Origin of the sequence: Haploplasma modicum ATCC 29102, assembly GCF_000687835.1 — a bacterium.
Classification (GTDB): Bacteria; Bacillota_I; Bacilli_A; order Acholeplasmatales; family Acholeplasmataceae; genus Haploplasma; species Haploplasma modicum.
This window is the reverse complement of sequence record NZ_JHYB01000003.1, coordinates 57,672-115,342: the sequence shown is the minus strand read 5'-3', so window position 1 is coordinate 115,342 and position 57,671 is coordinate 57,672. Positions and strand designations below refer to the sequence as shown.

48 protein-coding genes (2 of these 48 cut by a window edge) are annotated in these 57,671 nt (G+C 26.8%); 43 read left to right on the top strand and 5 right to left on the bottom strand.

The genetic code is table 11. The features are described from left to right. From sufB to tpiA, 7 genes are all read left to right on the top strand, one after another. Nucleotides 1–878, top strand: partial view of a Fe-S cluster assembly protein SufB gene (sufB, locus tag T352_RS0103100; RefSeq protein ID WP_407918976.1) — the 3' portion only. It extends 535 nt beyond the left edge of the window; only the last 878 of its 1,413 coding nucleotides appear in the window; the start codon falls outside the window, past its left edge; the stop codon is at nt 876–878. 143 nt (nt 879–1,021) lie between these two features. Beyond that, the gene (locus T352_RS0103090; protein ID WP_026391722.1) at nt 1,022–1,570 is read left to right on the top strand and encodes a hypothetical protein; all 549 of its coding nucleotides are present in this window, start codon (nt 1,022–1,024) and stop codon (nt 1,568–1,570) included. Between the two features lie 74 nt (nt 1,571–1,644). Further along, nucleotides 1,645–2,436, top strand: a complete 792-nt coding sequence (locus T352_RS0103085) for a DUF4349 domain-containing protein (RefSeq protein ID WP_026391721.1) — start codon at nt 1,645–1,647, stop codon at nt 2,434–2,436. 137 nt (nt 2,437–2,573) lie between these two features. Further along, a complete protein-coding gene (locus T352_RS0103080; protein WP_026391720.1) occupies nt 2,574–3,065 on the top strand; it encodes a competence protein ComK in 492 nt (163 codons plus the stop codon). 88 nt (nt 3,066–3,153) lie between these two features. Beyond that, nucleotides 3,154–4,350 (top strand): phosphoglycerate kinase, encoded by a 1,197-nt coding sequence (locus tag T352_RS0103075; protein WP_026391719.1) that lies wholly within the window; start codon nt 3,154–3,156, stop codon nt 4,348–4,350. A gap of 2 nt (nt 4,351–4,352) precedes the next feature. After that, the gene (locus tag T352_RS0103070; protein ID WP_026391718.1) at nt 4,353–4,895 is read left to right on the top strand and encodes a helix-turn-helix domain-containing protein; all 543 of its coding nucleotides are present in this window, start codon (nt 4,353–4,355) and stop codon (nt 4,893–4,895) included. A 17-nt stretch (nt 4,896–4,912) separates the two neighbouring features. After that, nucleotides 4,913–5,671, top strand: a complete 759-nt coding sequence (tpiA, locus tag T352_RS0103065) for a triose-phosphate isomerase (RefSeq protein WP_026391717.1) — start codon at nt 4,913–4,915, stop codon at nt 5,669–5,671. Nucleotides 5,672–6,001: 330 nt separating this feature from the next. Here the strand turns inward: tpiA and T352_RS0103060 are convergent, their stop codons facing one another. Then, entirely contained in the window at nt 6,002–9,121 is a 3,120-nt protein-coding gene (locus T352_RS0103060; RefSeq protein ID WP_026391716.1) for a hypothetical protein, read from the bottom strand. Nucleotides 9,122–9,347: 226 nt separating this feature from the next. On the opposite strand from T352_RS0103060, the gene T352_RS0103055 reads away from it, so the two are divergent. From T352_RS0103055 to T352_RS0103010, 10 genes are all read left to right on the top strand, one after another. Further along, the gene (locus T352_RS0103055) at nt 9,348–10,121 is read left to right on the top strand and encodes an MBL fold metallo-hydrolase (RefSeq protein ID WP_162151149.1); all 774 of its coding nucleotides are present in this window, start codon (nt 9,348–9,350) and stop codon (nt 10,119–10,121) included. Then, entirely contained in the window at nt 10,118–10,561 is a 444-nt protein-coding gene (locus T352_RS0103050) for a 23S rRNA (pseudouridine(1915)-N(3))-methyltransferase RlmH (RefSeq protein WP_026391714.1), read from the top strand. Before T352_RS0103055 ends, T352_RS0103050 begins: the two co-directional genes overlap by 4 nt. Nucleotides 10,562–10,618: 57 nt before the next feature. Further along, nucleotides 10,619–11,110, top strand: coding sequence for a large-conductance mechanosensitive channel protein MscL (gene mscL, locus T352_RS0103045; protein ID WP_035345070.1), 492 nt, complete (start codon nt 10,619–10,621; stop codon nt 11,108–11,110). A 15-nt stretch (nt 11,111–11,125) separates the two neighbouring features. Further along, complete coding sequence (locus T352_RS0103040; RefSeq protein ID WP_026391712.1) at nt 11,126–11,995, top strand: DegV family protein; 870 nt, start codon at nt 11,126–11,128, stop codon at nt 11,993–11,995. A gap of 51 nt (nt 11,996–12,046) precedes the next feature. Then, complete coding sequence (locus T352_RS0103035; protein WP_051615791.1) at nt 12,047–13,939, top strand: DEAD/DEAH box helicase; 1,893 nt, start codon at nt 12,047–12,049, stop codon at nt 13,937–13,939. Nucleotides 13,940–13,983: 44 nt separating this feature from the next. Further along, nucleotides 13,984–14,979, top strand: a complete 996-nt coding sequence (plsX, locus tag T352_RS06340; protein WP_162151148.1) for a phosphate acyltransferase PlsX — start codon at nt 13,984–13,986, stop codon at nt 14,977–14,979. A 4-nt stretch (nt 14,980–14,983) separates the two neighbouring features. Then, on the top strand, nt 14,984–15,655 hold the full coding sequence (gene rnc, locus T352_RS0103025; protein WP_162151147.1) for a ribonuclease III: 672 nt from the start codon (nt 14,984–14,986) through the stop codon (nt 15,653–15,655). After that, nucleotides 15,633–16,241 (top strand): DnaD domain protein, encoded by a 609-nt coding sequence (locus T352_RS0103020; RefSeq protein WP_026391709.1) that lies wholly within the window; start codon nt 15,633–15,635, stop codon nt 16,239–16,241. The genes rnc and T352_RS0103020 overlap by 23 nt, the downstream gene beginning before the upstream one ends. Nucleotides 16,242–16,243: 2 nt before the next feature. Then, entirely contained in the window at nt 16,244–16,876 is a 633-nt protein-coding gene (gene nth / locus T352_RS0103015; protein ID WP_162151146.1) for an endonuclease III, read from the top strand. A gap of 66 nt (nt 16,877–16,942) precedes the next feature. Beyond that, entirely contained in the window at nt 16,943–18,169 is a 1,227-nt protein-coding gene (locus tag T352_RS0103010; RefSeq protein ID WP_026391707.1) for a helix-turn-helix domain-containing protein, read from the top strand. Here T352_RS0103010 and T352_RS0103005 read toward each other — a convergent pair. Beyond that, nucleotides 18,156–19,058, bottom strand: coding sequence for a lactonase family protein (locus T352_RS0103005; RefSeq protein ID WP_026391706.1), 903 nt, complete (start codon nt 19,056–19,058; stop codon nt 18,156–18,158). The genes T352_RS0103010 and T352_RS0103005 overlap by 14 nt on opposite strands. Nucleotides 19,059–19,133: 75 nt before the next feature. Between T352_RS0103005 and T352_RS0103000 the strand changes: the two genes are divergently transcribed. From T352_RS0103000 to pepF, 19 genes are all read left to right on the top strand, one after another. After that, nucleotides 19,134–21,203, top strand: a complete 2,070-nt coding sequence (locus T352_RS0103000; RefSeq protein WP_026391705.1) for a hypothetical protein — start codon at nt 19,134–19,136, stop codon at nt 21,201–21,203. Between the two features lie 55 nt (nt 21,204–21,258). Further along, nucleotides 21,259–21,690 carry a flavodoxin gene (locus T352_RS0102995; protein WP_026391704.1) on the top strand — a complete coding sequence of 144 codons (432 nt, stop codon included), beginning with the start codon at nt 21,259–21,261 and terminating at the stop codon, nt 21,688–21,690. Nucleotides 21,691–21,766: 76 nt separating this feature from the next. After that, a complete protein-coding gene (locus tag T352_RS0102990; RefSeq protein ID WP_026391703.1) occupies nt 21,767–23,005 on the top strand; it encodes a glucose-6-phosphate dehydrogenase in 1,239 nt (412 codons plus the stop codon). A gap of 75 nt (nt 23,006–23,080) precedes the next feature. After that, on the top strand, nt 23,081–23,725 hold the full coding sequence (locus T352_RS0102985) for a hypothetical protein (protein WP_026391702.1): 645 nt from the start codon (nt 23,081–23,083) through the stop codon (nt 23,723–23,725). Beyond that, the gene (locus tag T352_RS0102980) at nt 23,709–25,256 is read left to right on the top strand and encodes a DUF5011/hyalin repeat domain-containing protein (protein WP_026391701.1); all 1,548 of its coding nucleotides are present in this window, start codon (nt 23,709–23,711) and stop codon (nt 25,254–25,256) included. Before T352_RS0102985 ends, T352_RS0102980 begins: the two co-directional genes overlap by 17 nt. Nucleotides 25,257–25,372: 116 nt before the next feature. After that, a complete protein-coding gene (locus tag T352_RS0102975; RefSeq protein WP_026391700.1) occupies nt 25,373–25,723 on the top strand; it encodes a S1 RNA-binding domain-containing protein in 351 nt (116 codons plus the stop codon). After that, nucleotides 25,701–26,150, top strand: a complete 450-nt coding sequence (tsaE, locus tag T352_RS0102970) for a tRNA (adenosine(37)-N6)-threonylcarbamoyltransferase complex ATPase subunit type 1 TsaE (protein WP_162151145.1) — start codon at nt 25,701–25,703, stop codon at nt 26,148–26,150. The genes T352_RS0102975 and tsaE overlap by 23 nt, the downstream gene beginning before the upstream one ends. Next, complete coding sequence (tsaB, locus tag T352_RS0102965; RefSeq protein WP_162151144.1) at nt 26,147–26,728, top strand: tRNA (adenosine(37)-N6)-threonylcarbamoyltransferase complex dimerization subunit type 1 TsaB; 582 nt, start codon at nt 26,147–26,149, stop codon at nt 26,726–26,728. The genes tsaE and tsaB overlap by 4 nt, the downstream gene beginning before the upstream one ends. After that, a complete protein-coding gene (gene rimI, locus T352_RS0102960; RefSeq protein WP_026391697.1) occupies nt 26,703–27,131 on the top strand; it encodes a ribosomal protein S18-alanine N-acetyltransferase in 429 nt (142 codons plus the stop codon). The genes tsaB and rimI overlap by 26 nt, the downstream gene beginning before the upstream one ends. A 1-nt stretch (nt 27,132) precedes the next feature. Continuing rightward, a complete protein-coding gene (gene tsaD / locus T352_RS0102955; RefSeq protein WP_026391696.1) occupies nt 27,133–28,128 on the top strand; it encodes a tRNA (adenosine(37)-N6)-threonylcarbamoyltransferase complex transferase subunit TsaD in 996 nt (331 codons plus the stop codon). A gap of 74 nt (nt 28,129–28,202) precedes the next feature. Then, nucleotides 28,203–29,726, top strand: coding sequence for a hypothetical protein (locus T352_RS0102950; RefSeq protein WP_026391695.1), 1,524 nt, complete (start codon nt 28,203–28,205; stop codon nt 29,724–29,726). 108 nt (nt 29,727–29,834) lie between these two features. Continuing rightward, nucleotides 29,835–31,091 (top strand): class I SAM-dependent RNA methyltransferase, encoded by a 1,257-nt coding sequence (locus T352_RS0102945; protein ID WP_026391694.1) that lies wholly within the window; start codon nt 29,835–29,837, stop codon nt 31,089–31,091. A gap of 126 nt (nt 31,092–31,217) precedes the next feature. Further along, complete coding sequence (locus T352_RS0102940) at nt 31,218–32,849, top strand: glutamine--tRNA ligase/YqeY domain fusion protein (RefSeq protein WP_026391693.1); 1,632 nt, start codon at nt 31,218–31,220, stop codon at nt 32,847–32,849. An 11-nt stretch (nt 32,850–32,860) separates the two neighbouring features. Continuing rightward, on the top strand, nt 32,861–34,972 hold the full coding sequence (locus tag T352_RS0102935) for an ATP-dependent helicase (RefSeq protein ID WP_162151143.1): 2,112 nt from the start codon (nt 32,861–32,863) through the stop codon (nt 34,970–34,972). Nucleotides 34,973–34,976: 4 nt separating this feature from the next. After that, nucleotides 34,977–36,365, top strand: a complete 1,389-nt coding sequence (locus T352_RS0102930) for an ATP-dependent helicase (RefSeq protein WP_026391691.1) — start codon at nt 34,977–34,979, stop codon at nt 36,363–36,365. Nucleotides 36,366–36,396: 31 nt separating this feature from the next. Continuing rightward, complete coding sequence (locus T352_RS0102925; RefSeq protein WP_026391690.1) at nt 36,397–38,094, top strand: ABC transporter ATP-binding protein; 1,698 nt, start codon at nt 36,397–36,399, stop codon at nt 38,092–38,094. Continuing rightward, nucleotides 38,094–39,827, top strand: coding sequence for an ABC transporter ATP-binding protein (locus T352_RS0102920; protein WP_051615787.1), 1,734 nt, complete (start codon nt 38,094–38,096; stop codon nt 39,825–39,827). The genes T352_RS0102925 and T352_RS0102920 overlap by 1 nt, the downstream gene beginning before the upstream one ends. A 171-nt stretch (nt 39,828–39,998) precedes the next feature. Beyond that, nucleotides 39,999–40,919 (top strand): aldo/keto reductase, encoded by a 921-nt coding sequence (locus T352_RS0102915; RefSeq protein ID WP_026391688.1) that lies wholly within the window; start codon nt 39,999–40,001, stop codon nt 40,917–40,919. A gap of 13 nt (nt 40,920–40,932) precedes the next feature. Then, complete coding sequence (pepF, locus tag T352_RS0102910) at nt 40,933–42,735, top strand: oligoendopeptidase F (RefSeq protein ID WP_026391687.1); 1,803 nt, start codon at nt 40,933–40,935, stop codon at nt 42,733–42,735. Nucleotides 42,736–42,754: 19 nt separating this feature from the next. Here pepF and T352_RS06335 read toward each other — a convergent pair whose 3' ends face one another. Then, nucleotides 42,755–44,035 (bottom strand): glycosyltransferase family 2 protein, encoded by a 1,281-nt coding sequence (locus tag T352_RS06335; RefSeq protein ID WP_051615786.1) that lies wholly within the window; start codon nt 44,033–44,035, stop codon nt 42,755–42,757. 104 nt (nt 44,036–44,139) lie between these two features. On the opposite strand from T352_RS06335, the gene T352_RS0102900 reads away from it, so the two are divergent. The 3 genes from T352_RS0102900 to T352_RS0102890 all read left to right on the top strand — a co-directional run bounded on the left by T352_RS0102900 (nt 44,140) and on the right by T352_RS0102890 (nt 50,641). Further along, nucleotides 44,140–45,498: an O-antigen ligase family protein gene (locus T352_RS0102900; RefSeq protein WP_026391686.1), complete on the top strand. Its 1,359-nt coding sequence runs from the start codon at nt 44,140–44,142 to the stop codon at nt 45,496–45,498. A gap of 66 nt (nt 45,499–45,564) precedes the next feature. Beyond that, complete coding sequence (locus tag T352_RS06330; RefSeq protein ID WP_051615785.1) at nt 45,565–48,543, top strand: DNA polymerase III subunit alpha; 2,979 nt, start codon at nt 45,565–45,567, stop codon at nt 48,541–48,543. A 76-nt stretch (nt 48,544–48,619) separates the two neighbouring features. Continuing rightward, nucleotides 48,620–50,641 carry an EAL domain-containing protein gene (locus T352_RS0102890; RefSeq protein WP_026391685.1) on the top strand — a complete coding sequence of 674 codons (2,022 nt, stop codon included), beginning with the start codon at nt 48,620–48,622 and terminating at the stop codon, nt 50,639–50,641. A 121-nt stretch (nt 50,642–50,762) separates the two neighbouring features. Here the strand turns inward: T352_RS0102890 and T352_RS06850 are convergent, their stop codons facing one another. Continuing rightward, nucleotides 50,763–51,599: an HD-GYP domain-containing protein gene (locus T352_RS06850; RefSeq protein ID WP_026391684.1), complete on the bottom strand. Its 837-nt coding sequence runs from the start codon at nt 51,597–51,599 to the stop codon at nt 50,763–50,765. Between the two features lie 134 nt (nt 51,600–51,733). Next, the gene (locus T352_RS0102880) at nt 51,734–52,978 is read right to left on the bottom strand and encodes a 6-phosphofructokinase (protein ID WP_026391683.1); all 1,245 of its coding nucleotides are present in this window, start codon (nt 52,976–52,978) and stop codon (nt 51,734–51,736) included. 175 nt (nt 52,979–53,153) lie between these two features. Between T352_RS0102880 and pfkA the strand changes: the two genes are divergently transcribed. The 4 genes from pfkA to T352_RS0102860 form a co-directional block, all read left to right on the top strand. Further along, nucleotides 53,154–54,104: a 6-phosphofructokinase gene (gene pfkA / locus T352_RS0102875; RefSeq protein ID WP_026391682.1), complete on the top strand. Its 951-nt coding sequence runs from the start codon at nt 53,154–53,156 to the stop codon at nt 54,102–54,104. Between the two features lie 74 nt (nt 54,105–54,178). Further along, complete coding sequence (pyk, locus tag T352_RS0102870) at nt 54,179–55,528, top strand: pyruvate kinase (RefSeq protein WP_026391681.1); 1,350 nt, start codon at nt 54,179–54,181, stop codon at nt 55,526–55,528. 39 nt (nt 55,529–55,567) lie between these two features. Further along, the gene (locus T352_RS0102865) at nt 55,568–57,253 is read left to right on the top strand and encodes a Na/Pi cotransporter family protein (protein ID WP_026391680.1); all 1,686 of its coding nucleotides are present in this window, start codon (nt 55,568–55,570) and stop codon (nt 57,251–57,253) included. Between the two features lie 3 nt (nt 57,254–57,256). Then, on the top strand, nt 57,257–57,671 hold the 5' end (the start) of the coding sequence (locus T352_RS0102860) for an aminopeptidase (RefSeq protein ID WP_035345062.1). The gene runs 818 nt beyond the window's last position; only the first 415 of its 1,233 coding nucleotides appear in the window; it begins with the start codon at nt 57,257–57,259; its stop codon lies beyond the right edge, outside the window.

Here is a 57,671-nt window from a genome sequence, read left to right as displayed (position 1 = left end):
CATTAAATAGTGCTGTTTGGAGTGGTGGAACTTTTATCTATGTACCTAAGGGTGTTAAAGTATCAAAACCATTACAGTCATATTTTAGAATTAATGCCGAACAACAAGGACAATTTGAAAGAACACTGATTATTGTTGATGAAGGTGCTCACCTACATTACATTGAAGGATGTACAGCACCAACATATAGTAGTGAAAGCTTACATAACGCTAATGTTGAAATTATTGTTAAAAAAGGTGGGTATTGTCGTTATACAACAATCCAAAACTGGAGCGATAATGTTTTAAACTTAGTGACAAAAAGAGCTCATGTTTTAAAAGATGCTCATATGGAATGGATTGATGGAAACTTAGGATCTAAAATTACTATGAAATATCCATCATGTGTCTTACTTGAAGAAGGTGCTAAGGGTTCAACAATTAGTATTGCTTTTGCCGGTAAAGGACAATGGCAAGATGCAGGAGCAAAGATGATCCATCTTGCACCAAACACAACAAGTAACATTATTTCTAAGTCAATAAGCCGTGGTGGTGGAGCAGTAAATTACCGTGGGAAAGTACATTTTGGGAAATTAGCGAAAGGTGCTAGAAGTAATATAGAGTGTGATACAATTATATTAGACGGTATTTCAACAAGTGATACAGTACCAATTAACGTTGTTAAAAATAGTGATGTATTTTTACAACATGAAGCAACTGTCTCTAAGATAAGTGAAGACCAATTATTTTATTTAATGAGTAGAGGTTTAACTGAAGCTGAAGCGACAGAGATGATTGTCATGGGCTTTATTGAACCATTTGCTAAAGAACTACCAATGGAGTATGCAATTGAGCTAAATCAATTAATTAAACTTGAAATGGAAGGTTCTTTAGGATAATTTCAAGGAGTGATTTGATGTTAAAAAAGTTTAGTTTGACAATAAGGATAATATGTTTAACTTTAATTGGAATTGCAATGATGCAAATTATGGTTAATCTAGGGTAAACAGGATCTCTAGAATTAGATATATTTATTCCTTCAATGGCTGTTGTATTACTTACAACATTTTTACCAGAAATCTTAAAAAGATTTAATATAGAAATTAGTAATGCATTATATATAATGTTACTTACTTCAATGATTTTATCAGTAGGCAGTGGGTTTGGTTTTAAGTTATATCAAGTTCTAAGTCACTATGATACAGTTATTCATTTCTTAAACGGGGGAATAATTTTAGTTATTTCATTTTCTATTATTAAATGTTTCTTTAAAGACTATGATAAACATATGATAAAAATAATTGTCATTGCATTTTTGGCATCAGTAACAATCGGAACTTTATGGGAGATATATGAATTTGGTGTTGACTTTATATTTGGAAATAACATGCAACGTTACCAAGATATTAATTCAGGAATAGATTTTGTCGGCCAAAAAGCCCTACTATATACAATGGTTGATTTAGTAGTAGATACACTTGGGGCAATGCTAGCTGGTTTTATTTTAGTTAGAAGTCATTTTAGAAATAAAGTAATTATAAATGCATTTAATATTGAAATTATAAATGAACAATCAATTGAGTTAATTTAAAGGTGTGAAAACACCTTTTTATTTTTTTTATAATTATGGTATACTAAAAATATAAAGAAGGGGGAGACTCAATTATGTTTAAAAAACTTTTCTTAGTACCATTAATTTTTCTAACACTGTTACTCTTAGTTGGATGTAACTCAAGTAATGGGCCAAGAGATAATGGAGGTAGCGAAGAACAAGGAGGAAGTAGTTCAGTTATTGCTGATAATTCAAACAGAAAGATAATCTATACTGCTCACTTATCAATTAAAACTAATAATTTAGGTGAAACTACTACTAAAATTAAGGCACTACTAGATAGTAGTGAGTGGGTTCAAGAAGAAAATTTAACAGAAAATAATAACTATTTAACAATTAGAATTAAAACAAGTAGATTAAATGCATTTTTAAACGGATTAAAAAATGATTATGAAACAACAAATTATAAACTAGAAAGTAAGGATGTCTCACTTGATTATATAAATATTGCATCTAAGAAAGATGCTTTAACTAAAGAGCGAGAAAGATTAATGGAATTATATGAAAATGCTTCTATTAACGATATGATTATGATTAATAGAAGAATAGGCGAAGTTGATCAAGAATTAATTAGAATTGAAAGACAACTCTTAGAATATGATTCATTAGTAGATTATAGTACTGTTAATCTTTGGATTCATGGACCTAAATCAAGTCCTAAACCACCTACTTTAAGTAATAAGGTTAGTAGATCATTTAATGCAGGGTGGGATAGTACGGTTATTTTATTCCATTCATTTGTTCAAGTAATTGTCTTTATAATTCCACTTTTAATAATTATTGTTCCAGTTTCTGTAATTGTAATATTTTTCGTTATTAGAAATAAAAAGAAGAATAAAAAATAATTAACATAACTATATTCCAAGGAGTATAGTTTTTTTTAAGATTAATTAATTTATATCAAGTTATCTACTTAAATTACATTTTTTAAGTAATTTAAGTAATAAATCTCTAATATGGTATAATAATAGAGGTGATTTAGTTGGAAGAGCGTTGTTATATTAGTAATATTAATCAACCAAAAACAATTAAATCAACTTATGATTTAGAGATTTATCAAAATCTAAACTATATGATTAATAGTAGCCTTGGATCAACACTATTTTTAGAAAATGAAGTTATTAGTTACCGAGAAAGAATATTATACGTTGTTGATTATATGTTGAAACTTAATTTAAGTAATCTTGATGCATACTTAAATTCAGTTAAAATAATTTTTAATTACAAATATAATATCCCAGTCTACATTAATGATAAAATCATTTTAATATCTATCAGAAACATTAAAGATTATAATAATATATGGATTAACTACATAAATATAGAAAAGTCAGTTTCTATTAATAATAAAACAAATATTATTTTTAAAAATGGTGAAAAATTAGAGATTAATAGAAGTATTAGTTATCTAAAAGGGCAAGAAGATAAGATAATAAATATTAAAAATTACTTGAATAAACTTAACTATTGGTAAAAATGAAAACGTATTTACTAATAGAAAATGATATATAAAAGTGTTATAATATAGTTAAAATACAAACAACAAAAAAAGGAGAATATAAATGGCAAAATTAACAGTACGTGACATAAACGTAAAAGACAAAAAAGTTTTAATTAGAGTAGATTTTAACGTTCCAATTCATGGAGGAGTCATTACAGATGACAATAGAATTCAAGCAGCACTACCAACAATTAAGTATGTAATTGAAAATGGTGGTAAAGCAATTTTATTCTCACACCTTGGAAGAATTAAAGAAGAAAGTGACAAAAAGAAAAATAGTTTAGACATTGTTGCTAAAAGATTAGAAGAATTACTAGGAAAAGAAGTTACTTTTGTTCCTGAAACAAGAGGTACTCTTTTAGAAAATGCAATCAATAACTTAAAATCAGGTGAAGTTTTAATGTTTGAAAACACAAGATTTGAAGATTTAGATGGCAAAAAAGAAAGTAAAAATGATCCAGAATTAGGTAAATACTGGGCAAGCTTAGGTGATGTATTTGTTAATGATGCATTTGGTACAGCACATAGAGCACACGCATCAAACGTAGGTATTTCAGATAATATTGATGTTGCAGTTGCAGGATTTTTACTAGAAAAAGAAATTAAATTTATTGGTGGTACATTAGAAAACCCAGAAAGACCATTTGTGGCTATTTTAGGTGGGGCTAAAGTATCTGATAAAATTGAAGTAATTAATAACTTATTAAAAGTTGCTGATACAGTATTAATTGGTGGTGGAATGGCATTTACATTCTACAAAGCAATGGGATATGAAATTGGTAAGAGTTTATTAGAAGAAGATAAAGTAGAATTAGCTAAAGAATTATTAGAAAAAGCTAATGGAAAAATTGTTTTAGGATCAGACGTTACAACAGGTAAAGCATTTAGTAATGATACAGAAGTAAACGTTAGAGAAGTAGATAGCATCTTAAAAGACGAAATGGGATTAGATATTGGACCTAAATCAATTAAAGAATTTAGTGAAATTATTAAAAATGCAAAAACAGTTGTTTGGAATGGACCAATGGGTGTATTTGAAATGAGCAACTTTGCAAAAGGAACAATAGGCGTTGCTAAAGCAATCGCTGATAATAAAGATCACTTAACATCAATCGTTGGTGGTGGTGATAGTGCAGCTGCTGTTATTGAATTTGGACTAGAAGATGGTTTCAGCCATATTTCAACAGGTGGTGGAGCATCATTAGAATACTTAGAAGGAAAAGAATTACCAGGTATTGTTGCTGTAAAGGATAAATAATAATGGTTGATATTGGTAAAAAAATAAGGGCTTTAAGATTAGGTAATGGATTAACACAGGATGAGTTGGCATCAAGACTTGAGCTTACAAAAGGCTATATTTCACAGTTAGAAAATAACTTAACTTCTCCTTCAATTCAAACATTATTTGCTCTTTTAGAAGTACTAGGAACAAATATTCATGAGTTTTTTGCTAATGAGCAAGAAATAAATGTTGTTTTTAAAAAAGAAGATTTTTTTGAAAAAGAAAATGATGATTTAAAACACCGAATTAGTTGGATTGTTCCAAATGCCCTTAAATACCAAATGGAGCCAATTATCATTAATTTAGAAGCGGGTGGCCAATCAACAATTGATGATCCACACAATGGTGAAGAGTTCGGTTATGTTTTAGAAGGACAAGTAACACTTGTATTAAATAAAAAAAGATATATAATTAAGAAGGGAGAAACCTTTTACTATATGGCAAACAAAGAACATTATATTGTTAATAATGGGAATACTAATGCTAAAGTATTATGGATTTCTACACCTCCAATGTTTTAGAAAAGGATGAATATAAAATGAAAAGAATACCAATTATTGCAGGAAACTGGAAAATGTACAAAAATCGTGATGAAGCGTTAGAATTTATCTATCAAGTAAACGATAAATTACCTGAATCATCAAATGTTGAAACTGTTATTTGCGCATCAGCAATTTATTTAAGAGACCTCGTAAAAAGACAAGGTGATAATTTAAGAATAGGTGCACAAAATATGCATTATTTAGATGAAGGAGCATATACAGGTGAAGTATCAGCTGAAATGCTTAAAAACATCGGTGTAAGCTATGTAGTATTAGGACATAGTGAAAGAAGAGCATATTATAATGAAACAGATGAAACAGTTAACTTAAAAACTAAAAAAGCTATTGCTGAAGGTTTAGTTCCAATCGTTTGTGTTGGTGAAGAACTAGAAGTAAGAGAAAAAGGAACAACAAATAAAGTTGTTGGTAAACAAGTTGAGTTAGCATATAAAGACATTAGTAAAGAAGATGCTTTAAATACAGTTGTTGCTTATGAACCAGTTTGGGCTATTGGAACAGGTAAAACTGCAACTAAAGAGCAAGCAAATGAAACAATCATTGCAGTTCGTAAAGTATTAGAAAAATTATATGATTTAGAAACAGCAGATAAAATTAGAATTTTATATGGTGGATCAGTAAAACCAGATAATATTAAAGATCTATTAAGCATGTCAGATATTGATGGTGCATTAGTAGGTGGTGCTTCATTAGTAGCTGATTCATTCTTAAAATTAGCAGAAGCTGCAGATAAATAACAAACATAGTAAAAGTGGATTTTATTCCACTTTTATTTTTTTAATTAAAGGTATTGCAATTATTAATATCTTATTATATACTATGGGTAGAAGGCATAGCTTAGATTTAAGTTTTAGTTTTAAGATTTAAAGATTTAATGCTTTAGTTCTCATAGTTTTAGGATTTAGGTTTTAATGCTTTTAGTTCTCATAGTTTTACATTGTTAGATTTTATGTATAATATTTAAAGATTTTTGGCTATGCCTTCAATCATTATAAACTAGATTAAGTTCTAGTTTTTTTTTATTTTATTAATAAAAAAAGAAGAACCGAAGTTCTTCTTAATTCATATTATTTAATATCTAACTTGAATGATTCAAACCATGTTGCATATAACTCGTCATAGTTACTATCATTTCCTAATAAGTAGTTATGGAATTCTGTTTGATTAATTTCTTGTAGTGATTTAAATCTTGCTTCTTTACCGTGTAAGTTTAGACCTTGATTGCTAATATAGTTATACATAATAGCTTGATTCATACTATTTCCTTGATATAGTTTGTAAATTGGATCAAAGTATTTTGTAAATGCTTGTAATACTTTTGAAGGTAATGTTGCTGGATCATCTAGTTTTTTACCTTTTAAGTAGTAATCAACTTGTGATTTAGTAATTGTTTCACTATCTTCATTGTATGGATTATATTTTGTTCCATCAATTTCAAATGTGTAGTCTTCGTTATAGTCATCTGATTCTTTGTAAACAGCTGATAATTTTTCTGATACAGAAGTAACCATAATGAAATGGAAACCAAATGATGACATAATTCCGTCTTCATTTAAATAATCTGCAACATTTTGATCATCTTGGTGAATGATATTTAAACTTCCACCGAAGTCTAAGAATGGTAGACCACCATCAACTAAATCTTCATCATCTGAATCTTTATCTGCTTTAATTATATTGAATAATTCAATAGCACGGTTGTAGAATACTTTATCTAAAGTTGATGAGTTTGTTGGTAAGTTTGAAGTATTTGTAAGTTCACTACCTAAGTCTTCAAATTTCAAGTTTAATCCGTATTTACGGAATGTTTGCCATGTTGTTTTAGCATTATTTCCTAAATCAATACGTGCTGATTCTTGGAATTCTTGAGCAATAGCTTTTAACTTGCTTGTTGTTAAACCAGGATTTCCTAATTCATCAATAACTAATGCATACATATCAACGATTGCTTGTTTGATTTCATCAATTTCAACTTGTTCTAAATCTTCGAAATATTCTTTTGGATCAACTGGACTACCTGTTCCACTTGGATCAAAGTAAACTAATAAGTGACTTACTTGGAATCCAATGAATTTTTCATGTTGTAGTGCAGCAAATTTTGCTAATTGTGAATTTACATCTACACCAGGTAGAGTAACTTCAGTTTTTTCACTGAATAATTCTCTTAATTTTGGTAATAAGTAACCTTGTTCAATTGCTTCATCAACGTTTTTTGTACCAAATAATAGTAATAAGAATGTTTCTCTACCAATTGAAGCAGGATATCCAGCTTGTGCAAATTGGTCATTTGAGAAGTTGTTGATTAATTCTTTATATTCTTTTTTGAAATCTTTTAAACTAATTTCATCATCTTTAAATAAACCATTTTTCTTATTATATTCATCTAATAAAATTTCATTTAAAGCTAAGTCAATTGCAACTTCTAAACCATCATTTTGTTCTAGTTTTTTGTATAAATCATTAACTGTAATTTCAACTGTTACATTTTCATCATTTAATTTAACAGTTAATTTTAGTAAATCATTACCATTTTTTGCTTTACCTTTTGCTTTATTGTCTGTTGATTGATTATAGAATGATCTAATAACATTATCATAGATTTCAACTTTAGCATCTTTTAATAAGTTTGAAACTTTTGTAGAAGCATAAGAAGTAGTAAGTTTTTTAGAAATAACTTCCTCTGTCCATGATTTGATATTTTCTTTCATCTTTGTATCTAATACATCCCAGTTAACTTCACCAGCTGAATTTACAACACCTTCGATTGTTCTTAAGTCATTTAATAACTTAGGTTCTTTTGTATTATCTTCCAAATCTTCTTTTTGTTTTTCTAGAAGTTCTTTTAATTCATCAATTGTTACCCATTTTTCATTATCATCTTCATCTTTTTCTTCACTTACATAGTTAAGTTCATAATAGTTTTTATCTAATTTGAAAGCTAAGTAACGGTGTTCACCAACAGTTCTTAATGTTGAATATGGTTTTTCTTCTGTTAATGTATCATAGATATAGTTTCTAAATGTTGTATTTAATTTTGTTAAATCATCATATGATTTTTCTGTTTCGTAAACAACACCATTTGTATATTTTAATTCTAAATTAATTAAATCAACATCATCAGCAACTTGAACTAGTTTTTTTGTATTTACAATATTATGTAATTCAATGAATTTTTGTAATACACTAACAACTGGTAACTTTTGTGAGTTTGTTTCTGATGGACCATATGCATCATAGAATTTCTTGTAATCTTCTTCATTAATTTTTGTTTTTGTTGCATCTAAGTCTGAAGTTTGTTCAAATTTAGTAGTTAGTTTTGTTTTTTCTAAAACTTCCCAAATTTGATGTTCTTCGTTATCCTTAAATTCATCATATATTGCAACAAGTCTAATATCTGGAATTTCAAACCAGTGTCCACGACTATTATTTTTTAAGTTTAATAATGTAAATGCAGCGTTTGCTTCATTTGTTGAGATGAAGTGGAAGTAGAAAACATTTGTATCAAATTGTTTTTTAACATTATTTTTAAAATGTGAAATAACACTTGTATCTTTTACAAAGTCGTCTGATTCTTCGTCAATAACATTTTTATCTAATTGTTCTTTTGCATAAATTAACTTTTGAATTTCAATTACATATAATTTAAGTAATGTATCATTTGTATAGAAACCTTTAGCGTAATCTTCATCTGCTAAAGTATCTGCAACAAATGCTTGAATTTCTTGAACTAAAGTTGTTCTGTCTATATTAAAGTCAGTTTTATATAATGAATCAACATACTTATTGATTAATGTCTTACGATTTAATTCTGGCATTTTTTCAATGCTTTCAACATCATCTGTTTGGAATATTGCTTTTTTAACAATATTATCAAATTCCTTTTGAGCCCATTCTTCCTTTGAACCCTCTACTACGTTAGTTGCTTTTAATAATTCTTTGGCGTTATTTAAATAACCTTCGAATAATTTTTCTTCAACCATTTTTGGTAATACGGATGCCCCTTGTCTACGTAATGTATCATATACATCCCTATCTGTGATTTTCACATCTCCTACAGTTAAATAATCGTCACCTTTTATATCACCGTAAGGCACATTTTCTTTTTTAGAACAAGCTACTAACAAAAATGCAGTAACTAAAATTAAAAGAAAACTAGTAACTTTTTTAATATGCTTTACTTGGATCATAGTTAAATTTCACTCCTTTATAAATTTCTACAAGCATATATAAATATAACATAAAAAAAGCGTTTTTACAACTAATTTTGGTAATATTGGTTTAAAATTGAATATTTTTTAAATAGTTGATTTTTAATAATATTCTATTAGCCTAATTATTGTTAATATCATATCTTTTAATTACAAATACTTTAATTGTTATCAAATAAATGTTAAAATAAAAAAGGTGGTATAAATGGAAATAATAATATTAGCAAGTGGCTCAAAAGGCAATGCTATGAATATAAAGAGTAATAATTCAAACATACTAATAGATATTGGTATTAGTTATCAAGTATTAAAAAGTAAACTAAAAGAAAATATGGTTGATATTAAAAGTATAAAACACTTGTTTATTACACATGAACATAGTGATCACATTAAAGGATTACAAGTGTTTTTAAAATATCATGTTGATGTAACGGTATACTTGTCTCTTGGAACATATGAGAGTCTAGATGCAAAAACAAAGGAATTATTAATTAATTATGTAATACTTAAAAGTGATAATACATATGAAATTTTAAATTTTAAATTTGAAACATACGGATTATCGCATGATGCGAAAGAACCACTTGGTTTTGTTATTTCAAGTAATAACAAAAAAGTTGTTATCGCGACCGATACTGGATATATCGATGAATCATATTTTGATTTATTAAGTAATGCAGACTTTTATTTGTTAGAAGCAAATCATGAGCCATCTTTATTGATGGATTCAAGTAGACCTTATTACTTAAAACAAAGAATAATTAGTGAAAAAGGACATTTATCTAATCATGAGGCTTCATATTTAATTGATAAATTTATACCTAATGATAAAAAAGCAGTATGGGCAGTTGCTCATATTTCAGAAGATTGTAATAATCTTCACTTAATAGAAAAGTCTATAGTAAGAATCATAAAAGATCCAACAAAGGTTGATGTTTTATTTACTTCACAAACAACAAGTAAGGTAGTAAAAATATGATTAAGATTATAACAGTTGGTAAAGTTAGAAAAAAAGAGTTATCAAGTTTAATAGATTTTTATCTGAAACAAATACCAAGAAAAACCGAAATTATTGTTTTAAAAGACGAGCCAACAATCCAAGGGATGGAAAAAGAAGGTGAAAATATTCTAAGGAATATTAAACCTACTGATTTTGTTATCACGCTAGAAATTAAAGGGAAAAAAATATCCAGTGAAGACCTAGCAAAATTAATCTCTAAAACGGAAGATGACTTAAAAGGGGACTTAGTATTTGTCATTGGTGGATCGTTTGGACTAAGTAGTAGTGTAAGTGAGAGATCAAACTATAAACTATCGTTTTCTGATTTCACCTTTCCACACCAGTTGATGCAACTTCTTCTAGCTGAACAAGTTTATAGGGCTTATCAAATATTAAATAATCATCCTTATCATAAATAAAAGACAAAAGTCAAAAAAAATGTTAAAATATAAGTAATTAATATACGGAGGGATATAATGAAGAAAAATAAAAGTATTAAAAAGGTAGAAGTAGCACGTAAAAAGTTTTTTTCAGGCTTCAAAGACTTCATTTCAAAAGGGAATGTAGTAGATTTAGCAGTTGGGGTTATCATTGGTGGTGCATTTGGTAAAATTGTTACATCGTTAGTTAATGATATTATTATGCCACCTATTGGGCTATTAATCGGTGGAGTAGATTTTAAAGATTTAAAAGTAGTATTAAAAGATGCAGATATTATTACAGGAACTGCCGAAGTTGCAATTAGATATGGTAACTTTATAATGTTTATGCTTGAATTTTTAATTATAGCATTTTCAATTTATTTTATTCTTACATTAGTTATTAGAAGAAAAGATTTTGCTAAAAAAGTTGAAGCTGAACTTGCTCCAGTAGAGGAAGTTGAAGAAGTAAAAGAAGAAGTAATAGTTGAACCAAGTGAAGAAATATTACTATTAAGAGAAATTAGAGATTCACTTAAAAACAAATAAAAGGAAGATGAGAAAATGAAGAAAAAAACAGCTGTATTAGTATGTAGTAATGCCGGACTAGACTATCTTGATTATCCAAAAGATATTACTATACTAAGATCAGTAATTCATTTTGGTACAGATGAAACTTATGACGATTTTGTAGAAATGGATGCTAAAACATTTTATGAAAGAATCGATAAAGATGCTAACGATGTTCCAAAGACAAGTTATGTATCAATCGGTAAAATGAATGAAGTGTTTGAAGAATTAGAAAAAAAAGGATATGAAGAAGCATTAATTGTAACGATTGCTAAGCCACTTAGTGGTCTATATGAAGCACTTAGACTACAAGCAAAAAACTTTGAAAAATTAAAGATTACAGTTTATGATTCGAAGACAATCGCATATGCAGAAGCATTTATGGCGCTTGAAGCATATAGATTATTTGATCTTGGACACAACATGGATGAGGTTGTTACACAACTAGATTTAATTAGAGATAATAACAAATGGTATTTTGCAGTTGATACATTAAAATATCTTGTTAAAAATGGTAGATTAACAAAGCTACAAGGAACTTTAGGTACTCTATTAAAGATTAAACCAGTTTTATCATTTGATAAAAATGGTGCAGTTGAGACTGTTGAGAAAATCAAGACAACACCTAAAGCATTAAAAAGAATTATTGATTTATACTTGGAAGAAACAAAAGATAAAAATGTATTAACATTTATTTCTCATGCTCATAATGATGAGGCAGTCATGTTCATAACTGAAGAAATAAATAAACATTATCCAGATAGAAAAGTAATTTCATCATACCTAACTCCAGTTGTTGGCGCACATACGGGGCCAAAAGCAATCGGTGTTGGTTATATTAATTTAGATAAACTTAAATATTAAACTTAATTAAAGGAGCTTTTGCTCCTTTTAAAAATTATGGAGGTGACATAATTGATTCATAGTATAGATAAAGTAAGTGGAATTGGGCCTAAAAATTTAAAAGTTCTTAGAGATAATAAAATTTTTAACACTTATTCAATGGTATTAAATTTTCCTAAAACTTATAGCATCTTTGATGAAGTTGAAGAACTAAATTTTAGCAATAACAATACAAGTATAACTATACTTGGAGAAATATGCTCACCACTTAATGAGTTTAAGACAAATAAAATATCATATATCAATTTTGAAGTTTTATTTAAAAATAAAATATTAAAAGCAATAGCATTTAATCAGTCATATTTACTTAAAGAGTATAAAGAAAATGACAAAGTATACTTAACAGGAAAATATACATCTAAAAATAATACGATTATTATTTCTAAAATAGTTAGAGATAATAACTTTAATAATATATTACCAATTTACAAAATAGAAGGGATATATGATAAAACTATTACTAAAATAGTTGATAATATTTTTTCAAATAATCTTGTTGAAATCTATGAAAATATGCCAGTATTTATTTTAAATAAATACAACCTACTTAGTAGAATTGAAGCAATTAAAAAACTTCATAAGCCAAGTAATAAAAAGGAATTATCTAGTGCAATAAATCGTATGAAATATGAAGAAGCATATTATTTTCAAAAAGAATTTACAAGTAAAATTAACGTTGTTGAAAAAAGAAATATTATAAAATATGACTTAACTTTAGTCAAATCATTAATTGATGAAATAGACTTTGAATTAACAGTTGATCAAAAAAATGCAGTAAACGAAATATTTCAAGACTTTAAAAAAGAGGAAATATCTTATAGATTAATCCAAGGTGATGTTGGATCGGGTAAAACGATTGTTGCAATACTTGGAGCATATGGAATGATTACTGCAAAAAAACAAGTTGCTCTAATGGCACCTACCGAATTACTAGCAAAACAGCATTATAATAGCATTATAAAGTTGCTTAAAGGTAGGGCTAGAGTTGAATTACTAACTAGTGATACTAAAAACAAAGATAAAATAAAAAGTGATTTAAGTGAAGGATTAATTGATTTTATTGTGGGAACACATGCACTAATTGTTGATAATGTTAGATTTATGGATTTAGGTCTTGCGATAATTGATGAACAACATAAATTTGGTGTTGAAATTAGGAAAAATTTATTAGATAAAGGCTTAACTGACGTCTTATATTTAACTGCAACACCGATACCTCGAACTCTTGCCATTTCACTTTTTGGTGAATCTAAAATTTCTTTAATTAAAGAAAAGCCTGGTGGAAGAAAAGAGATTATTACTAAAAATATTAAAGATGATAATTTAGAATATGTTTTTGAAAAATTAAGGGATAGAATAGTTAAAAAAGAAAAAACAATTGTTGTGGTCCCAGCAATCTCATCAACCCATGCTAAGTATAATGTAGAAAATGTGTATGAATTAATTAACGATAAAATTAAAAACACAAACATCTATAAATTAAGTAGCAAGGTTGCTAAGAAAGATCAAAATACTATTATTAATGACTTTATTAATAAGGATGCAGGAATACTAATCTCAACAACAATGATTGAAGTAGGAATTGATATTGAACTTGCTACCTTAATTGTGATATTTTCAGCAGACTTTTTTGGGCTAAGCCAAATTCATCAATTAAGAGGAAGAGTTGGAAGAAACAATTTAGATAACTTATGTCTTTTAGTTAGTACTAATGATGATGTAGAAAGACTATCTATTATTGAAAAAGTATCTGATGGTTTTATCCTTAGTGAACACGACTTAAAATTAAGAGGTCCAGGAATGTTTTTAGGAACTGAGCAGTCAGGTAATATCTCCTTTAAATACTTAGATTTCTTTAAAGATTTCGAAATAATTAATAACATGAAAAAAGAGTTTACCAAATAATGTGATATAATAAAAATGATAAAAATGTAAGGAGATATGTAGAAATGATAAAAATAGCTGTTGATGGAATGGGTGGAGATTTCGCTCCAGAACCAATTGTAAAAGCAACAATTGAAGCACTTAAAAAATTTAGTGACGTTGAAATTACTTTATTTGGTGATGAAAACAAAATGAAGCCATTTTTGATTAATCATGATAGATTAAAAATAGTACATACAGAACATTTTTTACCTATGGGAGTAAAAGATCCAGTTTTTGAATACCGTAATAATAAAGAACATTCAATGTTTAAAGCAATGCAATATGTAGCAGATGGTAATGCATCTGCAATTGTAACGGCAGGACCAACACAAGCTGTTGTTGTTGGTGGCCAATTAATTTTAAAAAAAATGAATAAAATGCGAAGAGCAGCAATTGCACCAATCATCCCTTCGTTTGATGGAAAAGGTAGAATACTACTTGATTCAGGAGCGAATGTTGACTTAAAAGCCGAACATTTAGTAGATCTAGCAATCTATGCACAAATTGTTGCCAAGGAAGTTTTAAATCGACCAAATCCTACAGTTGCTTTAATAAATATTGGTGATGAAGAAGGAAAAGGTAGAGAACTTGATCGTGAAGCATATAATTTATTAAAGGCTAATGATAATATTAATTTCTTTGGTAACTTAGAGACAAAAGAAGTTTTTGTTACACCAGCTGATGTTTTAATTACTGATGGATTTACAGGAAACATTGTTATGAAAACAATGGAAGGAACTGCAAAAGGATTAGGAATGGTTTTAGAGCGTGAAATTAAATCATCATTAAGAAGTAAAATTGGTTATTTATTTATGAAAAAAGCCCTTAAGAATTTCAAAAAATCGCTTGATGCATCAGAAATTGGTGGTGCATTAGTAATCGGCTTAAATCATACATTAATCAAGGCACATGGTTCATCAAACAGCTATGCATTCTTTAATGCAATCAGACAAGCGAAAGATATGGTTGAAAAAGACGTAATTAAAATAGTTGATCAAATATTAAACAAGGAAGCGTGATTTTTTGGAAGAATTATTAGAAAATCTTGGCATTAAACCAAGAGATATTAATTTATATTTAAAAGCATTAACGCATTCATCATATGCTAATGAAAATGGTGTAGAAAGTAATGAGAGACTTGAATTTCTAGGCGATGCAGTATTAGAACTTTTAATGAGTAAGTACTTATTTGAAAAGACAGATTTATCCGAAGGTAAAATGACTGTAAAAAGAGCTCAAGCAGTTCGTGAAGAAGCACTACTTATTTATAGTAATAAAATTAATTTAAAAGACTACATAAGACTTGGTCATGGTGAACAACTAAAAGGTGCTAGTAATGCTTTAATAGCTGATGCTTTTGAGGCATTATTTGCTGCTGTTTACTTAGATTTAGGCTTAAATCAAAGTCAAAGATTATTTAACAAAATAATAATTCCTAATCTTGAAGAATCTTTTACAATTAAAGATTATAAATCAACACTACAAGAACTAGCACATAGCGATGTCAGAAACATCTCTTATCAAATAATTAAGGAATCAGGGCCTTCACACAATAAAAACTTTGAAGCAATAGTTTTACTTGATAGAGAAATTGTTCTTGGAACAGGTTATGGAAAAACAAAAAAAGAAGCCGAACAAGAGGCAGCTAAAGACGCACTTAAGAGGGGGAATTATGATATTACAAAAACTTTATGAAAATTATGGTTTTAATATTGAAAAAATATTAATTAAAGAGGCTAAAAAATTAAAACTTTCAAGTTCTGAATTGAATATTCTCCTAACAATATTTTCTTATAATAGTAAAAAAGTTACTTTTTCAATAGGAAGTATTAGTAGAAAAACAGATTATAACCAAGATGAAGTTGCACAAACAATTAATTCATTAATTGAAAAAGATTTTATAGAAATTGTACTTGAAACAAATAATAAAGTCTCAAGAGAGATCATTTTAGTAGATAAAACTTTTGCTAAAATTACATCTTTACTAAGAGATGAAATAGAATTAGAAAATAGCGAAAAAAATTCAAACAATATTAGTAAAACAATTGAGTTAATTGAATCTAGACTTGAAAGACTACTAAGAAGTCAGGAATTAGATAGAATAAGATTATGGTATGATACATATAATTATAGCCATGATAAAATTATTAAGACAATTAACTCTATAAATGGCAAAACAACAATAAACTATATTGAAAAGTTATTAAATATTGACTATGAAGAACGAGAAATAGATCAAAGTACAAATGATTTATTAGATAGAGTATTTAAAAAGTTATAAAGATGAATAAAAAAGAAAAATTTATCTTAGAACAATTAAACATCATGTTTCCTGATGCCAAAGGAGAATTAGATCATGAAAATGATTTTGAATTATTAGTTGCTGTTGTTTTAAGTGCACAGACCACGGATGTTCAAGTAAACATTGTAACAAAAGAATTATTCAAAAAGTATCCAACACCTGAAAAACTTGCAGAGGCAAGTATATCTGATGTTGAAAATTTAATTAATAGTATTGGTCTATACCGAAACAAGGCCAAAAATATTATTGGGTTATCAAAAATGCTAGTTAATAATTTTAACGGTATAGTTCCGGGTAATAGAGAATCTTTAGAAAGCTTACCGGGAGTTGGAAGAAAAACAGCAAACGTAGTATTAAGCATTGCCTTTGATATCCCGCAAATTGCTGTTGATACACATGTTAACCGTGTATCTAAAAGATTAGGTCTTGCAGAAGAATCAGATAGTTTAATCGAAGTTGAAAACAAACTAATGAAGAAGTTTGATAAAAGCACTTGGACTAAACTACATCATCAATTAATATTTTTTGGAAGATACCATTGTAAGGCAGCAAAACCTAATTGTAAAGAATGTCCACTCGTTGATATTTGTACTTACGATAAAAAAAATATTTGATAATTCAAATAAAAATAGACTTTTACTCCTTATATGAAGATAATATTTCAAAAAGGAGTTTTTTTTATGCTAAATAAAATAAAATTATGTATTAAAGATTATCACACAATAATTAATCCAGCTAATAAGACGGTTGGATCAATTATTAAACATAGACGTAAAGAAATGGGGCTTACTCTTGAGGAAGTTTCTAAAGATGTTTGTAGTCTATCATATTTATGTAAGGTTGAAAGAAATCAATTAATTCCTAATGATTCAATTCTAAACACACTAAAAAATCGATTAAAAATAGATAATAGGTTATTTGTTGAAGAAGAGAATGATTATCTTTGGATCGAAGATATTTTGTCAAAGAAATATGTAGAATCAAATATTCTCAATAATCATATTGATAAAGTAGATTATCGGTCAAAACTTATTATGCTTGCATACAATGTATTTAACGAAAAAAATTATGAAAAATCAAGTTTAATAGCAAATGAGTTAATTGGTTATTATAATTTTTTCCTTCAAGATGAACTAATTTTTTTCGTTGTTTTAGTAATTCAAATTTACTATGGATTAGAAAAATATAATCATATTATTGAATTATCTAGGGAACTTGTATTGTTCAATGTTAAAAATAATATCGAACATTACACAAACATATTGGTCATTAAATCTTATTATAAAATTGGTTTATACAATAATGCTAGATCTCTCTTAGAAAAAACTAAATCGATTAGCTACAAATATGCTAACCTCGATGAGATTACCAACTTAATAAACTATGAATTAGCCCATTTAGCAAGTATTTCTTGTTCTGATCAGATTAAAAATGAGTTAAATATTTTAAATAATCTAGATAACATCAATGAAGACTATATTTGGTTTTCTCACTATTTTTTTAATAAGCATGATTATGAAAAGTCTTTAGTATATATCAGCAAATTAAAAAACAAGAATGAATTTTTCTATATTAAATATTTAGTAACATTATTTAAGTTATCAATGCATAATGAACTAAAAAAAGAGATAATTAAAAATAGCGAATTACTATACAAAAAGTCCAGTAAAATAATTATTTTGTTCTTTAATTATTATTTCAATAACAGTAGTAATACTGACCTTGATTCATCTTTTAGAGAGTTATCTAATGTTGATGTTTTTGTCGATGACTATTTTATTCAACTTTTTGTTTTAGAAGAACTTGTTAAATTATCAAATAAGAAATCACTTTATAAACAATCAGTTAGTTTAATGACTAAAATTATTAAATTATTAAAAAGAAAAGCATCAATTATTTGTGAATAATCGATGCCCCACCGTCTAAATTATATTTACTGTCTTTTAAATATAGTTTGCCATTTACTATTTTAAATAATGAAAGATCATTACTATGCATATTAGCAACCACTAAGTATTTATCACAATCAATTAGATTAAAATCTCTTGGATGATCTCCTTCTGTACTAATTTTTTGAGTTAAAGAAATTAAACCATTTTCATCTACATTAAAAGAAAATAAGTAATTTGATTTTCTTACAGCACCATACAAGAATTTGTTGTCTTTTGTTAGTCTAATTGCTGAACCGTATCCGTCAGTTAAGAAATGTTCTTCAAGTAAAATTAATGAACCATTTTCATACTTAAATACAAATATTTTTGGTATTAATTCACTTATCAAATAAATGATTGGTAAAGTTTTGTGGAATGTAAAATGTCTAGGTCCAACGTTTTCTTGGAAAATGTAATTTGTTTTAAGAGTTAATTTACCGTCAATTACTTCATAAAGCATTAAATTATTTTCACCTAAATCAACTACACCAACCAAATTTATTGTATCAATATACTCGGCATAGTGTATCTTAGATTTACTAGTATACTTAAATGTTTCTGATACTTGCCATTTATCTTTTTTTGCTAAAACCTTTAATAATCCAGCACCATAAAAAGATGTATAAGCTAAGTTATTAACTTTATCATAAGAAATATGACACGCTCCCTCATTCAATAACACATCGTTATTTTCAATATGAGCATATTGAATTTTATCAATAGAATAAATATAACTTAAATTTAAGTCATTAATTAAGTAACTAGGTTTTTCAATATTTTTAAAAATTTTTGTTTCTTTAAATTTTTCATTTTCAATTGAAACTTCATATATATTTTTATTATATGATCCAACTAATATTTTCATGTCATCACCTAATTTATTATAACATAATAAAAGTAAAAATAGATTTAATGAACTAGTATCTAATGAGGTGAAAAAATGAAAATATTTTTTTTGATGTTTAACATCCTTTCAAGTTACCGAGTTGTTTGGAATAATATAAAAATAGATATACCTTTAAATAGTAGCCCTGGCGAGTACTTTAATTTACCAGAAGCAAAACTAATTGATGATAAGGGAAACATTGTATCTAAAAATTGTTTTTATGAGGAAGTAAATCATACAACTACTAAAGTGATTAACACAAAACATGTAAAAACTTTTAGAGTGGACTATAAGGCAACATTTCCTGACTATTTTATTAGCAACACAGAGTCAATTTATTTTAATATTGTAGATACTATTGCTCCAGAGTTTATATATGTTGAAGATATTATAGAACCTGTTGGGAAAAAACTTCTAGATAAAAATGAAATAATTAGTAATATAATTTATAAAGATAATTACTATAGCAATGATGATATAACAATAAATATTTATGGGTTATCTTTAGTCAATGTAAATATCCCAGGTAAGTATAAAATAACTATTGAAATATTTGATCCATCATATAATATAAATAAAGTAGAGCGGTATTATATTATTGAGAGTAACAAAAAACCAATAATTGAATCAAAAGATATTATATATCATGAGTATGGATTAAAATTTGATCCAATAAAACATTTTAAAATTACAGATCCTTATGACAATAACTTAGAAATAAAATATGATTATAATTTCGATTTTAATCATCTAGGAAGTTTTTATATTACTGTAAAAGCAACTAATAAATTTGGACTTTTTGAAACTTCAACACGGCTTGTTGAAGTAATAGATAGTGAAAAACCTCAACTAATCATCAAGGAAAATAATGTTTTTAATGTTTATGACTATGATAAAAAAGTACTAGAATCATTAATCATTGAAGTAAGTGATAATTACTCAAAGCTTAATATTAATAGTGTCATTATAGAAGGATATATTGACTTTAATAGTATTGGTAAATATGAATGTATATATAAGGTAAGTGATTCAAGCCTAAATATGACATCAAAAAAAGTAATTATTGAAATAAAGGACTTAGAAAAACCTTCAATTAACATTTTAACGGATATTATAATTGAGGTTAATAAAAAATATATCGACTATCATAATTATTTCTTAATAGAAGATAATTATGATGATTATAGTGACTTAATAATTAAGTTTATCGATATAAATATCAAATATGATATTATTGGAACTTATAATCTTGATGTTAGTGTTACAGATAAAAGTAAAAATACAAAAATAATTAAGGTTAAAGTTTTAGTTAAAGACTTAGAAGCACCAGAAGTTTTTAAGATAAATGATGAACTGAATATCATTTTTACTGATTTTAATAAGGTAGATAATAATTATTACAAAAAGTTTTTTGAAATTAATGATAACTATGATAAAGGTGCAAATATTAATTTAGAATTAATTGGAGAGATCAACTATAAAAAACCAGGAATTTACAATGTTATATTTAGATTTACTGATAGTAGTCTTAATTATATAGAACTTTCTGATACTATTTATGTTATAGATGAAAACCCACCAGAATTAATTTTAAGTAAAAATAATATAACTCTAAAACTAAATAGTAGTGAACCAGACTACCTAACTTTTATTGAAAAATATAGTGATAATTTAAGTTTACCTGAAAATATTTTAATAAAAATAAAAAGTAAGGTTAATATAAATGAGATAGGAGTCTATGAAGTAATATATGAATTAACAGATGAATATGAAAATATAAGTCAATATATTTTATTAGTTTATGTTGATTTAAAATATGAGAAACTAATTAGCGGAAAAGATTTAAGTTTAAATAAAAATGATATATTTTATAAGGGAATGAATTTAGAGTTAGGGGAAAATGTAGTTTCTCTCTTAAGTTTTCCCAAAAACATTGATACAAGTATAAGTGGCACTTATCATATTTTATATGTCGCTTATGACTGTAGGGGAAATTATGAAGAATATATTCAAAAAGTAGAGATTGCTGATAATTCAATAAATTATAAGAAATATTATTTAGTAGCACTCTTTAACATAATAGCAATTACCGGCTTTATAATTTATTACTACAAGAAAAAATAGTTTGGCAAAAATAGCAATTAGTGTTATAATACTAAATGATAAAAGAGGTGATAGCATGCAAAAAGCAGTTATTGTTTATTGGAGTGGCACTGGAAATACTGAAATAATGGCAAAAAAGATTAAAGAAGGTATGGAAAGTGAAAAATATGAAGTTGAATTATTAGAAGTATATGATGCTACTATTGAACATGTATTAACATATGATAAAATTGCATTCGGATGCCCTTCAATGGGAATTGAAGAATTAGAAGAAGAAGAGTTTGAACCATTCTTCGCTGATATAGAACATAGCCTAAAAGGCAAGAAAATAGCTTTATTCGGGTCTTATGGCTGGAGTGAAGGAGAATGGATGGATTATTGGGAAGAGCGACTTGAAGCGATAAATATTAAACCATTTGCTAAGGGTTTAATTATTGAATCAACACCATCTTCAGAAGAAGAAGAAAAATGCTTTGAATATGGAGCAAGCTTTGCAAGGTTTGAGTAGACTAATATTGTAATATTAGTCTTTTTTTATTATAATAGGTATATTATTATTATTTATTATAATATTGGGAGGAAAAATGAAAAGCGATTTAATCATTATTTTATATGGTTCAACAGGAGATTTAACTTTTAGAAAAATCTTACCTGCAATTGAAGAACTAAAAATTAAAAATAAATTACCCGAAAATACTAAGGTTGTGGCACTAGGTAGAAGAGACTTTACAACTTTAGAATATATAGACTTTATTAAAAATAAAAACGATAAATTAAGTTTGGAAAATATAAAATCTGATCTAGATTATTTAAAAATGGAAATAAGTAAAGAAGAGGATTATGATATTTTAAGTAAATATCTAGAAGACAATAAATCAGAAGAGACAAATATTATTCACTATCTTGCTTTAGCTGCAAACTTAGTTAATGAGGTTATTGATAATTTATCAAACAATAAAATTGTTGTTAAAAAAGACTTAAAACACCTATTAGTTTTTGAAAAACCATTTGGCGATAATTATTTAGATGCATTTAAAATAAATACAAAGTTAGAAAATCATTTTTTAGAAAATCAAATTTATCGTGTTGATCATTATTTAGTTAAAAATATAATTGATCAAATATTTAATTTTAAGTTTTATCCAAATATATTAAATAATTTTTTAAATACCAACAACATTAAGAAAATTGATTTAGAAGTAATAGAAGATGTGGGAGTCTTAGACCGTGGACCTTTTTATGATAAGGTAGGAGCTCTTAAAGATATGTTTCAAGGACATATCTTACAATTACTTACAATTATTTTAAGTGATATTCCAAAGAAGAACTTATCTAACTTAATTATTGATAATAAAGTAAAAGTTCTTAAAAAACTAAGAGTTGATTATGAATCATTAATCTTTGGTCAGTATGATGGATATTTAGATGAAAAGAATATTTCAAAGGACTCAACAACAGAAACGTTATTTAAAGGAACTTTGAAATACAAGAATATTGACATTAATATTATTACTGGTAAAAAATTAGATAGTAAAAAAACAAATATAAAATTAACACTAAAAGATGGAAGTGAAGTATTAATTGATATTTTCCCAAATAATTCAATTACTCTTTGTTCAAAAATTTTAGGTGAATCAATTAATATCAAACATAATTTTAATAAAGAATTAGAAGACTATAGTAAATTAATTCTTGCAATAATTGAAAAGAGAAAAGAGTTTTTTGTAAGAAGAGATGAAATAGAACTAGCATGGAAGATAACCGAAGATATTTTAGACAATAAGAAAGAGTTAATCTTCTATCAAAGTGATTATAATTTATAAGTAAAACTTAATCCAAATAATTAAAAAGTAATTAAGTTATTTTATACCTACTATATTGTAAAGGAGGGGAAATAATTGAAGTTACTTTTTTTGTTGTTAACACTATTTACATCATTTAATTTTAGTAATCATAAGGAAGCAGAATCTAGCAATGTTTTGATTAATGACATAAATAAGCCGTTATCTCAAAAAGAAATATTAAGAATTGTTGATTTTAAAATTGTAGTTGGAGAAAACATAGTGGATTTAGAGCTAAAACTAGTTTTAGATGAATACAAAGATAACATGACTAATTTAGGGATTTATAATCAAAAATATGAAGTAACATACGAAGGAGGAAAATATGTTTGTAACTTAACAATTTATAACGTCGATTTAAAACAAAAAAGTACTACTAAAAGATTTGAAGTATATACCAAAAAAAATTACTTTTTAAGTGAGGCATTAATTTTAGAAATGATAAGTGTACACTTTGATTTTGAGATTTTTAGTTATGTTATAAAAAACAATAATTATTTTAATAATAGTGATGTTGGTGTTTATAATCAAAATATTATTATAACAACAAAAAATAATCAGGTAATTGAAATAGAGTTAACAATAAATGTTGAAAAAACGATCAATTATTTTTTGATAATAGGTATTACAATAATAGTTTTAACAAGTTTAATAATAGTATTAATAAATAGAAAGAGGTATAAAAATGATAAGAAAGGTTAATGCTTTTATAATTGTTTTATTAAGTATATTAATTGTTAGTTCGAGTAGTATTTTTGCTAGTGAAAATAGTTTCAAAGTTAACTACAACTTAAATGGAACGTTGGTTTATGATTGTGAGTTTGGCGACCAAGATATACTATTTAATTATGTTGTAGGATATAACGATTTAATATTGAATGTTAAAGGAACAGATAAAAAATTCTCAGAAAACGTTTGGGGATTGGGCGAGGCGTTAGTAACATTTGAAGGAAGTGGATCATTTGATTTAGTAATTTCAAGCCCTGATGAGATTACTGAAAAAAATGTTTCATTATCAAGTATAAGATTTGTAATTGTGGAAAATAAAATTACACTATATATAAATAACAAAGAGATAATAAGTACCGATGCTGAATTGGATGTTATTATAAAAAACAACCAGAAACTTGCAATTAGTGGTAAGGATACTTTAGTTGTTGATTTTGAAAAGCCTATGACTATTGATGAAATTAAACAAGCAATCAATCTAAGGGCACTTGATGGTTATGATGGTGACATTACAAGTTTAATTAAAGTGTCAAAAGATAGTTACTCAGAAAATAAAAATAAGGTTGGTAATTATGAGATTTTATTTACTGTTAAAAATAGTTCGGGAAAAACTAAAGAATATTTACTTTTAGTTGTAGTTATGGATTTTAAAAAACCAATTATCGAAGGACCAAGTAATATAACAATTAGTTATAAAGATGTTTTAACTGATAGTGATATAAAAACATTATTTACAGTAAAAGATAATTATGATTTAAATTTAGAGGTAAATATTATAGATAACAAATTGATAAATGGAGAAATAGGTAAATATCAAGTGACTTTAGAGACACAAGATAGTTCGAAAAACAAAGCAACCCATTTACTTGAAATAAGTGTTATCGATGATGTTATGCCATTATTTGTTGACAATGCTAGTGGTATTATTAAAATTAATTACAAGGATAAAATAACTGATCAATTATTGAGACTTGAATTAGAAGCTAATGATGAAATAGATGGTATTCTAACAGATAATATAAAGGTTGTAAAAAATAATATCAAGAGTGTTATTGGAATTTACGATGTCATTTATGAAGTAAGTGATTCTGCTGGAAATAAAACGACATATACGAGAAAATATGAGGTAGTCTCACTAGATGTTCCAGTTTTTTGGGTTTCAAAAAATATTATTACAATTGAAGAAGTAAATAAGATGACTATTGACCAAATTGCAGATTTAATCTCTAAATATAATAATATAGAAATTTTAAATTATGAAGTAGTTATGGATGAATATACCGGATATGAAAATATAAGTGGCCTATATCAAGTAAAGTTAAATATTACAGATAAGTTTGGTGTAGTTCATAGTGTCGAACAACAAATAAATGTCTATAACTCAAGCCTTAATTATGAAGATAGTAATATGAATTATCTATTAATGCTATTAATTGGACTTGTTGTAGTAACAGGAACTACTTTGGGGATTGTTATTATAAAAAAAAGAAAAGTAAATAAATAGTTTTTAACCTAGTAATAAATTGTTACTAGGTTTTTTAATGTGAAAAATAAGATATTAAGCTATATATTTTTTATCATACTAATTATTATGTTATAATAATAAAAAGAGGTAGAATTATGAAGAAAAACGACTTAATCGAGTGCAAAATTACAGGTTTTCAAGAGTATGGGATGTTTGTTAATTGTGGTGAGTATAATGGCTTAGTTCACATTTCAGAAATATCCGAACTTTTTGTTGCTGATATAGAAAATATTTTTAATACTAATGACATAGTTAGACTTCAAGTGATTGAAGTTGACGAAGAAACTAAAAGATACAAACTTAGTTATAAAAGTTGTCATGAAATCAATAAAAAAATAAGTAAGAGCATTCCAATAATTATAGGTTTTCATTCATTGAGAAATAGATTACCTGAATGGGTAGCAAAGAAGAAGGTAGAAAAAGATGAAAGTAGTAACAACGAATAGTGAATTAGAAACAATAGAATTAGGAAAGAAAATAGGTAATATCTTTAAAGGCAGACATGTTGTTTTTTTGTTAGATGGAGATTTAGCTGCAGGTAAGACGACCCTAACTAAAGGTATTGCAAAGGGACTTGGAATAACGGATGTTATTAAGAGCCCGACATTCACTATTATGAAAGAATATGAAAATGATGAAGCAAAATTATATCACTTAGACTTATATAGACTTATAGATATCGGTCTAGATTTTGATTTAGAAGAATATGTTTTTGACAAAGATAGTTTTGTTGTTATCGAGTGGCCATATCAAGTAGTTGACTTACTTCCGGATAACTATATTTTAGTTAAAATTGAAGGTAACTTAAATAATCGAACATTTAAATTCTCATCACCAAATGAGATGTATGAAAAGGAAATAAATGAGATATGAAAGTTTTAGTAATTGATACCGCAACTAATCTCTTAGTTGTTGGTTTAAAAAATGATGATAAAAATATAATTAGAACTAGATTAGGTAAAAACGATAATGCCGCTTACTTAGTCAATGAAATTGAAGTTTTACTTAATGAAGAAAATATAAAGTTAGAAAATCTAGATAAAATTATCGTTGGTATTGGACCAGGTTCATATACAGGTAATAGAGTAGCAGTTGTAGTTGCTAAGACATTAGCATACAGTAAGAATATTAAACTAGAACAGATTAGTAGCCTAATTTTTCTATCAAGCGGATACGAAAATATAACTGCTGCAATTGATGCTAGAAGAGGTTTTTATTTTGCAAATAATCACACTTTTGGTAAATCTATTAGCGGTGATAAATATATTAGTTTAGATAACTTAAAAGAAAACAAAGACTATATTATTTTAAATGAAGATACAATTAAAGTAGATTTAGATATTATAATTAATAATAGTGAAGAAGTAAAAGACGTATTTTTACTTGAACCCAATTATTTAAGAAAGACTGAAGCAGAAAACGAATATGATCAGAAAAATGGAATTAAATGACATTGTAAGTGTTGTTAATTTGGAAAAAAAGATACTTAAAGATACTTTAGGTGAAAAATTCCTATACTCGGAAATTATGTATAATCCTTTTGCTAGATTTTTTGTTTATGAACAAAATAAACAAATAATTGGTTATATTGGTTGTAGATATTATGATGACACAGGAGAGTTATTAAATTTTGTTGTTGATGATTTTTATCAACAAAGAGGATTTGGAACTTTATTATTTAATGAAGTTATTAATCTTTTTAAAAATGAAGATGTAAAAACAATTACTTTAGAAGTAAGAAGGAGTAATATTAAAGCACAAAAGTTTTATGCTAAAAATGATTTTTATTTAATAAATGTTAGAAAAAATTATTATGAAACCGAAGATGCCTTAGTATTAATGAAGGAGTTATAAAATGATAGTATTAGCAATTGAAAGTAGCTGTGATGAAACAAGTGTCGCTATACTTAAAGACCAAAAAGAAGTTTTATCACATATCGTATTTTCTCAAATAGATATACACACAATATATGGTGGAGTTGTTCCAGAAATAGCAAGTAGAAACCATGTTAAACATGTAACAAGATTAATTGAAGAAGCTATTAGCAAAGCGAATATCAATGTTAGTGAAATTGATTTAGTAGCAGTGACACAAGGACCTGGTTTAATTGGATCTTTATTAGTTGGAATTAATGCAGCAACAGCATTTGCCTATGCAAATAATATAAAAATAATCGGTGTAAACCATTTAATTGGACATATTTATGCGGCAGGAATTGAAAATGAAATGAAGTTTCCACTAATGGCTTTATTAGTAAGTGGCGGCCATACAGAGTTAATTTATATGAATAAAGATTTTGATTTTGAAATTATTGGAACAACACTAGATGATGCAGTTGGTGAGGCATATGATAAGGTTGCAAGAACTCTAGGCTTATCATATCCAGGAGGGCCAGTAATTGATAAACTGGCTAAACTTGGGAAAGATACTTACGATCTACCACGTGTTTTATTAGATAAAGATGAGTTTAATTTTAGTTTTTCAGGCCTAAAAAGTGCAGTAATTAATAAGGTTCATAACTTAAATCAAAAAGGTTTAGAAGTTAATGTAAATGATATGGCAACATCATTTCAAAATAGTGTAATGGATGTTTTATTAGAAAAATCACTTAATGCAATTAAAAAATATGATGTTAAACAATTTATTTTAGCAGGCGGTGTTGCTGCCAATAGTGAACTTAGAAGAAGAGTTAATGAAGAGATAAAGGGTTTAGAAGTTTTAATTCCAAGTTTTAAGTACTGTACTGATAATGCAGCAATGATTGCAAGTGCAGCATTCGTTCAAGAATCAGTTAGTGGTGTTAATGAAAACTACATCATTAAAGGATTTTCTACAAAACAAAATATATAGTTTTAAATTCAAAACAATTGCTTTTTTTGTCTAAATAGATTATTATAAATTTAGATAAAGGAGGTAATTTTTTTATGCTAAAACTAATTTTAAAACCAATTAAGTGGTTATTAAGTATTATATTATTTTTTGTTGTTTTAATTGGCTTACCACTTGCCTTGATGTATAAGTCAGTAAAAGTGCCAGAAACTTCAAATCAAGCAATTAATTTAGAAGAATTAATTGAAGAAGAACTTGAAAAATTAATTACTGGTACAAATATAATTTCACTTGGGCTTGGAGAAGATGCTTTAAATAATGAAATTATCAAGGCTTTAACCGGTATGTCAAATACTAGTGATCCAAATTATGTTTATGTAAATGAAAATATTATGTTTCAAGGTGTATGGTTAGAGTTAAATGAAAAAACATTGAATGTTATTGTTGGGGTTCATTTAAATGCTAGAATAATGACATACAAAACAAGAGCACTTATTAGTTTTGAGGTAATCGATTCAACCGACGGGGTAATGGTTTTTAAGTTAAAGAAAGTCAATATGGGAAATATTCCATTCAAATGGGCTCTAAATCTTGCTTCCAAAGTAGTTGATTTTGATAAGATTATCAATGATGCTTTAAATAATTTAGGTACATTTGATAAATCAAAATTAGAATTAACAATTGACCTAACTACAATTCTTGAGACAGAGAACAATGAATTAATTAATGCTTTATTAAATATTGCTAAAGAAAATAGTTTAGTAAGCCTTGGCATTGTTGAAGAAGGAGAAGATTATATTTTAGGTGGTGAAATTGATTTTACTAAACTTAGAACCTCTAAGCTTGAAAAAACTTTATTAGAATCAGATAAAATTAAAACAGAATCTGAATTTGAAACATTCCTAAAAGATAAAGCAATCTCTTCATTAATTTTAAATGGAAATCATATGAATTTTAACGATTTTGAACTATACCGAGTAATTAACTATTTAATTACTGGAGGAGAAAATGCAGCAAACTCATACATTTCAAAAGAGACAGTTTATAAAGATTTTGAACTTGTTGTAGGACTACCTTATTTTGATGTAACAGAAAGCTTAGTTTTAAATGTTCCAGTCAAACTTGGTAAAAATGGTAATTATTTTAAAACTAATGTAGAATTTAATTTAAATCCATTAAAAGAAAATAATGATTTAGTTTTAGAACTTACAAAAGTAAAATTTGGTGATTTAGAAATCGAAACAGATTTGATTACAACAATCATTGGACAAATTAGTAGTGAGGGACTAAATTTTGAAAACAACAAGTTTAGAGTTACAGGATTCTTTGCAAACTTTAATGAATCAGGAATAAAAGTAACTAATGTTAAAGTGGCATCAAATAATTTAGTCTTTGAATTTGAAGGTATTAATGCATCAGACATGTTAAATGAAATTCTTTCAAACTCGATAACACCTGAAATAGACTTAATTGTAGCAGATATTATTACAGGTATTACAAATGGTGATGACATTAGTCAAGATGTTTCAAATTTAATAACTGAATATGAATCATTAGATCCACTAAAACAACAAGAATTATTAGATATTATTAATTCTTATACAAACTTAAATCCATAATACATAAAGACCTCTTTTAGAGGTTTTTATATTATATGATTAAATTTATTAAAATAAGGTATAATATATAAGTATTTATTATGATATGTAATAAAAGAAGGAGTTTTTATGTTAGAAGTAAAAAAAGAAATAGAAGTAACAATAATAGATTTAGATTATAAAGGTGATGGGATTGCAATTGTTGATGATATATATGTTTATATCAAAGGAGCATTAAAAGACGAGTTAGTTCGTGCTTTAGTGCTTAAAGTAAAAGAGAAGTTTGCTATAGCCAAACTTATAAAAGTAATTAAACCATCAAAAGATCGACTAAAAGATAGTGTCTTATTAGGAAGTCTTAATATGAGCCATTTATCATTTGACATGCAACTAAAATGGCAAAGTGATATTACATTAAAATCATTTAACAAAGCATTTAACAAGGATTTTGAAATAGCTCCGATTATTACAGATAATAATAATTCATCATATAGAAATAAAGTAACATTCCATATAATGAATAATAAAATATTAACACTTGGACTATATGATTATAATGAAACTAGATTAGTAAAAACTGATAGGCTAGATATTGCTAATGATAATGCTAATATTTTAGTTAAAAAATTAAATGATGCAAAAATTACTGTTGATTTTAATATATTAAAACATTTAATGATAAAAAATAATTCAGAAAATAAATTACTAGTAACATTAGTTTCTACTAGAAGAAGTTTTATTGGTCTACATGAAATATTAGAGCTTCTTGATTTAGATAAAAATGTTTTAGGAGTTACCCTAAATATTAAAGATGATGTTAATAAAATCCTAGGTAACAAAACATACACACTAAGAGGTCAAGATTTCTTAAATGAAAATAATTTAATTATGACAACAAAGAGTTTTATGCAAGTTAACTTTAAAGTTCAAGATTTAGTATTTGAAGAAATAAGAAAACATATTTTAGGTAAAAGTATTATTGATGCATATAGTGGAATAGGTAGTATTTCATATAATGTTTTAGATAATAATAAAAAATTAACATTGATTGATAATAATCCTGAAAATATTAAACTTGCTAAAGAAATATTTAAAGACAAAGAAGTAAACTTATTACTTGGTAATGCTGAAGATTTAATCGATGAGCTAACATGTGATACTTTACTTGTAGATCCACCAAGACAAGGTTTAGATAAGAAATTTGTTAATAGTTTATTAAACAAAAAAATTAAAAGAATCATTTATATGTCATGTAACCTTCAATCATTAATTAGAGATACAAAATTGCTTGCAAACAAATATGAAATTAAAGAAATTACTCCAATTAAAATGTTCCCTGAAACAAACTCATTTGAGACATTAGTAATATTAGATTTAATAAATTAAATAAATATTGATAACTGACTTTAAGTATTTAAAAATTACTTAAAGTTTCTTATTTAAAATGTTGATAAAAGTTGTTAATTTTAGGGTTTTATCATATAATAAAGAATAGTAGCGAGGTGCTTAAAAATGGAAAATCAATCAAACTTTATTAAAACAATTATGGAAAATGATTTAGAGAATAAAAAACATACTAAAATCATTACTAGATTTCCACCTGAACCAAATGGATTTTTACATATTGGTCATGCCAGAGCAATAATTCAAAACTTTGAACTTGCAAAACACTTTGGTGGAACAACGAACTTAAGATATGATGATACAAATCCAGAAAAAGAAGAAGAAAAATATGTTAAGGCAATTAAAGAAGATATTAAATGGTTAGGTTATGATCCAAATCATGTCTTTTTTGCTTCTGATTATTTTGGAGAGATGTATAAAAGAGCAGTTATTTTAATTAAGAAGGGATTAGCTTATGTTGATTTCTCAACACCTGAAGAAATTAATAAGCAAAGAGGTTCTTTTGAAGTTAAAGGAACAAACTCACCATACAGAGATACAGAAGTTTCAAAAAACTTAGAATTATTTGAAGATATGAAAAATGGTAAGTTTAAAGAAGGCGAATGTGTCTTGAGAGCAAAAATAGATATGGAAAGTCCTAATATGAATATGAGAGATCCAATTTTATATCGTATTTTATTTGCATATCACCACAACACTAAAGATGAATGGGTAATTTATCCAATGTATGATTTTGCTCATCCGATTGAAGATGCTATTGAAGGAATAACTCATTCACTATGTAGTTTAGAGTTTGAGGATCACCGTCCACTTTATGATTGGGTGGTTAGAGAAACAGAAATGGAAAATGTACCAAGACAAATTGAATTTGGTCGTCTTGGAATAGAAGATACTGTAATGAGTAAAAGATATTTACTTCGTCTTGTTGAATCTAAGTTAGTTAGAGGCTGGGATGATCCTAGAATGCCAACACTTTCAGGTCTTAGAAGAAGGGGATATACTCCAGCTGCCATAAAGAACTTTATTTTATCAACAGGACTATCAAAAGTTAACTCAACAGTAAGTGCAGACATGCTTGAATCAAGCTTAAGAGATGACTTAAATGATAAAGCAAGAAGAGTAATGGCAGTAATTGATCCAATTAAAGTAACTATTACTAACTATCCTGAAGGAAAATATGAAATGATCGATGTACCATTTCATCCAAACAATGAAGATTTAGGATCAAGATCAATTGTTTTTTCTAAAGAATTGTATATTGATAGAGAAGATTTTGTCTTAGAAAAACCAAATAAACATTATAAGAGACTTGCACTTGGAATTGAAGTTAGATTATTTAATGCTTACTTCATTAAAGCAAATGAAGTAATCTATGATAAGGATGGTAATATTGTTGAAATCTTAGCAACTTACGATGAAGAAACAAAGAGTGGTTCAGGTTTTGATGCAAGAAAGCCAAACGGAACAATCCAATTTGTTTCAAGCCTAAATGCCCATCCTGTAACATACAACTTCTTTGAACCACTGATTATGGATGAAGATAAGTCTAAAGATTTACTAGATAGATTTAATCATAATTCATGGCAAACCAAAGAAGGATTTATTGAAAAAACTGTAGCATATTTAAAAGTTAATGAAAAACTACAATTAATTAGACATGGATTTTTTAATATTGATGAAGATAGTGATAAAGATCATTTAGTTTTAAATGAGATTGTGCCACTTAAAAAATCTTATTAAGGGAAAATATTGTGAAAAGTGAAGAAATTGATTTACAATTAAATAGCTTAAACGAAAACCAATTAAAGGCGGTACGTCATCAAGGCACTCCGCTTTTTGTTGTTGCAGGGGCAGGAACTGGTAAAACTAAAACACTAACAACAAGAATTGCCTATTTAATTGAAAAAAATAATGTTAATCCTAATAAAATATTAGGGGTGACATTTACTAATAAAGCAGCAAAAGAATTAAGAGATAGAGTAGATAGCATAATTTATCCTAATAAAATGGGAACATGGTTATACACATTCCACGCATTTTGCCTAAAGGTTTTAAGAGAACATGCTAAAGACTTAAAATTAGGCTATAACAATGATTTTATTGTTATAGACCAGGATGATTCACTTACTATAACAAGAGAGGTTATTAGACTACTTGATTTAGACATTAAGGAATATCCAGTTAGACTTTGTAGAAGTGTAATATCAGGACATAAAACAGAGTTAGAATTTACGTATGATGAGAAAATGTTAGATATTTTTGATTTATATCAAGAAAAATTAATTGCTGATAATTTAATGGATTTTGATGATTTAATTGTATATGTGTATAAGTTATTTAAAAATAATGAAGATATTAGACTCAAATACCAAAATATGTTTGAACATATATTGGTTGATGAATTTCAAGATACAGATAAATTACAATATCAAATTTTAAAGCAATTAAATAATAAAAATATGTTTGTGGTAGGGGATCCTGATCAAAGTATTTATTCATTTAGAGGAGCAAAATACGAACATAATGAAATGTATGTTAAAGATTTTGGTGCCAAGACAATTGTTTTAGATGAAAATTATCGTTCAACTAATAATATTTTAGAACTTGCAAACAAAGTTATTAAACATAATTTAAGTAGAACAGGCAATAAAAACTTAAGTAGTAATTTAGGAAGTGGCAAAAATGTTAAGACATATACATTTGATAATGAAAAGGAAGAAGCATTTTTTGTCGCAAACCAAATTAAAGATTTAACATATGAAGGAATTTCTTATAATGAAATTGCAGTGTTATATCGTAATAATGTTTTATCTAGAAACTTTGAACATAATTTTAATTATGAAAATATTCCATATATTATTTACGGGGGACAGTCTTTCTATGACCGAAAAGAAGTAAAAGATATGCTTGCTTATTTGAAGGTTGTAGTTGAAGAAAGTAATTTTTATTTAAAAAGAATTATTAATGTGCCAAAACGAAAAATTGGTGATACAACTAAAAACAAGTTAGAAAATTTTGCTTTCGAGAATAATTTAACAATGTTAAATGCAATCAGTAGTATTAATACTATATCAGCGCAAACTAAAAAAATATTAACTGAATTTAAAAATATAATTATTAATATTAGAAGAGAGCTAAACGACTTAGAAAATATTGAAGAAATTGTCGATGTAATATATCGTTATAGTAATTATCAAGAAGAATTGGATCAAGAAATAGAAGATAAACAAAAAGAACGTAAAGACAATATAAATGAACTTAAATCAGTGTTTTTTATGGGTAAAACAAAGTATGAAGGAACAAATCTAGAAAAAATTAGAGCAATCCTTGATGAACTTAGTTTGTTTACCGACCAAGAAGTATTAAAAAATGATGATAACTCAGTCAGATTATCAACAATTCATCAAGTTAAAGGATTAGAGTTTAAAGTTGTTTTCATTGTTGGATTAGAAGAAACAATTTTTCCTAATCACCGAAGTTTTGATGATTTAAGTAAACTTGAAGAAGAAAGAAGATTATTTTATGTTGCTGTGACTAGAGCGAAAATTGATTTATACTTAACAAACACTAAAATGCGTGTTATGTATGGGACATATAACTATAATAGACCTTCTAGATTTTTAAAAGAAGCATTCTTGGAAAAAGAAACAAGAAAAGTTTTAGAAAAACCAAATGAAGTTAAGAAAATATATAAAGAGAAAAATGAGATTGAAGATTTTAATACCGGCGATATTATTACTCATGATTTATATGGTAAAGGTATTGTAGTTGCAATAAGTGGTGATATTTTAACAATTGCTTTTAGTGTTGAACATGGTATTAAAAAAATACTTAAAACTCATATTAGTATAAAAAAAGGATGACATGATGAAGAATTTTAGTGATGAACAATTAAAGACAATATACACGACTAGCAAACATACTGCAGTTATTGCAGGTGCAGGAAGTGGTAAAACAACAGTTTTAACCGAAAGAATTAAAACTATTTTAGAAGATGAAAATGAGACTGATATTTTAGCTATTACTTTTACTAAAAAAGCAGCAACTGAAATGAGTGAAAGAATAAATAGAAGTGATTTAACAGTTAAAACATTTGATGCTTTTTGTTATGAGATAGTAACAAATTACTTGAAAAAAGATATTCAAATTATTGGAAAAAGTCCATTTACAGAAAGTGAATTAAATAAGTTCAATAACTATGATGTAGGGTTGAAAATAGATGAAAAACCAAAAAAATATGATGATTATATTTTGTTTAAACAAACTGAAAATAAAATGGATTTTATTGATGTTGAATATTTAGCACTTAATGCAATTAAAGAGTTTAATATCACATACAAACATATTTTAATTGATGAATTTCAAGATACTAATGAACTACAGTATTTAATCTTTAAATCTTTAATAACAGATAATACAAAAACATTTATTGTTGGGGATCCAGATCAAAGTATTTACGGTTTTAGAGGTGCAAACTTTAAGTTATTTACTAAATATATTGAAGATTTTAGTGCTGATGTTAAAATTTTATCAAACAACTATCGTTCGGATAAAGGAATAATTAGTATCGCTAATAATTTAATTAGTTATAATCAAAATAGAATTGAAAAAGAGTTAAAATCTTTTAGTGCTGATGAAGGGTTTATTTATTACAATAAGTTTTTAGATGATAATTTAGAGTTTGAGTTTGTACAAAAAAAATATGAAGAACTGAAAGACAAATATGAAAGTTTTGCAGTTTTATATAGAAATAATTTTCAAGGATATTCATATAGATATTATTTTAAAGAAGAAGAGTTTAAAAATGTAACAGTTTCAACGATTCATCAATCAAAGGGATTAGAATTTGATGTTGTATTTATTGTTGGAGTTAATGAAGGAATTATTCCTGATAATAAAATGAATAAAAATGAGGATGAAGAAGAAGAAAGAAGATTATTCTTTGTTGCAATAACAAGAGCAAAAAAACATCTCTACATTACAAGTTCAAGAAGAACACAATTAGGTGGGATTCCACAAATTCAAAATGAATCCAAATTTATTAATGAAACAAAACAAAGAAGCAAGCATTCAGTAGTTCATGTTAAAACAGAAAGAAAACCAGTTATTGCATATTTAAAAGGTGATACTGTTATTCATGATAAGTTTGGTGAAGGTAAGGTAACTGCCGTAACAAATGCGGCATTAACAATAGATTTTAATGGAGAAGTAAAAAAGATTTCGGTAAAATATCCGGGAATAAGTAAAAAAAATTAATTCATGTAAAGGAGTGGTTTAATTGGGATTAATGAAGTTTGTTAAGTATCGTTTAACATTTATATCAGGTTTTGTATTTAAAACTTTTGAAGTTATTACTGAATTATTTCTACCAGTATTAATGGCAAAAATAATGGAACAAGGATTAAAAAACAGTGACTATAATTTTGGTATAAAGATGGTTATATTAATAGTTTGTTTTGCATTTTTCGGTTATTTAACGACACTTTATTCTCAGTACGCTGCTGCTAAAGTGGGACAAGAATTTGCAAAGGAATTAAGAGAGGCATTATTTAATAAAGTAATTGATCTACCAGTAGAAGATAGTAATACTTTTTCTTCAAGTAGTTTAATTAATAGATTAAATATGGATGTTAATAACTTACAAAATAGTTTAAGTATGACTATAAGAATTGCAAGTAGAGCACCGGTACTAATGATCGGTAGTATTATTGCATTATTTTTAGTAAGTCCAAAACTAGCAATTATACTAATTATTGGTCTACCCATCTTAATATCAATTCTTGTTGTTATTATGTTTTTATCAATTAAAATTTTTAGAAAATTTCAAATCAATAATGACCGCCTAGTTGATGTTGTTAAAGACAATGTTGAAGGGTCTAGAATGATTAGAGCTTTTGCTCAAGAAGAACATGAAGAGTCTAGATTTAAAAATAGAAATGATGTTATGAGTGAAGTTATGATTAAACTAGGTAGAATTACTTCGCTTTCAAGTCCAATTACTGTAGTAATCTTAAATATTTTACTAGTATTTATGATCTATTTTGCATCATTTGAAATTAATGTTGGTAATATGACAGATGGACAGTTACTACAAGCAATTAACTATACGACTCAACTTTCTTTCTCGATTGTCGGGGTTATGAATTTAATTTTAATGTATACAAAAGCAGCAACATCTAAAACTAGAATTAATGAGGTATTAGATAAAGACTTTAGCATTATTGATAGTGGCAATGATTTAGTACTTGATAAACCGATGAAAATTGAATTTAAGAATGTTTCTTTTGGTTACGGTGATAATAAAAACTATGTTTTAAATAACTTAGATTTCATCATAAATGAAGGTGAGACTGTTGGAATTGTTGGTCTAACTGGTAGTGGAAAATCAACATTAGTTGATTTATTAATGAGATTTTATGACACTAAAGAAGGAACTATTTTAATTAATGATAAAGATATTAAAGAATATAAAATTGAAAGTTTACGTGAAAAGATTGCCTATGCACAGCAAAAAGCTGCAATGTTACAAGGTAATATAATTGATAATATTACAATGGGCAATGAAATGGATAAGGGTTTAGTAGAAAAATCTATTGATATTGCAAATGCCAATTTTGTTTATCAAAAAGAAAATGGCATACACTCTCTAGTTTCAAGAGGTGGCAGTAATTTTTCTGGAGGACAAAGACAAAGAGTTCAACTTGCAAGAGCACTTGCTAAAAATGGTAGTCTCTTAATTTTAGATGATGTATTTAGTGCATTAGATTATGTAACTGATTTAAATATTAGAACTAAATTAAATAAGGAAAAAAATAATCAGACAAGAATATTTATTAGTCAAAGATTAAGTAGTATTTATAATGCAGATAAGATAATTGTAATTGATTCAGGAAAAGTAATTGGGATAGGAACTCATCATGAGTTACTAAAAAACAACCAGTTATATCATAGATTATACCTTTCACAAGTTGGAGGTGATAATTAATGTTAGAAGTTGTAATGCAATTATTACCTTATTCAAAAGGTGCAAAAAAATGGTTAGTTTTAAACTTGATAACTTCAATTATTGGTAATATTATGATTTTAATTAATCCGTTATTAATTGGTAGATTAATTGGAACCTTAATTAAAGGAAGTGTTGATTTTAACAATGTTATTTCTAAATTAATAGTAATAGCTATATTTTATGTCTTAGGTTCAGCAACTTTATATCTAAGTCAGGCATGTAGCCATAACTATGCAACACTCGTTACTAAAAACCTTAGAACTAAAGCTTTTAATGTTGTTACTCACTCTAAGATTAAATACTTAGACGGTGTACAAACCGGTGATATAATGAATAGATTTTCACAAGATATTGATTTAATCTTTGATTCATTATCACAGTTTTTCATGAATATCTTCCAAGGTGGGACAACTGTTATTTTATCGTTAATTTTAATGATTTATTTAAATATTTACCTAACTTTAGTTGTATTAGCGGTAGTACCAATAATTTTTATTTATTCAAAATTAACAAGAAATAAAAGTGGTAAAAGATTTTTTAAATTACAAAGTTTAACTGGTAATTTAACAGCATCAGCAAAAGAGTATTTTGATGAAAAAAAATTAATTGAAGCATATAGTTATCAAGATAAGGCAAAAGCTAATTTTAAAGAAATTAATGATGAATTATCGAGTGTTTCTACCAAAGCATATTTTGTAGCATCGATTAATAATCCAACATACCGCTTATTTAATAACATTGCTTTTGCGATGTTAGGACTTGTTTCAATCATCTTAACAAAAGGTGGAAATATAATTGAAGTATCGGTTCTAACTAGCATGATTATGTATGCTCAAATGTTCCAAAGACCTTTTAATGACTATAGCTCACTTACAGCTAATTTTATGGCGGGAAAGGCTGGAATGAAACGTATTTTTGAAGTTATTGATAATCACGTTGAAGAAGAAGTTACTCCTTTTAATATTAAAGACCGAGCAAGTAGAGGTAAAGTGGTATTTGAAAACGTCTTTTTTAGTTATAATAAAAAAGTTAGTTTAATTGAGAATTTTAGTTTAACGGTTAATCCAGGACAAAAGGTTGCTATTGTCGGACCAACTGGTGCTGGTAAATCAACAATGATTAACTTATTAATGCGTTTTTATGATGTTAGAGAAGGTAGTATCAAGTTAGATGATAAAGATATCAAAGATTATAATAGAAAGGCTTTAAGACTAAGTTTTGGCCTTGTATTACAAGAACCATGGTTATTTAGTGGTTCAATATTAGATAACTTAAAATATGGTAAGAAAGAAGCAACTGATGAAGAAGTAATTATTGCTGCAAAGAAGGCAAACTGCCATGATTTTATTATGAACTTAAAAGATGGTTATTTGACTAAACTTGATGAAAATAGTAATTTATCAACGGGTCAAAAACAATTATTAACTATAGCAAGAGCATTAGTAATTGATCCGCCTATGTTAATCTTAGATGAGGCAACATCGAGTATAGATAGTTTGATGGAACAAGATATTCAAAAAACATTCGATTTAGTGATGAAAGATAGAACAAGTTTTATTATTGCTCACCGTTTAAAAACGATTGTCGATTCCGATATTATTATCGTTATGGATAAAGGCAATATAGTAGAATATGGAAAGCATGATGAGTTACTAAATAATAATGGTTTATATTCAAAATTATTTTTAAGTCAATATCAATCTGAGGAGTAGTTATGTTATTAAAGATAATTTCTTTTCACTTAAACATTCAAATCTAGACTTTACAACAAAACCTTTCTTCTAAATAAGATAAAATAAAGAATTTCTTTTAATAAGAGATTCTTTTTTGTTTAAATAATCATATTTTTATTATGATATAATAAATAAAAGGAGATTGATAATATGAAATATGAATATATTGGGAAATCAAATATTAAAGCAAGTAGATTGTCACTGGGATTAATGAGACTTGCTACTAAGACAATAGATGAAGCAAAGGAAATTTTAAAGACAGCTTTTAGTGTTGGAATAAATTTTTTTGATCATGCAGATATTTATGGGAAAGGTGAAAGTGAAATAATTTTTGCAAAAGCAATGAAGGAACTAAATGTTGACAGAAGTACATATTATCTTCAATCTAAAGTTGGTATTATGCCAGGAATTCAATATAATTTTAGTAAAGAACATATTTTAAAAACAGTCGATGAAATATTAGAAAGACTTAATACAACATACCTAGATAGTCTATTACTTCACAGACCAGATATGTTGTGGGAACCTGAAGAAATTAATGAGGCATTTAAAATATTACATAAAAATGGTAAGGTTAGAAATTTTGGTGTTTCAAATATGCATCAAAACCAAGTCTCATATTTAAAATCAAGACTAGACTTTGATTTAATAGCAAACCAGCTTCAATTTTCAATAATGCATGCAGATATGGCAACAACAGGTGTTTTTGTTAATACAAACTTATATGATAGTGGATATCATTCGATTGGTATTTTAGATTATATGCGAGAACATAATATTACTATTCAAGCATGGAGTCCATTCCAATTTGGTAGATATGAAGGAGTCTTTGTTGATAATCCTAAGTTTCCATTACTAAACGAAAAGTTAGAAGAAATTGCTAAAAAATATAATACAACTAAGACTGCAATTAGTGTAGCTTGGATTAATAGACATCCTGCAAAAATGCAAACAATTATTGGCACAATGACACCAAGTAGAATTGTTGAATGCGCCAAAGGAATTGAAATTAATCTAACAAGAGAAGAATGGTATGAAATCTATTTTGCAAGTGGTAATAAAATATTATAAAGGATAAATTAACATGAAAAAAATACTAAAAAGAAATGAACTAAATATAAATGATACATGGGATCTAACAAGACTGTTTAAAACAGAGCAAGATTATTTAGAAGCTTTAAATCTTTTAAATAGGCTAGTTGATTCATTTAAAGAAAATTATGAAAATAAAATAAATGATAGTAAAACTTTGATTAAGTCAATTAAAGACTATGAAGAAATATTAAAACTAATGACTTATACTGGAACTTATCAAAGTCTTCATTCAAGTGTTGATATAAGTAGTGAAGAAAACTTAAAAAGACAAGGTGAATATAGTATATTAGCAAGCGATTTAGATATTAAACTAACATTTTATAATTCAAACCTTTTAATGCTTGATGAGTTATTAATTAATGAAGCGATAAAACTAGATATTACCTATGAATCTTTTTTAAATGATTTAATAATAGAGAAAAAACATATGATTGATCCAAAAGTGAGTCAAGCACTCTCTGAGTTTTCTGATGTCTTTAGTGCACCATATGCAAACTATCAAATGTTTAAGTTTGCTGATATGAAGTTTGAGGAGTTTAAAGTATTAGATAAATCATTTAAACAATCATTTACACTCTTTGAAAATGAATGGCAATATGAATTAAACCATGATGTTAGAAGAGCGGCATTTGAGAGTTTTTATAAAGAACTATCAAATTATGAAAATGGACTTGCAAATAACTACCGAACAAAAGTATTAACTGAAAAAGCCTATAGTAATTTAAAAGGCTACGATTCAGTGATTGATTATTTATTAGTTAATCAAAAAGTATCTAAAGATATGTATGACCGTCAAATTGATTTAATTATGGAACATTTAAGTGGACCAATGCGTAAATTTGCAAGGCTCTTAAAAGATATTTATAGCCTTGATAAAATGACTTATGCGGATCTTCACTTACCAGTAGATTATGAGTTTGAACCAGAAATATCAATTGAGAAATCTAAGGAATATGCAAAAGAAGCACTTAGTGTATATGGCAGTGAATATAGTAACTTAGTAAATGATGCACTAAATAATAGATGGATTGATTTTCCACAAAATGTTGGTAAATCAACCGGTGGATTTTGTTCTAGCCCTTATAATAAGGGATCATATATTTTATTAAACTGGAATAACAAAATGGATGAAGTGTTTGTTTTAGCGCATGAATTAGGACATGCTGGCCATTTTTATTTTGCAGGTAAAAATCAAACAATCTTAAATACAAGATCAAGCTTATATATGATTGAAGCGCCATCAACAATAAATGAACTTATTATGGCTGACTATTTAAGTAAAGAAAGAAATGATTTAAGATTTAGAAGATGGGTTTTATCAAATCTTATTTCAAGAACTTATTATCATAACTTTGTAACTCACCTCTTAGAAGCCGCTTATCAAAGAGAAGTTTATCGTTATGTAGATGCTAAAAAGCCACTTAACGCCAAAGTTTTAAAAACCTTAAAACTAAATGTCTTAAAAGATTTCTGGAAAGATGATGTTGAAATAAATGACTATGCAGGATTAACCTGGATGAGACAACCCCATTATTTTATGGGATTATATCCATATACATATAGTGCAGGATTAACTATTTCAACACTTGCATTTAATAAAATTAAAAATAATGAGATTAGCTTTAACGATTGGATTAACATGTTAAGTGCTGGTGGTAGTAAAAAGCCATTAGAACTTGCTAAAATGGTTGATATTGACTTAGAAACGGATAAACCACTCTTAGATACAATTAAAATAATAAGCGATATTATTGATGAAATCGAAGATATAACAAAAAAATTAAAATCTTAAGTAAAAAAAAGAAAACTTTTTAGTTTTCTTTTTCTATATCTTCAATTGATCTTTTATCATCATGAACAATTCTAGTCCATTTAACATTAGGTTTAATGATAACTCCTAAGGCTAAAAACATTGTTATCATATTAAACCAAGGGTAAGTAAATACTGCAATTATTTTTTTGTATGTCTTAACTGGAATATTTTTAGATTCTCTAATTACAACAAGTAACCCATGCAAGAAATTTACTAAATAAAGACTAGCAAATGTTGATAGTAAGACTTTTAAGAAATCTAGCCAAAATACACCTGTTGTTATTTCTTTTGCGATTATGCCAATAATGATTGGATAAAAGATAAACTTTATCAAGGTATAGAAGGGCCATGGAAATCCATAAAAGAATAAATCATATGTGGTAAAACTTAGTCTTTTAAAAGTACTTACAATAAGTCTTGGAAATGTTTTAATAAAAGCATCGAGTCTTCCTCTTGTCCATCTTAATCTTTGTCTAAAAGCAACAAAGAAATTAGTTGGTTGCTCATCATAAAATATAGCATCTTCACAAAATGATATTTTTTCACCCTTTGACGAATAATAAAGTGTAAGTTCAGTATCTTCAGTTAATCCATGAAAGTTCCAACCATCTAATAAAAGCTTAGAATCAATCACATAGCCGGTACCAGCAATATGAGTACCAAGATTTAGTCTTTGTCTAGGACGATGATAGTTAACTACACTGCGGTAGAAGTGAATGCCGTAGGCACTAGAGATCAAGTTTGTATCAAAATTTTTAATATTACGGTAGCCTGTTACAATTCCACCTTTTTCAACAAATGCTTTATTAATTTCATGAACAAAGTTTTTATGAACTAAATTATCAGCATCAAAGAAAATATAACCATCAAAACTGCTTATTCCGTAATCCCTTTTTATTTGTTCAAATAAAAATTCTAAAGCCCAGCCTTTTCTTTTTTTTGTCTCATCAAATCGCTCATAAACGATTGCCCCATGTTCTCTTGCAATTTTTGCAGTATTATCGCTACAGTTATCAGCAACAACAAAAATATCAATTTTATCTTTATCATAGTTTTGTTGTTTTATACTGTCAATTAACTTACCAATAACCATTTCTTCATTTCTTGCAGCAATTACAATTGCATACTTTTTATAAATCTCAGTTTCATTAAATTTTCGTTTTTTACTAAAAAATCCAATTACAATATACACAGATTGGTAAAAAGTAAGAATTCCTAAGACGACAAGGAATAAATTGTTTGATAAGTAGTCTTTAATATAGTTAATAAATTCATTCATTTTTAAACCTCTTCTTAATATAATACTATATGTATTATACCTTAAAAATTGATACATTTAGATAATTATTAATTTTATGTTATAATAGCAAAGAGTTAAAAGAGGTGATTATCATTTTTTTAATAGAAAAAATTAAAGAAAATAAAAATATGTTATTAATTATTTCAATGGCTTGTTTTTCATTTGCCACATGGTTTTTTAATATTAATGAAATAATTAATATAATAATATATGTCTCATTATTAATTTTAATGGCAATATTTAAATTTGATTCCGTAATATTAGTAATGTTTTCACTATTTAGTATTGCAGGTCAGAGAGATCCAGCAATGCTTGATTTTATTAAAAAAATCTATTTGGAATTGTTTGGTAAGGAATTTAATGCAGTTTTAGGTAAAAATTATGTATTCCTTTATATTTCAACATTTACAGTCTTGATATTAATATTATTTATTCGCTCGATAAAAAATAAAGATAGACGTAAGGGAACTCTTTTATTTCCAATGATTTATCTAATTTTGTATAGTCTAATTACTTTGATATGGTCTCCAGACTTTTCGGTTGGGTTGTCAGAAATCGGATTTTTTACAGGGGGATATATAATATATTACTTTATTAGAAATAGCAGTAAATCAAAAGTGGATTTCACACAAGTATCATGGTTTTTATCACTACTTTTGTTAGTAATAAGTTTTCAAATCTCAATTGTCTATCAGTGGTTTCCAGGCTCAAATAAGTTTCCAGTATCCCATTTATGGGCAAATCCTAATATTGTTGCAACTGTTTTTAGTATTGCTTTTATCCCATCACTTTATAAATACGCAACTGTCAAAAAAAATAAATGGGCATTATTATATTTACCGCTTGATTTTTTAATAGTTTATGGAATTGTTAAAATTAAATCAACAGGATTACATTTTGCAATTATAGCTGGTTTTTTATTTATTCCATTACTATTTATAAAAAATAGAAAATTATTGTATGGGATAATAATATTTTTAATATTTGCATTTTTAATTTTTATTGGATCTATTGTTAGCATCGAGCATGTTTTACCTGATCTTTATAATAAAATTAATGATTTTACTACAGGAAGATTTACAATATATAAAATTGCTTTAAAAGAAATGGAAAACCCTATAACCTTTATTTTTGGTAAGGGAGTGGGATATGACCGAGCAGTTTTAGATGGTCTTTCAACATTCCATTCATTTGTATTTCAGATAATTATAAATAGAGGGATTTTTAGTTTATTATTTGTTGCAGTTATTTTATATAAGATTGTTGATCTATTATTTGACAATAGAAATAAAATGCGTTACTTTATAGCGATTGGTATTATTATTTATTTAGTTCATGCAGCTACTGATAGTGGCTTTGAATATCGATATATTGGTGTAATTTTTTATCTGTTAATCGCATTAGTAGAAAAAGATAATGATAAATATTTAAAAGAAGATTAATTCTTCTTTTTTTAATTTAAGAAAAAAACAATATTTTCTAGTATAATTAGGTAAAGAGGTGATTTAATGCAAGGTGTATTATATTTACAAAGCTCATATAGTATGTTAAAAAGTTTAATCCCATTAAAAGATTTAGTAGACTATTCATTAACAAATAATTATAAATTTATTGCTTTAACGGATGAATCACTTCATGGATTTAAAGAATTATTTGATTTAACTAAAGACCTTCCCATTAAACCAATTGTTGGATTACCGATTGAAGTTTTAGAACCAAATCAAACAAAATTTTTAGTTTATTTGAAAAATAAGGAAGGATATGAAAATTTTTTTAAATTATCCAGCATGAAGGAATTAGGCCATAAATTTAGTTTGTATGATTTAGTTACTTATCAAAAAGGTCTAATCTTTGTAAGCTCAGGTTTTGATTCATTAATTAATAAAACAATTATTTATGGTAATGAATTAGAGGCTGTTAATTACCTTGATCAATACAGTACATTGTTTGATGATTTTTATGTAGGTGTATCTAGTAATCATCAAATCGATTTAAACATTACACTTCCCTTTTTAAGTATTAATTTAAAAAATAAATTTAAAATACTTCCAGTTCATCAAACTAATTATTTACTAGAAGAAGATAAAAAGGTTTATGAAGCATTTATTAAGATTGATAATAGTAAAAATGAACTTTTAACTAATGAGAAAAGATCATTTATTAAAATAGATGAATTAAATGATATCTACAATAATTATCCTAAAGTAAAAGAAAGTTTGGATAATTTCTTAAATAGTATTACTTTTATATATCCTAAAATAAACTTTAGAATGCCAAAGTTTGATACACCAAACAACTTAAGCGAAAAAGAATATTTGTCAAACTTATCATTAGCAGGATTAAAAAGAAGATTACAAATAAATGATATAACTAATAAAGAGTTAGTTAATAAATATATAAAAAGACTAGAAGAAGAATTAAAAGTAATTGACCAAGTAGGGTTTAATGATTATTTTTTAATAGTTTATGACTTTATTTTATATGCTAAGAAAAATGGAGTTTTAGTTGGACCGGGTCGTGGTAGTGCGGCCGGATCATTAGTCTCATATTCACTTGGTATAACTGATGTTGACCCTATAAAATACAACTTAATGTTTGAAAGATTTTTAAATCCTAATCGTGTAACAATGCCTGATATTGACATTGATTTCCCTGACAATAAAAGAGACTTTGTCATAGATTATGTAAGAAATAAATATGGTAATAATCATATTTGCTCAATCTCAACATTTAGTACTCTTGCTGTTAGAAGTTCGGTTAGAGATATTGCGAGAGTTTTAAATGTAAAACAAGATAGATTAGTTGGAATAATCAATGCTGTTTTAAATGGTAAAGTTGAAGAATCTGACTTGGAAACTAAGGAAGTTGCTCTAATTGCAAGTAAAATTGAAGGTTTATACAGACAGACCGGAACTCATGCTGCAGGGATAATATTAAGTGATAATGATTTAACTAAATCAATTCCTCTGCAAAAAGGACCATTTTCATTTATGCAAAGTCAGTATGATGCACAAACTCTTGAGGAACTAGGATTAATCAAGATTGACTTTTTAGGAATTAAAAACCTTGCAATCATTAAAGAAATATTAGAAAACTTATTAAAGAGAAATATTAAAATTGATTTAGATAGATTAAACTTAGAAGATGAAAAAACCTTCAAACTTTTATCAAGTGGTGATACAACGGGTATTTTCCAACTTGAAAGTTATGGGATGAGAAATGTACTACAAAAATTAAAACCTTCAAATTTCGAAGATATAGTAGCAACACTTGCACTATTTAGACCAGGACCTATGGCAAATATTGATGTTTATATTAAAAGAAAAGAAGGAGCTAAATTTAACTATCTTCATGATGATTTAAAAGATATTTTAAAAAGTACTTATGGTATTATTATTTACCAAGAACAAATTATGGAAATAGCAAAAGTTTTTGCTGGATATAGCCTATTTGATGCTGATAGTTTAAGAGCAGGAATTAGTAAGAAGAATTTAGGAATCTTAGAAAATGAACGTATTAAATTTATAAATGGAAGCATCAAAAAAGGCTATGATAAGAAACTAGCAAACGATATTTTTGAATATATTTTAAAATTTGCTGACTATGGATTTAATAGAAGTCATAGCGTTTCATATAGTCTTGTTGCTTATCAAATGGCTTATTTAAAGGCTAATCATTATCTTGAGTTTATGAGAGTACTACTTAACTCAGTAATTGGTAATGAAAACCAAACAACTATTTATTTAGATGAATTAAAACAAATGGGATTTAAGATTTATGCACCAGATTTAAATCTTAGTACAAATAAGTACCTAATATATAAAGGTGGTGTTATAATGCCACTTACGCAAGTAAAAGGTATTGGTTTAAAAACATATGAATCATTAGTAAGTAGACGTGGTAATCAAAAATTTACCTCTTATAATGATATTAAAGAAAGATTAAAATATGATATAAACCAAAGCCAACTCTCAAACTTAATTTATAGTGGAGCACTTGATTTTTTAAATTTAAATAGAAAGACTTTAATCGAAAATATTTCATATGAAACAGTTCTTGCAGAAAAAATCATTAAGGATTATATTTTTAATATAGTTAGTGATTATAGTTTTGTTGATAACCAAAAATATGAAAAAGAGAGTCTGGGCTATAATGTTAAGTTTGATATTTTACATGTAATAAAAAGGCTAGAAAAAAACAATAAAAAAATCTTACTAATAGATAAGATAAATCTCAAAAATCCTGGGATATATCAAACTTGCGGCATAATAATCAATAAAAAATTACACACAACTAAAAAAGGCAGTAAAATGATGTTTATAGAACTAAGTGACTCTAAAAATCAACTAGATATATTAGTTTTTGATAGACTAATTGAAAGTGTAACTGAAATAGATAAAAATAAGATTATTGTAATAACGATTAAAAAAGATATCTATCAAGGAAGAGATAGTTATATTTTAGAATCAATTAATGAAATCTTATAATATTATTTTGAGTAATATTATAGGATTTTTTTTTATTAAAATATATAATTATACATATTAAAGAGAGGTTTGGTATATGAGAACTATTACAGATGAAATTGATATATTAGATAATCTGCCAATTGGATTATTGAAAATAAGAAATAATCAAAAAGAAACCATCAAATTAAATAAATATATAATTAATTTGCTTGGTTATAACGAAGATGAAATTAAACAAATAGATCTAAATCAAATTTATAGTAATAATGATTTAATTAAGATTAAATCAAAGATGAATGATCTTTATAATAAAAAAATAAATAATTATCATATGACTTTAGAAGCAAAAAGTAAGAATGATTTAAATATGTTTTTAGATGTTTATATAATCTATAATGAAAAAGAAGATCTCTTCTATTTTTTTATTAGTAACATAACAGACCTTAGAAAAAAAGAAGTTGAAGTAATTGAAATAATTAGAAATAAAAACTTAATTTTTAATAATTTTCCAGGTTTAATATATAGATCAAAAGACGATAAAGACTATACAATGACTTATTTATCGAAAGGATGTTTTAATTTAACAGGGTATAAGGAAAATGAATTATTAAATAATAAACAAAAAAGCTTTGCAGATATTATTTATGAAGAAGACTTAGAAAAAACAAGAATTATAATGAAAAACAAGTTAAGAGAAAAAGAAGTTTTTCAATTAGAATATAGAATCATAACTAAGGAAAATAAGATTAAGTGGGTATTAGAATATGCTGAAGCTGTTTTTGATGAAAATGATAACATAAAGTATATTGAAGGGATGATCTTTGATATAACAAGACTAAAAGAATTAAATAACAAGATAGAATATAATATAAAATATGATAGTTTAACAAACTTACTTAACAGAAACTCTCTTTTAAATGAAATTGAGGAACATAATAACGGCACCTTATTTTTAGTAAATATGAAAAACCTCTATATTAAGTATGGGGATTATGGTTTTACGAACGTCCAAAAAATAAAAAAAGAAATCAGAGATTTCTTGATTATGTTTGAAAATGAAAAATTTAGACTTTTTTATATTCAAGAAAATGGTTTTGCCTTTTACTATAAAGCATTATTAAGCAAGGAAGAAGTTGATAAAATTAATGACAAAATTATTGATAAACTAACAAACTATTTTTCACTAAATATAAGTGTTGGTGTAGGTATTGTTGCTAATTATCAAAAACTTAATTCACTAGAGCTTCTTAATAAAGCAATTAAAATTTCAGAATTAGCGCTTGAACTAGATGGGTTGTATAATACAATATATTTTACAGAAGAAATAGAATATAAAATTAGAAGAACTCAAACGATAAAAGATGAATTACTTTTAGAAATAGAAAGTAAGGAAAATAACTTATATATGGAATACCAACCGATTATATATTTAAGAGATAATAGTATTTTTGCAGTAGAGGCTTTAGCAAGATTTAACAGCAAATCATATGGAAGTATTGCTCCAGCAGAATTTATAAGTATTGCTGAATCAAACCGATTTATATATGAACTGGGATTAAAAATAATTGATATATCTCTTAATTTTATTAGTAGATATAGGCTTAATTTTAAAAGTGAACTCAAATTATCTATAAATATATCGGTTAATCAGTTTTACAATATTAATTTTATTAATGATATTAAAGGACTTGTTAAAAAAAATAACTTACTTTTTAATAATATAATTTTAGAGGTGACGGAATCAATTTTTGCTAGTAATTTAGGAGAATTAGAAATTATATTAAATGATTTAAGAAATATCGGATTTTTAATTGCATTAGATGATTTTGGAAAAAGATACTCAAATTTAATTTACTTACAAGAATTAAAATTTGACATAATCAAAATTGATAAATCATTTACAAGTAGAATAACTAATGGTAATAAAGTATCTTTAATAGGCGATATTATTAATATTAGTAGAAAACTTGATTCTTTAGTTGTAACTGAAGGGGTGGAAACCTTATTACAAGATAGTTTTTTAAAAGAGTTAAAATGTGATATGGTACAAGGATATTATTATAGTAAACCAATAAATGAGAAAAGATTAGAAGAATTTATTGAAAATTATAAATAAAAAAACATCCAAAATGTTTTTAAATTAATGTATTATAAAATTCTTCAAAGTCTCTTTCATTTTTTAAAACTAAACTAATTAAGGAAGGATCAAAATGCTTTCCTTTTTCTTTTTCTAGTATTTATATTGCTTCTTCATGAGTAAATGGACTTTTATATTTTCTTTTACTTCTAAGTGCATCATAAACATCAACTATTGCAATAATTCTAGCTTCTAATGTAATGTCTTCACCTTTTATATTGTTTGGATAGCCAGTTCCATCATATTTTTCATGATGATATAAAATCATATTAGCTGCAACATCAGATTTAAATCCTTTAAAGACGGAAGATATAACGCTATATAACTCAAAACCTAGTTTAGAATGTTCTTTCATTCTGTTACGTTCTTTATCTGTATAAGAACTAGTAGAATTAACTATGTTATCTTCAATGCAAAGTTTTCCTAAATCATGAAAAATTGAGTAGTCTATTATTTCTGAAAAATATTCATTTGAATATTGTAATTCATCATAATGGCCCTTTACTAAATCAACTAAAAATTTAGTTAGATAAGGAATTCTATATATTTGTGTATTAACATCAGAATCTTTCTCTGCTAGTATTTTTTTTAAGTAATATGAGATAGAAGCTTCTGTTTGAATTGCGTTATTTCCGTAAACAATATCTAAAATACTATTAAAGATATCTTCATTTAAGGTATCTTTTACAAAATAATCACTAACAAGAGAGAAGTTATCATTTTTTTGTACTGTTACAATAAATGAGTTAATAAACTTTTTTTCTTTTCTTATTTTAAATAAGTCATTAACAAAACAATCACTTAAAATAAAGGCGTCATAAGTGTTGTTTTTTATTATATTTTCAAATTCACTATTTGTTACAAAATCATATTCAAATCGATTATTAATTAAATGTTTGTAGGGTAAAAATTCACTTGCTATTAATAATTTTTTCATATGTTCTCCTAGTTTTTTCACATCAATCTAAGCATCATTATACATAATAAAAGTATAAATATCAATTTTAAATCTTACTTTTAAAATAAAAAAGTGGATTTTAAAAATCCACTTAATTTATTAAAAGTTATTAATTAAAGTTTTGGAGCTCTTACTTTTTTTAATTTAGCAAATCTTGGTAAACCATTTTCATAAGTAACACCTGCATCCCCTTGAATAAGTGGTAATGCATAGTCAACGAATTCTTGTGATAAACCTTCAGCATTTGGTAAGATCCATTCTAATGGTACAGTTTGTTCTGTATTTGCTGCAAGACTTAATGGAAGTAATACATATTCCATTTCGTATGGAGCTGATGATAAACGTTTGAAACCAACCATTTTACCTGATTCACCTTTTAGTGCTGATTCAACAGCGATTCTACCTGCATTATAAGCTTCATTTACGTCTGTTCCACTTGCTAAGTGTGCTGCTGATCTTTGCATTAAACTAAATTCAATTGGACGTACTTTTACGTTATATAATTGTTTAATTTCGTCTGCTAATACAGCTGCTGCACCACCAAGTTGTGCATGTCCAAATGAGTCTGTTGATAATGATTTAAATAGTTCAGGAATATATTTTCCTTCTTTTGTTTTTAAACCTTCACTAATTGCAACAATAACTTTTCCTTTTTCATCTAAAACTTCTTTAACGCGTTTGTTAAAGAAATCTAAGTCAAAGTCAACTTCTGGTAAGAATATTAAGTCTGGTCCTTGTCCTAATGATTTAGCTAATTGACTTGCTGCTGTTAACCAACCAGCATTTCTACCCATAACTTCAACGATTGTTACTTGTTTTGTATCATATACAGTTGCGTCGTGGTATAGTTCCATAAATGTTGTTGCTACATATTTTGCAGCACTTGCAAATCCTGGTGAGTGGTCTGTTCCAAATAAATCGTTATCGATTGTTTTAGGAACTCCCATAACTCTCATATCCCAACCTGATTCTCTCATAAAATCATTGATTTTACTTGCTGTATCCATTGAGTCATTACCACCGTTATAGAAGAAGAAACGAATGTTGTACTTTTTGAAAACTTCTAATAATCTCTTATAGTCTGTATCGTCTTTTTTTGGATCAGCTAATTTATAACGAACACTACCAATTGATGAACTTGGTGTATTTTTTAACAATTCTAATTCCCTGCGATCTTCTTGTCTCATATCGTAGAATTCTTCGTTTAAAACACCTCTAATCCCGTGTACTGCACCATATACTTCAGTTACAAGAGGACTATCTAAAGCAGCTAAGAAAACACCGGCAGCACTAGCATTAATAACGCTTGTTGGACCACCTGATTGGCCTAATAATACGGCACCTTTTAATTCTTTCATTTAATCACCATTTCCTTTTTTATTATTCATTCTTTATTCTATCATATAACTATTTTTTTTACCACTTTTTTTAATATTGCACACAATGTAAGTGTTTTCTTTTTAATCTTATTTATTAGATTTTTTGAATATGATATAATAAAGAAAACGAAAAAGAAATCAGGTGATTAACAATATGAAAATAGCAATATTAACTTCAGGTGGCGATGCACCAGGGATGAACGTAGCAATTAGAGCAGCAGTTAGATATGGAATTAATAAAGGACATGAATTTTATGGAGTATTAAATGGTTATTATGGATTAGTTAATGATGATTTAATTAAACTAGAACATAAAAGTATGTCAGGGATTATTTCTTTTGGGGGAACATTTTTAAAGACAGCAAGATTTCCTGAATTTAGAGAAGAAGCTAATAGACAAAAGGCGATTGATAATCTAAAGGCAAGAGGGATTGAAGGTTTAATAGTTATTGGTGGAGATGGCTCATATCGTGGGGCTTTAGATTTGTCAAAAATGGGATTAAAAGTTGTAACAATACCTGGGACAATTGATAATGATATTTACGGAACAGACTATACAATAGGCTTTCATACAGCATTAAATACAATTGTTGAAGCAATGGATAAGTTAAGAGATACATCAGTTTCTCATCAAAGATGTTCAATTATTGAAGTAATGGGTCGTGAATGTGGAGATTTAGCGCTTCATGCAGCATTATCAGGTGGTGCTGAGTTTTTAGTAACGCCAGAAAATCCATTATCAAAAGAATATATTATTGATAAGTTAAAAGAGTATAAAAAAGAAGATAGAACCCATGCAATTGTTGTTGTTACAGAAAATATTTTTAATGTTCATGAACTTGCAAAAGAAATTACTGAAAAATCTAAGTTCACTTCAAATGCGACAGTCCTAGGATATATTCAAAGAGGTGGGTCACCAGTTCCATCGGATAGAATTATCGCAACTAGAATGGGTTCATATGCAATTGACTTATTTGAACAAAATATTCATTCTGTTGCTATTGGTATTGAAAATGATAAATTAATTTATCTACCAATACACATCGTTTTAAATAACAAAAGAAGAGTTAATCCGTTATATAAATTGGTAAAAGAAGTATCGTAGAAAAACGTTTTCAATTTACCATAAAATAAAATATGATATAATAAAAATAAATAAAAATGATAAGGAGAATATCAATGGAAAGAACAAAATTAGTTGGTACAATGGGACCAGCTTCAGAAAATAAAGATGTATTAAGAGAATTATTTAAAGCAGGGTTAAATGTTGCTAGAATGAACTTTTCACATGGTGATCATGCAGAACATTTAAGAAGACTAACAACAGTTAGAGAATTAAACAAAGAACTTGGTACAAATGTAGCTTTAATGTTAGATACAAAAGGACCAGAAATGCGTACAAATGAATTTGAAAATGGAGCTGTTACAATTGAAAAAGATAGTTTAGTAACATTACATTTCGAAGAAATTTTAGGTACAGAAAAAGCATTCTCAATTAACTACCCAGGTTTATATGATGACGTTCAAGTTGGAACAGTTATTCTTGTTGATGATGGTTATTTACAAACAGAAGTTATTAGCAAAGATGATAAAACAAGAACATTAGTTGTTAAAGCAAAAAACACACACAGAATTAAAAATAGACGTGGTGTTAACGTACCAAATACACTTGTAAATATGCCATTCTTATCACAAAAAGATATTAACGATATTATTTTCGGTGCAGAACAAAAAGTTGATTTTATTGCAGCATCATTTGTCCAACATGGTGATAACATCAATCAAATTAGAGAATTATTAAAAGAAAATAATTCAGAAGATACATTAATTATTGCAAAAATTGAAAACCAAGCAGGTATTGATAACTTAGATTCAATCTTAGAAGCATCAGATGGTATCATGGTTGCTCGTGGAGACTTAGGGGTAGAAATCTTACCAGAAGACTTACCACACTACCAAAAAGAAATGGTTGAACGTGCAAGACAAATGGGTAAATTAGTAATTGTTGCAACACAAATGGTTGAATCAATGCAAAATAACCCAGTTCCAACAAGAGCAGAAGTTTCAGACGTTGCTAATGCTGTTTATGATAGTGCAGATTCAGTAATGTTAAGTGGCGAAATGGCAGCTGGTAAATATCCATTAGAATCAGTTCAAATGATGAAGAGAATTGTTACAAAAACACAAGACTATGTAGAATATGATCAATTCTTATTCCCACTTGAAGGTGATAACGAAGATTTAGAAAACTTAAGTTTTATGGCAGCTGTATCAGCAGCAAATTATCATGTTGCAGCAGTTGTTGTTGATAGCTATAAATTAGCAAGAGTTATATCAAAATATCGTGTCAGTGCACCTGTTGTTGCTGTAGTTAATAATATTGAAGCTCCAAAAGCAAACCTATTCTTTGGTGTATACCCAGTATTAAGCCAAAAAGAAGTTGACAATAAACTTGTTAAATTAGGCGTTGAAAAAGAAGATACAGTATTATATATTACAAACAACAAGATTGAAATTAAAAAATTTTAATAGAGGTGTCGAAAGACACCTTTTTTATAGGAGAGTAAAATGACGACGAGCATCTTAATGTTTATTGGTGGTATTGCCTTATTTATATATGGTATTACAACCCTTAGTGATTATTTGAAAAAATTATCTGGAAATAGATTTAAAAGTTCAATTGAAAAAGTTATTAATAAACCAATTTTAGCAATTTTGATTGGTCCAACAATTACCGCACTTACTAGTTCATCATCGGCAATTATTATTATAGTTATTGGCTTAGTAAGGGCAGGATTAATTAATTCAAAACAAAGTGTTGGATTAATTATGGGAGCTAATATTGGAACAACCATTTCCGCATTTATTATTAGTTTACCAATTAGTAAGTATGCATATCCAATTATTGCAGTAGGATTAATCCTTTATTTCCTAAAGAATAAAAAGATTAAAAATGTTGGTGGAATTATTCTAAGTATGGGTCTTTTATTCCTTGGATTAAATACAATGGGAGACGGACTAAATCCTTTAATTAATACACCTGAAACACATAATCTATTTATGTTATTGTCAAAAGATTCATTCTTGGGAACAATAACTGGATTCTTATTTGGAACCGGATTTACATCAGTTATTCAGTCATCGAGTGCTACAACAGCAATTGTTCAAAAATTATATTCAATGAATGATCCATTAAATGGTATTGCGACATTATCTCTAAGAGGAGCATTACCAATTGTTATTGGTGCAAACCTCGGAACAACAATTACAGGACTTCTTGCATCATTTGGTGGAAATGAGGAAAGTAAGAGAGCTGCTTTAATTCACGTAATCTTTAATATGATTGGTGCACTTATTTTCTTACCACTTATTAATCCATACACTAATCTTATATCATTAATTGAGACTCTAATATTGCCATCATACTCAATGGTTACAATTGCAATTGCTCACTTAATTCAAAACTTAGTTACAACACTAGTATTATTCTTCTTTATGAGTCAAATTGTTAAACTAACAGAATTACTCATTCCATATAAAAATGGTAAAAAAGAAGAAATTACATTTGATGAAAAACTAATTGCTCAGTCACCTACCATCGCACTAGAATCAGTGAAAAAAGCAATCAACCATCTTAGTTCAATCGTATTAGATTATTTTTACTTAACTAAGAATTTCTCATTTACTTTTAATCCAAAGGTTGAAGAAGAAGCAAACCATTATGAAATGGTAATTGATGAATTAAATGGTAAGATTCATAATTATTTATTAAAGATAATTAGAAAAGGTTTAAGAAGTAATGATACGGAAGACTTTTCAATTTACTTAGATATAATTAAAGACTTAGAACGTATTGGTGATCACTTATCAAATATTATTGAATTCTTTACAATTAGATATGCTGAAAATCATAGTTTAAGTGAAGCAGGTAGGGAAGATATTAGTACTATTTATGAAACATTAGAAGAAATGATTAAAAATATTACATCAAGTATTTATTCAGACTTTAAGGATTTACCAATTATTGTTACAAGTCTTGAAGAAAAAGTGGATAAACTTGAAGAAAGTGCAAGAATTGGCTATATGAATAGATTAAAAAGTGGTGAATTTGATTTTTATCAAACATCAAATTTTGTTGATATCTTATCTGATTTAGAACGTATTGGTGATCATTTGAATAATATTGCAGAAATTATCATTGATCCATTTGGAAAAAATGTTGAAATTACTGGACTTAAAAAGAAAAGAGGGTAAAATATGTTAGAAAATTTAATAAAAAAATATGCAGAACTATCTGTAAAAATTGGCGTTAATGTACAAAAAGATCAAATTGTTGTAATTAGAGCAACAACAGAGACTAAAGAATTTGTTAGAGCACTTACAAAAGAAGCATATGAAGTAGGAGCTAAAAAAGTTTATGTTCAATGGTCAGATGACTATGTAAATAGAGAAACAAACTTACATGCAAGTTTAGAAACCTTGACAAATGTTGATGAATGGTTTATTTCACAACAAAAATATTTCATTGATAACAATGCTTGCTTTATTTCAGTAACATCACCAATTCCTGGATTAAATGCTGGTTTAGATGGTGCAAAAATGCAAAAAGCAATGGTTGCTACACAAAAAGCAATTCCATTTTTCCAAAAACATTTAATGGCAAACAAAACAC

Coding starts and splice junctions, on each gene's coding strand:
- T352_RS0103090 (WP_026391722.1), top strand. CDS start 1,022: ATGGCTGTTGTATTACTTACAACATTTTTACCAGAAATCTTAAAAAGA.
- T352_RS0103085 (WP_026391721.1), top strand. CDS start 1,645: ATGTTTAAAAAACTTTTCTTAGTACCATTAATTTTTCTAACACTGTTA.
- T352_RS0103075 (WP_026391719.1), top strand. CDS start 3,154: ATGGCAAAATTAACAGTACGTGACATAAACGTAAAAGACAAAAAAGTT.
- T352_RS0103070 (WP_026391718.1), top strand. CDS start 4,353: ATGGTTGATATTGGTAAAAAAATAAGGGCTTTAAGATTAGGTAATGGA.
- tpiA (WP_026391717.1), top strand. CDS start 4,913: ATGAAAAGAATACCAATTATTGCAGGAAACTGGAAAATGTACAAAAAT.
- T352_RS0103060 (WP_026391716.1), bottom strand. CDS start 9,121: ATGATCCAAGTAAAGCATATTAAAAAAGTTACTAGTTTTCTTTTAATT.
- T352_RS0103055 (WP_162151149.1), top strand. CDS start 9,348: ATGGAAATAATAATATTAGCAAGTGGCTCAAAAGGCAATGCTATGAAT.
- T352_RS0103050 (WP_026391714.1), top strand. CDS start 10,118: ATGATTAAGATTATAACAGTTGGTAAAGTTAGAAAAAAAGAGTTATCA.
- mscL (WP_035345070.1), top strand. CDS start 10,619: ATGAAGAAAAATAAAAGTATTAAAAAGGTAGAAGTAGCACGTAAAAAG.
- T352_RS0103040 (WP_026391712.1), top strand. CDS start 11,126: ATGAAGAAAAAAACAGCTGTATTAGTATGTAGTAATGCCGGACTAGAC.
- plsX (WP_162151148.1), top strand. CDS start 13,984: ATGATAAAAATAGCTGTTGATGGAATGGGTGGAGATTTCGCTCCAGAA.
- T352_RS0103020 (WP_026391709.1), top strand. CDS start 15,633: ATGATATTACAAAAACTTTATGAAAATTATGGTTTTAATATTGAAAAA.
- nth (WP_162151146.1), top strand. CDS start 16,244: ATGAATAAAAAAGAAAAATTTATCTTAGAACAATTAAACATCATGTTT.
- T352_RS0103010 (WP_026391707.1), top strand. CDS start 16,943: ATGCTAAATAAAATAAAATTATGTATTAAAGATTATCACACAATAATT.
- T352_RS0103005 (WP_026391706.1), bottom strand. CDS start 19,058: ATGAAAATATTAGTTGGATCATATAATAAAAATATATATGAAGTTTCA.
- T352_RS0103000 (WP_026391705.1), top strand. CDS start 19,134: ATGAAAATATTTTTTTTGATGTTTAACATCCTTTCAAGTTACCGAGTT.
- T352_RS0102995 (WP_026391704.1), top strand. CDS start 21,259: ATGCAAAAAGCAGTTATTGTTTATTGGAGTGGCACTGGAAATACTGAA.
- T352_RS0102990 (WP_026391703.1), top strand. CDS start 21,767: ATGAAAAGCGATTTAATCATTATTTTATATGGTTCAACAGGAGATTTA.
- T352_RS0102980 (WP_026391701.1), top strand. CDS start 23,709: ATGATAAGAAAGGTTAATGCTTTTATAATTGTTTTATTAAGTATATTA.
- T352_RS0102975 (WP_026391700.1), top strand. CDS start 25,373: ATGAAGAAAAACGACTTAATCGAGTGCAAAATTACAGGTTTTCAAGAG.
- tsaE (WP_162151145.1), top strand. CDS start 25,701: ATGAAAGTAGTAACAACGAATAGTGAATTAGAAACAATAGAATTAGGA.
- tsaB (WP_162151144.1), top strand. CDS start 26,147: ATGAAAGTTTTAGTAATTGATACCGCAACTAATCTCTTAGTTGTTGGT.
- rimI (WP_026391697.1), top strand. CDS start 26,703: ATGATCAGAAAAATGGAATTAAATGACATTGTAAGTGTTGTTAATTTG.
- tsaD (WP_026391696.1), top strand. CDS start 27,133: ATGATAGTATTAGCAATTGAAAGTAGCTGTGATGAAACAAGTGTCGCT.
- T352_RS0102950 (WP_026391695.1), top strand. CDS start 28,203: ATGCTAAAACTAATTTTAAAACCAATTAAGTGGTTATTAAGTATTATA.
- T352_RS0102945 (WP_026391694.1), top strand. CDS start 29,835: ATGTTAGAAGTAAAAAAAGAAATAGAAGTAACAATAATAGATTTAGAT.
- T352_RS0102940 (WP_026391693.1), top strand. CDS start 31,218: ATGGAAAATCAATCAAACTTTATTAAAACAATTATGGAAAATGATTTA.
- T352_RS0102930 (WP_026391691.1), top strand. CDS start 34,977: ATGAAGAATTTTAGTGATGAACAATTAAAGACAATATACACGACTAGC.
- T352_RS0102925 (WP_026391690.1), top strand. CDS start 36,397: ATGAAGTTTGTTAAGTATCGTTTAACATTTATATCAGGTTTTGTATTT.
- T352_RS0102920 (WP_051615787.1), top strand. CDS start 38,094: ATGTTAGAAGTTGTAATGCAATTATTACCTTATTCAAAAGGTGCAAAA.
- T352_RS0102915 (WP_026391688.1), top strand. CDS start 39,999: ATGAAATATGAATATATTGGGAAATCAAATATTAAAGCAAGTAGATTG.
- pepF (WP_026391687.1), top strand. CDS start 40,933: ATGAAAAAAATACTAAAAAGAAATGAACTAAATATAAATGATACATGG.
- T352_RS06335 (WP_051615786.1), bottom strand. CDS start 44,035: ATGAATGAATTTATTAACTATATTAAAGACTACTTATCAAACAATTTA.
- T352_RS06330 (WP_051615785.1), top strand. CDS start 45,565: ATGCAAGGTGTATTATATTTACAAAGCTCATATAGTATGTTAAAAAGT.
- T352_RS0102890 (WP_026391685.1), top strand. CDS start 48,620: ATGAGAACTATTACAGATGAAATTGATATATTAGATAATCTGCCAATT.
- T352_RS06850 (WP_026391684.1), bottom strand. CDS start 51,599: ATGAAAAAATTATTAATAGCAAGTGAATTTTTACCCTACAAACATTTA.
- T352_RS0102880 (WP_026391683.1), bottom strand. CDS start 52,978: ATGAAAGAATTAAAAGGTGCCGTATTATTAGGCCAATCAGGTGGTCCA.
- pfkA (WP_026391682.1), top strand. CDS start 53,154: ATGAAAATAGCAATATTAACTTCAGGTGGCGATGCACCAGGGATGAAC.
- pyk (WP_026391681.1), top strand. CDS start 54,179: ATGGAAAGAACAAAATTAGTTGGTACAATGGGACCAGCTTCAGAAAAT.
- T352_RS0102865 (WP_026391680.1), top strand. CDS start 55,568: ATGACGACGAGCATCTTAATGTTTATTGGTGGTATTGCCTTATTTATA.